Source organism: Agathobaculum sp. NTUH-O15-33 (genome assembly GCF_033193315.1).
Taxonomy (GTDB): Bacteria; Bacillota; Clostridia; order Oscillospirales; family Butyricicoccaceae; genus Agathobaculum; species Agathobaculum faecihominis_A.
In genome coordinates, this window is sequence record NZ_CP136187.1 from 2,854,841 (window position 1) to 2,912,511 (window position 57,671).

Annotated in this window: 40 protein-coding genes and 1 riboswitch (2 of these 41 running past the window's edge); of the genes, 9 read left to right on the forward strand and 31 right to left on the reverse strand. The window is 59.5% G+C overall.

The window, feature by feature from the left end; genetic code table 11:
* The 5 genes from RWV98_RS13845 to RWV98_RS13865 form a co-directional block, all read right to left on the reverse strand.
* Positions 1 to 894 carry the 5' portion of a deoxyguanosinetriphosphate triphosphohydrolase gene (locus RWV98_RS13845; protein WP_317861463.1) on the reverse strand. Its footprint begins 108 nt before the window's first position, so 894 of the gene's 1,002 nt are visible here — the first part of the coding sequence; its start codon is at positions 892 to 894; its stop codon lies off the left edge, out of view.
* A gap of 93 nt (positions 895 to 987) precedes the next feature.
* Positions 988 to 1,626 carry a YigZ family protein gene (locus RWV98_RS13850; RefSeq protein WP_280961078.1) on the reverse strand — a complete coding sequence of 213 codons (639 nt, stop codon included), beginning with the start codon at positions 1,624 to 1,626 and terminating at the stop codon, positions 988 to 990.
* Positions 1,627 to 1,640: 14 nt separating this feature from the next.
* Complete coding sequence (gene hflX / locus RWV98_RS13855) at positions 1,641 to 2,912, reverse strand: GTPase HflX (protein WP_317861465.1); 1,272 nt, start codon at positions 2,910 to 2,912, stop codon at positions 1,641 to 1,643.
* A 127-nt stretch (positions 2,913 to 3,039) separates the two neighbouring features.
* Positions 3,040 to 3,243, reverse strand: coding sequence for a 50S ribosomal protein L31 (rpmE, locus tag RWV98_RS13860; RefSeq protein WP_031475830.1), 204 nt, complete (start codon positions 3,241 to 3,243; stop codon positions 3,040 to 3,042).
* A gap of 78 nt (positions 3,244 to 3,321) precedes the next feature.
* A complete protein-coding gene (locus tag RWV98_RS13865) occupies positions 3,322 to 3,780 on the reverse strand; it encodes an S-ribosylhomocysteine lyase (protein WP_317861471.1) in 459 nt (152 codons plus the stop codon).
* A gap of 142 nt (positions 3,781 to 3,922) precedes the next feature.
* Between RWV98_RS13865 and RWV98_RS13870 the strand changes: the two genes are divergently transcribed.
* Entirely contained in the window at positions 3,923 to 4,786 is an 864-nt protein-coding gene (locus RWV98_RS13870; RefSeq protein WP_317861473.1) for a MerR family transcriptional regulator, read from the forward strand.
* A 6-nt stretch (positions 4,787 to 4,792) separates the two neighbouring features.
* Here RWV98_RS13870 and RWV98_RS13875 read toward each other — a convergent pair whose 3' ends face one another.
* The 11 genes from RWV98_RS13875 to RWV98_RS13925 form a co-directional block, all read right to left on the reverse strand.
* On the reverse strand, positions 4,793 to 6,169 hold the full coding sequence (locus RWV98_RS13875) for an MATE family efflux transporter (protein WP_280961082.1): 1,377 nt from the start codon (positions 6,167 to 6,169) through the stop codon (positions 4,793 to 4,795).
* 111 nt (positions 6,170 to 6,280) lie between these two features.
* On the reverse strand, positions 6,281 to 6,937 hold the full coding sequence (locus RWV98_RS13880) for an HAD family hydrolase (protein WP_280961083.1): 657 nt from the start codon (positions 6,935 to 6,937) through the stop codon (positions 6,281 to 6,283).
* A gap of 165 nt (positions 6,938 to 7,102) precedes the next feature.
* Complete coding sequence (locus RWV98_RS13885; RefSeq protein WP_317861476.1) at positions 7,103 to 8,368, reverse strand: chloride channel protein; 1,266 nt, start codon at positions 8,366 to 8,368, stop codon at positions 7,103 to 7,105.
* A 61-nt stretch (positions 8,369 to 8,429) separates the two neighbouring features.
* The gene (locus RWV98_RS13890; protein WP_280961085.1) at positions 8,430 to 9,935 is read right to left on the reverse strand and encodes an IMP dehydrogenase; all 1,506 of its coding nucleotides are present in this window, start codon (positions 9,933 to 9,935) and stop codon (positions 8,430 to 8,432) included.
* A gap of 139 nt (positions 9,936 to 10,074) precedes the next feature.
* Entirely contained in the window at positions 10,075 to 13,635 is a 3,561-nt protein-coding gene (gene addA / locus RWV98_RS13895) for a helicase-exonuclease AddAB subunit AddA (RefSeq protein WP_317861478.1), read from the reverse strand.
* The gene (locus RWV98_RS13900) at positions 13,616 to 16,999 is read right to left on the reverse strand and encodes a PD-(D/E)XK nuclease family protein (RefSeq protein ID WP_317861480.1); all 3,384 of its coding nucleotides are present in this window, start codon (positions 16,997 to 16,999) and stop codon (positions 13,616 to 13,618) included. The genes addA and RWV98_RS13900 overlap by 20 nt, the downstream gene beginning before the upstream one ends.
* Before the next feature lie 360 nt (positions 17,000 to 17,359).
* Positions 17,360 to 20,074 (reverse strand): bifunctional diguanylate cyclase/phosphodiesterase, encoded by a 2,715-nt coding sequence (locus tag RWV98_RS13905; RefSeq protein ID WP_317861482.1) that lies wholly within the window; start codon positions 20,072 to 20,074, stop codon positions 17,360 to 17,362.
* Between the two features lie 282 nt (positions 20,075 to 20,356).
* Positions 20,357 to 21,673, reverse strand: coding sequence for a cytochrome c biogenesis protein/redoxin (locus RWV98_RS13910; protein WP_317861484.1), 1,317 nt, complete (start codon positions 21,671 to 21,673; stop codon positions 20,357 to 20,359).
* A gap of 51 nt (positions 21,674 to 21,724) precedes the next feature.
* Positions 21,725 to 23,095: an FAD-dependent oxidoreductase gene (locus RWV98_RS13915; RefSeq protein WP_317861486.1), complete on the reverse strand. Its 1,371-nt coding sequence runs from the start codon at positions 23,093 to 23,095 to the stop codon at positions 21,725 to 21,727.
* A 13-nt stretch (positions 23,096 to 23,108) separates the two neighbouring features.
* Complete coding sequence (locus tag RWV98_RS13920; RefSeq protein ID WP_280961091.1) at positions 23,109 to 23,546, reverse strand: RrF2 family transcriptional regulator; 438 nt, start codon at positions 23,544 to 23,546, stop codon at positions 23,109 to 23,111.
* 14 nt (positions 23,547 to 23,560) lie between these two features.
* Complete coding sequence (locus tag RWV98_RS13925; RefSeq protein ID WP_317861488.1) at positions 23,561 to 23,989, reverse strand: rhodanese-like domain-containing protein; 429 nt, start codon at positions 23,987 to 23,989, stop codon at positions 23,561 to 23,563.
* A 169-nt stretch (positions 23,990 to 24,158) separates the two neighbouring features.
* Here RWV98_RS13925 and RWV98_RS13930 point away from each other — a divergent pair, with 169 nt between their 5' ends.
* Positions 24,159 to 24,938 (forward strand): 4Fe-4S dicluster domain-containing protein, encoded by a 780-nt coding sequence (locus RWV98_RS13930; RefSeq protein ID WP_317861490.1) that lies wholly within the window; start codon positions 24,159 to 24,161, stop codon positions 24,936 to 24,938.
* Positions 24,939 to 25,004: 66 nt separating this feature from the next.
* Here RWV98_RS13930 and RWV98_RS13935 read toward each other — a convergent pair whose 3' ends face one another.
* Positions 25,005 to 30,593: a SpaA isopeptide-forming pilin-related protein gene (locus RWV98_RS13935; RefSeq protein ID WP_317861491.1), complete on the reverse strand. Its 5,589-nt coding sequence runs from the start codon at positions 30,591 to 30,593 to the stop codon at positions 25,005 to 25,007.
* Positions 30,594 to 30,694: 101 nt separating this feature from the next.
* Between RWV98_RS13935 and RWV98_RS13940 the strand changes: the two genes are divergently transcribed.
* Positions 30,695 to 31,333, forward strand: a complete 639-nt coding sequence (locus RWV98_RS13940; RefSeq protein WP_317861493.1) for a sortase — start codon at positions 30,695 to 30,697, stop codon at positions 31,331 to 31,333.
* 7 nt (positions 31,334 to 31,340) lie between these two features.
* Here the strand turns inward: RWV98_RS13940 and RWV98_RS13945 are convergent, their stop codons facing one another.
* From RWV98_RS13945 to RWV98_RS13985, 9 genes are all read right to left on the reverse strand, one after another.
* Entirely contained in the window at positions 31,341 to 31,787 is a 447-nt protein-coding gene (locus RWV98_RS13945; protein ID WP_317861494.1) for a hypothetical protein, read from the reverse strand.
* 213 nt (positions 31,788 to 32,000) lie between these two features.
* Entirely contained in the window at positions 32,001 to 33,212 is a 1,212-nt protein-coding gene (locus RWV98_RS13950; RefSeq protein WP_280963311.1) for a BTAD domain-containing putative transcriptional regulator, read from the reverse strand.
* 241 nt (positions 33,213 to 33,453) lie between these two features.
* Positions 33,454 to 34,515, reverse strand: a complete 1,062-nt coding sequence (locus RWV98_RS13955; RefSeq protein ID WP_317861496.1) for a type IV pilus twitching motility protein PilT — start codon at positions 34,513 to 34,515, stop codon at positions 33,454 to 33,456.
* 23 nt (positions 34,516 to 34,538) lie between these two features.
* Entirely contained in the window at positions 34,539 to 35,000 is a 462-nt protein-coding gene (locus tag RWV98_RS13960) for a hypothetical protein (protein WP_317861498.1), read from the reverse strand.
* Positions 34,997 to 35,428: a hypothetical protein gene (locus RWV98_RS13965; protein ID WP_317861500.1), complete on the reverse strand. Its 432-nt coding sequence runs from the start codon at positions 35,426 to 35,428 to the stop codon at positions 34,997 to 34,999. The genes RWV98_RS13960 and RWV98_RS13965 overlap by 4 nt, the downstream gene beginning before the upstream one ends.
* Positions 35,425 to 35,907 carry a DUF4860 domain-containing protein gene (locus tag RWV98_RS13970; protein WP_317861502.1) on the reverse strand — a complete coding sequence of 161 codons (483 nt, stop codon included), beginning with the start codon at positions 35,905 to 35,907 and terminating at the stop codon, positions 35,425 to 35,427. The genes RWV98_RS13965 and RWV98_RS13970 overlap by 4 nt, the downstream gene beginning before the upstream one ends.
* Positions 35,904 to 36,215 carry a hypothetical protein gene (locus RWV98_RS13975; protein WP_317861504.1) on the reverse strand — a complete coding sequence of 104 codons (312 nt, stop codon included), beginning with the start codon at positions 36,213 to 36,215 and terminating at the stop codon, positions 35,904 to 35,906. The genes RWV98_RS13970 and RWV98_RS13975 overlap by 4 nt, the downstream gene beginning before the upstream one ends.
* Positions 36,216 to 36,231: 16 nt before the next feature.
* Positions 36,232 to 37,269: a type II secretion system F family protein gene (locus RWV98_RS13980; protein WP_317861506.1), complete on the reverse strand. Its 1,038-nt coding sequence runs from the start codon at positions 37,267 to 37,269 to the stop codon at positions 36,232 to 36,234.
* A 106-nt stretch (positions 37,270 to 37,375) separates the two neighbouring features.
* Positions 37,376 to 38,380 (reverse strand): transglutaminase-like domain-containing protein, encoded by a 1,005-nt coding sequence (locus RWV98_RS13985; protein WP_280963317.1) that lies wholly within the window; start codon positions 38,378 to 38,380, stop codon positions 37,376 to 37,378.
* A 300-nt stretch (positions 38,381 to 38,680) separates the two neighbouring features.
* On the opposite strand from RWV98_RS13985, the gene RWV98_RS13990 reads away from it, so the two are divergent.
* The gene (locus tag RWV98_RS13990) at positions 38,681 to 39,391 is read left to right on the forward strand and encodes a tRNA threonylcarbamoyladenosine dehydratase (RefSeq protein WP_317861509.1); all 711 of its coding nucleotides are present in this window, start codon (positions 38,681 to 38,683) and stop codon (positions 39,389 to 39,391) included.
* A gap of 10 nt (positions 39,392 to 39,401) precedes the next feature.
* Positions 39,402 to 39,809 (forward strand): GNAT family N-acetyltransferase, encoded by a 408-nt coding sequence (locus RWV98_RS13995; protein ID WP_317861511.1) that lies wholly within the window; start codon positions 39,402 to 39,404, stop codon positions 39,807 to 39,809.
* Positions 39,810 to 39,855: 46 nt separating this feature from the next.
* Here the strand turns inward: RWV98_RS13995 and RWV98_RS14000 are convergent, their stop codons facing one another.
* From RWV98_RS14000 to nifJ, 4 genes are all read right to left on the reverse strand, one after another.
* Positions 39,856 to 40,734 carry a hypothetical protein gene (locus RWV98_RS14000; RefSeq protein WP_317861513.1) on the reverse strand — a complete coding sequence of 293 codons (879 nt, stop codon included), beginning with the start codon at positions 40,732 to 40,734 and terminating at the stop codon, positions 39,856 to 39,858.
* A gap of 11 nt (positions 40,735 to 40,745) precedes the next feature.
* Positions 40,746 to 41,642 carry a hypothetical protein gene (locus RWV98_RS14005; protein WP_317861515.1) on the reverse strand — a complete coding sequence of 299 codons (897 nt, stop codon included), beginning with the start codon at positions 41,640 to 41,642 and terminating at the stop codon, positions 40,746 to 40,748.
* 149 nt (positions 41,643 to 41,791) lie between these two features.
* Positions 41,792 to 48,238, reverse strand: a complete 6,447-nt coding sequence (locus RWV98_RS14010) for an S-layer homology domain-containing protein (protein WP_317861517.1) — start codon at positions 48,236 to 48,238, stop codon at positions 41,792 to 41,794.
* Between the two features lie 143 nt (positions 48,239 to 48,381).
* Positions 48,382 to 48,466: riboswitch (cyclic di-GMP riboswitch) on the reverse strand.
* Positions 48,467 to 48,776: 310 nt separating this feature from the next.
* Positions 48,777 to 52,460 (reverse strand): pyruvate:ferredoxin (flavodoxin) oxidoreductase, encoded by a 3,684-nt coding sequence (nifJ, locus tag RWV98_RS14015; protein WP_280963323.1) that lies wholly within the window; start codon positions 52,458 to 52,460, stop codon positions 48,777 to 48,779.
* A gap of 311 nt (positions 52,461 to 52,771) precedes the next feature.
* On the opposite strand from nifJ, the gene RWV98_RS14020 reads away from it, so the two are divergent.
* The 4 genes from RWV98_RS14020 (at position 52,772) to RWV98_RS14035 (ending at position 57,218) form a co-directional block, all read left to right on the forward strand.
* A complete protein-coding gene (locus RWV98_RS14020) occupies positions 52,772 to 54,301 on the forward strand; it encodes a YifB family Mg chelatase-like AAA ATPase (RefSeq protein WP_317861519.1) in 1,530 nt (509 codons plus the stop codon).
* A 149-nt stretch (positions 54,302 to 54,450) separates the two neighbouring features.
* Entirely contained in the window at positions 54,451 to 55,713 is a 1,263-nt protein-coding gene (locus RWV98_RS14025; RefSeq protein ID WP_317861521.1) for a M15 family metallopeptidase, read from the forward strand.
* Positions 55,714 to 55,779: 66 nt separating this feature from the next.
* Complete coding sequence (locus RWV98_RS14030; RefSeq protein WP_280963326.1) at positions 55,780 to 55,983, forward strand: helix-turn-helix domain-containing protein; 204 nt, start codon at positions 55,780 to 55,782, stop codon at positions 55,981 to 55,983.
* A gap of 143 nt (positions 55,984 to 56,126) precedes the next feature.
* Positions 56,127 to 57,218 (forward strand): helix-turn-helix domain-containing protein, encoded by a 1,092-nt coding sequence (locus RWV98_RS14035; RefSeq protein ID WP_317861523.1) that lies wholly within the window; start codon positions 56,127 to 56,129, stop codon positions 57,216 to 57,218.
* 212 nt (positions 57,219 to 57,430) lie between these two features.
* Here RWV98_RS14035 and RWV98_RS14040 read toward each other — a convergent pair whose 3' ends face one another.
* Positions 57,431 to 57,671, reverse strand: the 3' portion of a protein-coding gene (locus RWV98_RS14040) for a DUF6809 family protein (protein WP_317861525.1). The gene runs 68 nt beyond the window's last position; only the last 241 of its 309 coding nucleotides appear in the window; the start codon falls outside the window, past its right edge; its stop codon occupies positions 57,431 to 57,433.

Below are 57,671 nucleotides of genomic sequence, written 5' to 3' on the forward strand. Positions count from 1 at the left end.
TGGGTCGCCCTCGCGCATCAGGCGCTGGTAATCCTCCGGCAGCTCCTCCGGGTGGGCGTCAAAGTATTCATAGAGCATGCGCAGCATATTTCTGGCGCGCTGCTCCTCGCTCTGCGCCTCGGTGCCCTGATAGACATGGTTAAACATGAACTCGCGCAGCGCCATCATATCGTCATGTACGCGGCTGTCCATGCCGATTTCGCGGTGCTGCTGCCCGTAGGAGATCATCGCGGTCACCATGGTGTCGATACGGCGGCCGTGCGAATCCCCCAAGCTATCAAGCAGCGAGCCCGGGATATCCTCGGCGGCGATTAGCCCGCCGCGCACCGCGTCGTCGATATCGTGATTGATATAGGCGATGCGGTCGGCGTAATGGATGATGCGCCCTTCCGGCGTATCCGCTTTTTTCGCGCCGGTGTGGCAAACGATGCCGTCCCGCACCTCATAGGTAAGGTTCAGTTCCTCCAGCCGGTCCACCATGCGCAGGCTCTGTTCGTTATGGTGGAAGCCGAGGGGGCACACCTCGTCCAGCGCGCGCTCGCCCGCGTGGCCGAAGGGCGTATGGCCAAGATCGTGGCCAAGGGCGATCGCCTCGGTCAGATCCTCGTTCAGGCCCAGCGCGCGCGCGACCGTGCGCGCGATCTGCGCCACCTCCAACGTATGCGTCAGCCGGGCGCGGTAGTGGTCGCCTTCGGGCGAAATAAAAACCTGCGTTTTATTCGAGAGCCGGCGAAACGCCTTGGAGTGGATGATCCGGTCCCGGTCGCGCTGAAAGCAGGTGCGGTAGGGGCACTCGGCCATCGGCCGCTGCCGCCCATGCGAGGCGGAGGACGGCGTGGCCCAGTCCGCTAAAATAAGCGCTTCCCGCTCCTGCTGCTGTTCCCTGACGGTCATAGGATTTCCTCCCTTTTGACACAGCGAAAATGTCTTGCATATTGGTTATACCGCGCGCGCGGAGAAAATCCTCTTTTTTCGTAAAGAATATTTTTAGAAAATTTTGCGGCCCATGAACCGGGTCTCAATGGTCTCCGCATAGACCGCGCCCGCCGTCGCCTCGGCCAGCGCCTCGTTCAGCGCCGTTTCTCCGCCCGCGGGCACGGTGGCGGTCAGCGTCACATCCGCGCCGAAATCGGTATCCTGCACCGCGCAGTCAAAATCGGGCAGCAGGCGCTGCACCTTGTCAAAAAGCGGATACGGGCAGGCGATGAGCACCTCGGCGTAAAGGCTCATCCGCTGTACGCCCGCCGCTTCCACGGCCACTTGCGCGCCCTTGGTGTACGCGCGCACCAGTCCGCCCGTGCCAAGCAAAACGCCGCCGAAATACCGCGTTACCACGCAGAGCACGTTTGTCAGCTCCATATGGCGCAGCACGTCCAGAATGGGCATGCCCGCCGTGCCCTGCGGTTCGCCGTCGTCCGAGTATCGCATCAAATTGCCTTCGCGGATCAGGTAGGCCCAGCAGTGGTGGTTGGCGTCCCGGTGCGCCTCGCGCACCTCGCGCAAACGGGCGAGCGCCTCGTCCGCCGTTTCCACCCGCCATAGCCTGCCGATGAATTTTGAGCGTTTTTCCTCAAACCCATCCTCGCCAAACGGGGCGGCGGGTACAAAATAATCTTTTTCCGTCATAAGGGCACCACCGGTCACTCTTCAATTAAATATGCGGCCACGCGGCCGAACGTTTTATCATCCACCACGGCTTCGACCAGCGTGCCGTTTTCGACGTATTCCGTGCGCTCAATCTGCGCCTCGCGGTGCAGCAGGTCGAGCACCGCGCCCTCGCTGTAAGGAACGAGCAGCCGGACCGGATGCTTACCCCGGCCGAGCGCCTGCTCGACCGCCGCCAGCAGCCCGTCCAGTCCCGCGCCTGTTTTGGCCGAAATTTTCACGCCCTCCTTGGGGTCTATAAAGGGCAGCACATCCGGATCGCACCTATCCGCCTTGTTAAAAACAAGGATGCGCGGGATCTCCTTCGCGCCCAGCTGGCCGATGACCTTTTCCACCGTTTCGGCCTGCCCGCGCCAATCCTCGTCGGATACGTCGATGACGTGCAGCAGCAGATCGGCATAGGTCAGCTCCTCAAGCGTTGCCTTGAAGGCCGAGATCAAATGGTGCGGCAGCTTGCGGATAAAGCCCACCGTATCGGACAGCAGGATCTCCTGCGTATCCGAAATGCGCTTTTTGCGCGTCGTCGGATCGAGCGTGTCAAACAGGCGGTCGTTCGCTTCGATGCCCGCGCCCGTCAACTGATTGAGCAGCGTGCTTTTGCCCGCGTTTGTGTAGCCGACGATCGCCACCATGGGCAGCTCGGTCTTTTTGCGCTGGCGGCGCTGTACGGCGCGCACCTGACGCACCTGCTCCAGCTCCTCCTTCAGCTTATCGATACGGCGGCGGATATGCCGCCGGTCGCTTTCCAGCTTGCTTTCGCCCGGGCCGCGCGTGCCGATGCCGCCGCCAAGGCGGCTCATCGTTTTGCCGAGACCGGCAAGGCGCGGCAGGATATACTGGTACTGCGCCAGCTCGACCTGCAGCTTGCCCTCGCCCGTGCGGGCGCGTTGGGCGAAAATATCAAGAATCAGCCCCGAGCGGTCGAGCACCGGCAGGCCGGTCTCCTCTTCGAGCACGCGCATCTGCGAGGGGGACAGCTCGTTGTCAAACACGATCAGCTCGGCCCCCTCGGCCTCGGCCAGCTGCCGTACCTCGAGCGCCTTGCCCTCGCCGATAAACGTGCGCGCATCGGGCGCGGGACGGCGCTGCAGCGTCATCGCGGCGGCTTCGCCGCCCGCTGTTTCCACCAGCGCGCGCAGCTCGTCCATCGTGCGCTCGTCCGTGTCCTCCTCCCGGCTAAAGCCGGGGCAGGACAGGCCGACCAGCACCGCCCGTTCTATTTTTTTCTCTTCTTTTCTTTCGTTCATAAAAAAATCCTCCCTTTCGGGACGCCGCGCGCATAAGGCGCGCATGTTAAAAATCGCAAAGCGACCGCATCTGTTCCGACCGAAACAAAAAACCATCGAAAACAGACGTTTCGATGGTTTCCCGTAATTACTTATCCAGATTGAAACGCTTCTTGAAGCGATCAACACGTCCGCCGGTGTCTACCAGCTTCTGCTTACCCGTGAAGAAGGGGTGGCACTTGGAGCAAACGTCAACGACGATGTTCTCCTTGGTGGAGCCGGTCTCAATGACATTGCCGCAGGCACAGCGGATGGTCGTCTGCTTGTACTCGGGATGGATGCCCTGTTTCATGTTGTTTCACCTCTTTCCACGATAAATATCTCAAAGTCGTAAAATCATGATATCACATATGTTTGCAAAATGCAAGAATTATTTTTGATAAACGAGTTTTTCCTCGCTCCAATCCTGCAATACCGGTATCATGGACGCGGCCAGCTTTTTCGCTCCGGCCAGATCGTGCAGCAGGTAATTGCCGCATTCCACGCGGCTCGCGCCCGGGATCTCGCCCTCGTACGCCGCGACAAAGTCCATCGTTTCGCGTACCAGCGCGATCGCGTCGGCCGTCTTAAGATCGCGCACCAGAAAATAAAAGCCGGTCTGGCAGCCCATGGGCCCGCAGTAAATAATGTTTTCCGCAAACCGCGAATTGCGCGCATAGGTTGCGAACAAATGCTCAAACGTATGGCTGGCGGCGGGCGAAAGATACGTGCCCGCGTTCGGATAGACCATGCGGATGTCATAGGTCGTGATATCGCCGTCCACACGGGAAATATACATGCCCGGCGTGAGCTTATCATGGTTTACTTCAAAGCTTGCAATGCGTTTCATGCTACCGTCTCCTTTTCCGTACTGGAAAATTTAAAATAAAATAAGTATTGACTCTCACGCATCGTGATAGTGTACAGTAGTAGTTGTAAAACCGGTTTACAAAGCCCTCCCCATTCTGCTGGAAAGAAGGTATGCCCTTTTTATGATGACGGTCAAACAAGTCTCTTTGCTGACAGGCGTCAGCATCCGCTCGCTGCAGTTTTACGACGAAATCGGCTTATTAAAGCCAACGCAAACCACCGCCGCGGGATACCGCCTGTATGACGACGCTGCGCTCGAAAAGCTGCAGCAAATCCTATTTTTCAAAGAACTTGATTTCACGCTCAAGGAAATCAAAACGATCATGTCAGACCCCGCGTTCGACAAAGCGGCCGCCTTTGCAAAGCAGCGCGAGCTGCTCGAACTCAAACGCGACCGGCTCTCCGCCATGCTGGGGCTGCTTGACAAACTGATCAAAGGAGAAGATTGTATGGATTTCAAAACGTTTGATATGCGAGAATACTACCGTATCCTAGACGATTTCAAACGCACCCACACCGAGGCCATCACCACGCGGCTCGGCAGTATGGAGCGTTTTGACGAAATGGTGCGGGAGCTGCAGGGCAATGAAAACGAGATCGCCGAAATGGCAGAAAAGCAATTCGGCAGTCTGAGCGGCTACACCAACGCCATGGAAAAAAACCTTGCCGCGTTTTTGGAGAACGGCCCTTCCGTGTCCCCGGCGGACGTGGAAGGCCTCAGCCGCAAAACGGATGAACTGACCCAAAGGCTGACCGCGCTTCAGGACCGCGACGAAAACGCCGCGGAAGTGCGGTCGGCGGTCGGTGAGCTGATTGAATTCGTAAACGCCTGCAACGGCGATATGGAAATGGGCGAAAACTATTGGCCCTTTATGGCGGAGCTCTATCTCTCAAACCCCGCCTTTATCCAAGCGACGGATCAGAAATACGGCGCCGGCGCGTCCCGTTTTATCGGGCGCGCCATCCGGGCGTATCTCGGCGGGTAGGCCCTGTCAGTCGCCGTCGCCGAGCGTGCGCAGCTCGGTACGGTAAATACGGTAAAGTAGCGCGTAGGAGATAAAGAAGGCCGCGATCTCCGCGATCGGGAACGAATACCAAATGGCCGAAAGACCTTTCCACTGTCCCAGCAGCCAAGCCACGGGCAGAATGATGACGAGCTGGCGGCAGACCGAAACGATCAAACTGGCCATGCCCCGGCCAACCGCCTGAAAGATGGTCGAGTTGATGATACCGAACGCCGCGCCAAGGAAGGATAGGCTGATGATTTTCAGCGCGGGCACGCCCACCGCCAGCATTTCCTGCGCGGCCGCCGCGTCGTTCTTGTCCACAAACATCATCAGCATGTTTTCGGAAAACAGCTGGAACACGATCAGACCCAGCACCATGATGGCGACCGCCCCGCCGAGCGTAATTTTATACGCGCTGCCCAGCCGCTTTTTGTTGCGCGCGCCGTAGTTGTAGCCCATGACGGGCAGCGCGCCCTGATTGAGGCCGAACACCGGCATAAACACAAAGGTTTGCAGCTTAAAGTACACGCCGAGCACGTTGACGGCGGTTTGCGAAAAACCGATAAGGATGCCGTTCAGGCCCGCCGTCATCACGGAAACGACGCTTTGCATGACGATGCCGGGCAGGCCGACGCGGTAAATATCCTGCACGGTGCGCGCGCGCCACTTGAACTCGCGCATTTTTACCTGCAAGATTTTCTGGTGCACAAACACCCCCCACAGGCCGATCACCATGCCCGCGATCTGGCCGACGACGGTCGCGATCGCCGCGCCCTGCACGCCCAGACGCGGGAACGGGCCGATGCCGAAGATCAGCAGCGGGTCGAGGATGATGTTGATGATCGCGCCGGTCAGGCCCTGCACCATCGGGATCATCATGTTGCCCGTGGACTGCTGGATCTTTTCACACATCATGGAGATCAGCACGAATACGCTGAGGCCCACCGCGATATGCGAATACTGCACCGCCTGCGTGTATACCTCCTCCGAGGCTTTGAACGCGCCGAGGAACGGCCCGGCCAGCACGAAGCCGATGATGATGAACGCCGCGCCGCCGATCACCGATAGCGCGATGCCGTGCTCCGCGGCGGAGTTGGCGTGCAGCTGGCGCTTTTCGCCGAGCCGTCTGGCGATCAGTGAGTTGACGCCCACGCCGGTGCCGACGCCCAGTGCGATCACCAGCGTTTGCAGCGGAAATACCAGCGAGACCGCGGCCAGCGCGCTCTGCGAATACTGGGCCACAAAGATACTGTCTACGATGTTGTACAGCGCGTTGATCAGCATCGAGATCATCGCGGGCAGCGCCATCGAAAAAATCAGCGGACCCATACGGGCGGTGCCCATCTTATTGGTTTGTTCCAAACAAAAACCCTCCTGTCAAAATGCGGCTGCGGCGGAATTCTCCGCCGCAGCCGTCAAGCTTTTCTCATACGTATAGTGTAAGGCATAATCCTACGCTTTTCAAGGGGTTTTTTACATTTTCCCTGAAAGTTCGTCAAAAGAACGCTCGACGAACCAGTCGCTCGCCGCGCGGAGCAGGCGCTCCCCTTCGGCGTAGGCCGGTTCGGCCATGCCGCACACGCGAAAGCCCGCTTTCTTCGCGGTCTGCCCCGCATAGGGCGCATCCTCGAATACGACGCAGCAAGCGGGGCGCAGCCCCAGCCGGTCCGCCGCCGCAAGATAAATATCCGGCTCGCGTTTGGATACGCCCACATCCTCGATCGTGAGCATGAACTCAAAATATTGCAAAAGGCCCCGGTCGCGCAGCGCCTTTTCCGCGTGGTGGCGCGCGGTCAGCGTCGCGATCGCCAGCTTTACGCCGCGCGCCCGCAGCCCTTCAAGAAAGGGGCGCACGCCGTCCTTGGGCCGCGCAAGCTGCTCGTACCGCGCGGTGATCAGCTGATCCAGCCCGGCAATCAGCGTTTCCGCGGTCAGCGGCAGAAAGGGATAGGTATCGATAAAGTACTGCGCGCCTTGCAGCTGGGTCGTGCCCTCGATCGCTTCGTAATCCGCCTTGGTCACGTCAACGCCGTACTGTCCCAAAAAACGCTGGCTGAGCTGATCCCAAACCGGCATAGAATCCAAAAGGGTGCCGTCCATATCAAAAATCGCACCCTGTATTTCGGTCATTCTTCACTTCCCCCTTCTTTTGATAATTAGTAGTTAGTAATTAGTAATTTGGTGACGAACGGTCAGTAGCTGACACTGAAGCCGACTTGTCCTTATTCTAATTACAGCGAGCATACGCGAGCTTCCTCAACTACTAATTCCTAACTACTAATTCCTAATTATTTGTCACTTCGTTTTCCGGTCGATAAACTGCGGCCGCATTTTGGAGTAGATGATCTTCTGTTCGCTGTACAGGCCGTAATAGCCGGACAGCATGTAGGCGATCGCGATCACGTACGCATACATCGGCAGGCCCGAGCCGCCGAACAGCTCATAGGCCAAAAACATCGAGGTCAGCGGCGAGTTGGTCACCCCGCAGAACACCGCCACCATGCCAAGCGCCGCGCTGAACGAGGGGGTAAGGCCCAGCAGCCCGCCCGCCACGCAGCCGAACGTCGCGCCCATGAAGAACACGGGCACAATCTCGCCGCCCTTGTAGCCCACGCCGATGGTCACGGCGGTAAACAGCAGCTTCCAGAAAAACGCGAGCGGCGAAGCCTGCCCTAAGAGCGCCCGCTCGATCACCTGCATGCCCGCGCCGTTGTAATCGTGCGTCTGCAAAAGAAGCGTCAGCGCGATCACGATCACGCCGCCCAGCGCGATACACAGGTACCGGTTCGGGCACGCCCGCTTTAACAGTCCGCCGATGCGGTGGAACAGAATGCAGACCAGCGCCGCGAACACCGCGCACAAAACGCCCAGCACGGTAAGCCGCACCAGCACGGCAACGCCCACTGCGTCGCCCGAAGGCACGCCCATGATGGCGTATTCCTTCGCGAACACGCCAAGGCGGGCGGCCACCAATCTGGCGATCATGGCGGAAAGCACACACGGAAACAGCGCGGCGTAGTACATCACGCCCACGCTGATGACCTCCATTGCGAAAACGACGGCCGCGAGCGGCGTGCCGAACAGCGCGGTAAAGCCCGCCGCCATGCCGCACATGGTGATTGTGCGGGCGTCCCGGTCGTCCAGCCGCATCCAGTGGCCGATGTTGCCCGAAATAGAGCCGCCCAGCTGCAGCGCCGCGCCCTCGCGCCCCGCCGAACCGCCGCACAGGTGCGTGAGCACCGTGCCCACGACGATCAGCGGCGCCATACGCAGCCGCACCGGGTGGTTTTCCCGCACCGAGGTCAAAATAAAATTGGTGCCGCGCTCGAGCGGCAGATCGGCCTTTTCATACAAAAAAGCGATTATGATGCCGACGACCGGCAGCAGATACAGCAGCGCCCAATGGTGATCCCTCGTTTCGCCCGCCCAGTCGAGCGCATGGTGGAACCCCGCGCCCGCCGCGCCGACGGTCACGCCGATGATCGCCCCGAACACACACCATCGCAAAAAAATAAGCCCGTTTTTCGCCTGCCGTTTGAAATACTCCCTCGGCGTCTCCATGATTATCCCCCATTTCGGCCAAAATTGCCCCGCGGCCAAGGCTGCGGGGCAAAAAAATGTTTTATTTAGAAGTGGAAGCAGTTTCCTTCGGCACCACGTCGTGCGCGCCGCCCTCGACGATCGAGGTGGCGGAAACGAGCGTGATCTTGGCCTTCTTCTGAAAATCCGCAATGTTCAGCGCGCCGCAGTTGCACATGGTGGAACGCACCTTATTGAGCGTCAGCGTCACGTTGTCCTTCAAAGAACCTGCGTACGGCACGTAGGAATCGACGCCCTCCTCGAAGGAAAGCTTTTTATCGCCGCCCATATCGTAGCGCTGCCAGTTGCGCGCACGGGAAGAGCCCTCGCCCCAGTACTCCTTCATATAGCTGCCGTTTACATTGACCTTGTTGGTCGGCGATTCGTCGAATCGGGAGAAATAGCGGCCCAGCATCAGGAAATCCGCGCCCATGGCGAGCGCCATGGTGCAGTGGTAATCGTGCACGATACCGCCGTCCGAGCAAACGGGAATATAAATGCCGGTCTCAAGGAAGTACTCGTCACGCGCGGCGGCTACCTCGATCAATGCGGTGGCCTGTCCGCGGCCAATGCCCTTTTGCTCGCGCGTGATGCAGATCGAACCGCCGCCGATACCGACCTTGATGAAATCCGCCCCGGCTTCGGCCAAAAAGCGGAAGCCCTCGCGGTCCACCACGTTGCCCGCGCCGATCTTGACGCTTTCGCCGTAGTTCTCGCGGACCCAAGCGATCGTGCGGCTCTGCCATTCGGAAAAGCCCTCGGAGGAGTCGATGCAGAGCACATCGGCCCCGGCTTCGACCAGCGCCGGCACGCGCTCGGTAAAATCGCGGGTGTTGACGCCCGCGCCGACCACGTAACGCTTTTGCGCGTCGAGCAGCTCAAGGGAGTTGGCCTTGTGGCTGTCGTAATCCTTGCGGAAAACCATATAGACAAGGCGCTGGTTTTCATCGACCAGCGGCAGCGCGTTAAGCTTGTGATCCCAAATGATGTCGTTGGCCGTTTTCAGGCTGGTGTCCGCCGGGGCGGTGATCAGCTTTTCAAACGGAGTCATGAACTCGGTGACCGGCACGTTTTTCTCCATGCGGGAAACGCGGTAATCGCGGCTGGTGATGATGCCGAGCAGCTTGCCGGTGGCCGTGCCGTCCTCGGTCACGGCGACGGTGGAGTGGCCGGTGCGCTCCTTGAGCGCCAAAACGTCCGCCAAGGTCTGGTTCGGCATGACGTTGGAATCGGATACGATAAAGCCCGCCTTGTAGCTCTTGACGCGGGCGACCATGGCGGCCTCGCTCTCGATGGACTGCGAGCCGTAAATGAAGGAAATGCCGCCTTCCTGCGCCAAGGCGATGGCCATACGGTCGTCCGAGACCGCCTGCATGATGGCTGAGACCAGCGGGATGTTGGCGTACAGGGCGGATTCTCCGCCCTTTTTAAACTTGACGATCGGCGTGCGCAGGCTCACGTTCGCGGGGATACATTCCGCGGAGGAATAGCCGGGCACGAGCAGATATTCGCTGAAGGTGCGCGATGGTTCCTTGAAGTAAAAAGCCATGGATACTGCTCCTTTTCTCTTTCCTGTCTTAAAGTTATTATTGGTATTTATTATATCCTTTTCCCCGCGCAAAGTAAAGCATGCTTGTGACGGTTTTTGCGGCCTTTTGTCACTTACCGCTTATGCAATCGGCATAAAGCTATACTTCACACTGCGCGCCCGTATGCAGGAAATACAAAAGCTTTTGATACGCGGGCTTGCCGAATATCTCATTTACCGCGAGCGCGTAGGCCTCCATCTGAGGGCGGTAGCGCGCGGCGCGGGCGGCAACGCCGTCCGCCGCGACCCGGTCGGTCTTAAAATCGAGAAGGACAAAGCCCGCGTCCGTTTCGATCAAACAGTCGATGACGCCTTGCAGCAGCACGCGCTCGTCCGGGGCCGCCTTGGCTTCCGGCCAATACAGTGCCGCCGGCACAAGAATGGAAAATTTGAATTCCCGCCGCACCCGGCCCTTCCGCATGGTCTCGCGGAAAAGGGGGCTTTCAAAAAAGCGGGCTATTTTTGCGGCGTCCACCGCATCCGCCTGCGCGGACGACAGGATGGCGCGCTCGCGCAGGCGCTGCCGCTCCCGCTCGATCCCGCCCGGCGTTTGCGCGGTTTCAAAATCGCAAAACTGTAAAAACAGGTGGTGGGCCGTGCCGATCTCCGCCGGGGAAAGCTTTACCTGCCCCGCCTCAAACAGCGGCACGCGCAGCTGTTTTTCGCGCCGGGGCGCGGGCGTTTGCTCGGCCGCCTCCGCCGCCCGGTACCCCCGGCCGATGCCGGTCGCGGTCAGCTTGCTGGGCAGGTCGCTCAAAAACGCCTGCGGATAGGGCTTTGCAGGCGGCACTTGAAGCGTTTCCCCCACACCGTCCGCAAAGCGTAAAACCTCCGCTTCGGCGGGCGGCGCGATCTCGCCCGCCGGGATTACGCGCACGGTGAAAACATCCGGCGCGCCCGGCGCTTCGGGCACGGTTAGTCCGTACTGCTCGCGCAATTCGCGTGTGCACGGGTGGCGCAGCAGCGGCGCCATCAGCCAAGCGAGCGGCGCGCGCACCGCGCCCATCGCGTATTGCGGCAAGCGGGGCAGCGCGGCGAGCAGCGCCCACTTTTGCAGGTTTGCCGAGAGCGTGCCGCTCGCGCAGGTGACGATCAGCTTTTCCTTGGCCCGCGTCATGGCGACGTACAAAACGCGCAGCTCCTCGGATACCATCTCGCGCCGCTGCGCGGCGGCGACCGCCGCGCGCTCGGCCGTGTCGTACTGCACGCCGCGCGCCGTATCGCGGCACTTGCAGCCAAAGCCCAGTTCGCTGTGCACCAGCACCGCCTGCCGCAGGTCGCTTTCGTTAAAGCGCTTGGCGCAGTCCGCGAGCAAAACGATGGGAAATTCCAAGCCCTTGGATTTATGGATGGACATGATGCGCACCACGCCGCCCGAAGCGGCGGTGTCCACCCGCTGGTAATCCTCGCCGGTCTCCAGCATGCCGCGCAGGCGGCGCACAAAGGCGAACAGCCCGCGGCTGCCCGCGGCCTCGAACGCGCGCGCCCGCTCGAAAAAGGCGTATAGGTTCTGCCGCCGCTGCACGCCGTTCGGCTGGGCGGCCACAAAACCCAGCGCGCCGGTATCCTGATACAGCCGCCAGATCAGGCGGCACACAGGCGCGTCGCACGCATAGTCGCGCCACGCGGCAAGGTGCGCGAGAAAGGAAGCGCACGCCGCATCGTCCGCCGCCGCGCGCCGCACCGCGTCGTAAAAGCTGGCCGATCGATCAAGCAGCCGGATATCGGCCAAATGCTGCTCGGTAAAGCCCATAAGAGGCGAGCGCATCACGCCGATCAGCTCCACATCCTGCCGGGGATTGTCAATCACCGAAAGGAGCGATACCATGAGCGACACCTCGCTCGTTTCCAAAAGCCCGCCGCGCTCCTCCGCCGAGGCCGCGACGCCGTACGCCTCCAGCGCGTCGACATAGACGCGCGCCTTGGTCCGGGGCGAGCGCAGCAAAATCACCACATCGCCCGGCGAAGCGGGCCGGAGGGCTCCGGTCTCCTTGTCCAGCACGGGAAAGCCCTCGTCCAGCAGCGCGCGGATACGGCGGGCGGCCAAACGCGCCTCCAGCGCGGTCTTATCCTCCGCATCGTCGTCCTCGCCCGCGGCGGCGGCGTCCGCGAGCAGCACCTCGGTCTTATAGCGCGCCTCGCCCGGTTCCGGAAAGGCCGCGCCGAGATACAGCGCTTCGCGCGCCGTATAGGTAAGACCGCCCACCGTGTCGCCCATCACGGCTTCAAAGATAAAATTGCAGGCGTCCAATACGGAGGCGCGGGAGCGAAAGTTTTGCCCCAGCACAACGCGGCGCGGCGCGCCGTCCGCCGCCTCGCCCGCGTCTGAAAACGCGCGGTATTTAGCCAGAAAGATCGAAGGGTCGGCCAGTCGGAAGCCGTATATGCTCTGCTTGACGTCGCCCACCATGAACAGGTTGCGTCCCTCCTGCGACAGCGCGCCGAAGATCGCGTCCTGCACGGCGTTGGTATCCTGATATTCATCCACCAGTATTTCCGCGTAGCGCTCGCGCAGCGAAAGGGCCAGCGCGCTCGGCGCGCCGTCCTTCAGCAGCAGGCGCACCGCGAAATGCTCCAGATCGTTAAAATCCGCGGCGTTCCGCTGCCGCTTGGCGGCGGCGAACGCTTCGTCAAAGGCGTTTACCGTGTCGATCAGCGCGTTCATCGCCGGGGCGATCAGGCTGCGGTCGTACACCGCGTCGTTCGTACCCACGGCGAGCCATTTGCCTGAAATCGTCTTGGCCGCGGTTTTCCACTCCTCGCGCAGCGCCTTGATATGCTCCAAAAACGCCTTGTCCTCAAAGCCGCGCGCGGCTTTGAGCCGGTCGAAGGATATCTCCTGCGCGGCGGATACCGCCGCGTCCCAATCCCCGGAATCGATCGCCGCGAGCAGGCTTTCGGCCCCGCGCAGGTCGCTTGTCAGCGCGGGCAAATACGCGTCCTGTAGCTGGTCTATGCCAGCCAGCTCCTCCACCGCCTGCCGCAAAAACGCCGCGCCGTGCGCCGCCGCCTCGCGCGACTGGGTGAGCAGCACGCGCGCGTGCGGGGTGTTCATGTCGCCCGCGTACAGGCCGCGCCGCACGGCTTCCAAAAACGCGCGCGGGTCGGGGTGCGCCTGTATCTTTTCATGGGTGGCGAGCACGGTCTCGGCAAGCCGCGCGTCGTCCCGCCCGGCGGAGAGCAGGTCGGACAGGGCGAAAAAGCCCGCGTCCTCGCGCTCATACGCGGCTTCCAGCACGGTTTCGAGCACCTCGGCGCGCAGCAGCTTGCTTTCCTGCTCGTCCAGCACGCGAAAATCCGGCGCGATGCCAAGCTCCGCCGCCTGCTCGCGCGCCAGCCGCTGGCACAGCGCGTGCACGGTCGTGATCTGCGCGCGGTGCGTCAAAAACAGTTGGCGGCGCAGCCGCGTGTCGGACGGGCGCCCCGCCGCCGCTTGGGCGATCGCGGCGGCGATGCGCTCTCGCATCTCGGCCGCGGCGGCCGAGGTAAAGGTCATTAGCAGCAGCCGGTCGATATCCACGGGGTCGCGCTCGTCGGTCAGGCGGCGCAGCACCCGTTCGACCAGCACGGCGGTCTTGCCGGAGCCCGCCGCCGCCGAGACCAGCAGCGCGCCGCCCCGGTCCTCGATCGCGCGGCGTTGGTCACTTGTCCACTGCGGCATCCGGCGTTCCCCCAATCTCGTCCCAAAATTCCTCGTTCGTCAAATGGCGCAGCAGGCGCGCGCGGTCGCCCGCGCTCTCATCGAACCGGCAGGCCGCGCGGTAATCGCACCAATCGCAATAGCTCGATACCTTGTCCTTTTTGCGCGGATCGGCACCTATGCTGCCCGCGCGCAGCTCGCGCCCCATTTCCAGCAGCTTTTGCCGCGTGTAGCGCGCCAGTCTGCCGAACTTCGCCAGATCGGCCACAGCCGAACGGGCGGTGAGCGTCGGCTCGTCCTCGCCCTTTTTCACCTTAACGGAAACGGGCAAAAAACGTCCGTCGCCCGAAAGGCCGCGCTCCATCGCGTCCAGCAGCTCCATATCGTCGGATACCAGACCGGAACGGCGCAGCGCCTTGTCGCGCATGTCGCGCAGCGTTTCTTCATCCACAACCCGGGCGGCTTCGGGCAGCTCGTCCCTGACAGGTACGTACAGAATGCCCGCGGGCACGATCTCGTTTAGCTCGGCCGCCAGCCGTTCGCGGTAGCGGTCCAGCCCCTCCTGCTGCAAGGCGTACAGATAGATGATCATCTGCATGTTCAGGCCGTACCACACGTCGGACAGCGAAAACGACTTTTTGCCGCTTTTATAGTCCATCACGCGCAGATACAGGCGGCCGTCCTTTACATAGCCGTCCACCCGGTCGACCTTGCCGGAAAGCGCGACCTCCACGCCCGCGTCCTCGCACGAGATGGGCGGCAGATCGCCGGAGCGCGAAAAGTCCACCTCGTAATCGATGGGCGCGAAGTCGGAAACGCGCAATTCCTCCAGCACATTATCCAAAATTTCCTCTGCGGTTTTGGTCAGCCTGCGGAAGAGATAGCGAAAGCGCGCGGTCTGCCCTTCCAGTCCGCCCAGCTCGTCCCGCACATAAGCGCGCACCGCCTCGCGGCAGGCGCGCTTTGCCTGCTCGGCCGTGGCCGCCGCCGCGCCGCCCGGATTTTCGCCCAGCGCGGTGAGCGCGTGTTCCAGCACATAATGGAGAAAAGTGCCGGTCTGCATCGCGTCGAATTTCGCCACGCGGCGCTTTTTCGCCTTCAGACCGTACTGCATGAAAAACGCGAACCGGCAGGAATAGAACGTATCCACGCGCGACGCGGTCAGGTTCAGCTGCTTGCCGTACAGCCCGTCGATCGTGTGCCGGCTTTCGAGCGGGCCGCGCGCAAGCCGCTGGCTTTTCGCGGCGAGCACCCGTTCCTCTCCCCGGTAGGCTTCAAAGGCCGCGCGCGCGGCGGGCGTATGGTCGCCCGCGAGATAGGCGCAGGCCAGCTCGATCGCCGGGCCCTCGGCCTCCAGCCGGTCGGCGCTGCCGTGAAAATCCTTCATCGGCACGCCCGGCAGCAGGCTGCGCACCGCGCCGATGAAGTACGAGGGCCGCGCCTCCTTGCCCGCCGCGTCCGCCGCGTGCCAACAAAGGGTTAGGCTCTCCGTTGGGCAGGCCAGCGCGCGGTAAAGCGTTTCCTGCTCCATCAGCAGCCGTTCCGCCCCGTAGCTTTTCAGTTCCACGCCGAGGGCGTCCAGCTTTTCCCGGTCAAAATCCGTCAGCAGTCCCGCGCCCGCGCCGGTGCGCGGAATCAGCCCGTCGTTCACGCCAAGCAGGATCACATGCTTGGCGTTTTCGCCGCAGGCGCGGTCGATATCGCCGCAGGTCACCCGGTCGAGCGATACCGGGATGGTGCCCACTTCGTACTCGCCCAGCACCAGCCGAAACAGGGCGGAGAACCGCTCGGCCGTAAGCGGTATCTCTCCGCATACCCAAGCAAATTGCTCCATCGCGGAAACCAGGATGTCCCATAGCTGGCGGTATTCATCGGCCAGCTGCGGCCGCCCGGCCTCCTCGTGCGCTTCGGCGCGCTGCGCAAGGCGCTCGGGCGCGCGCACCGCGCACAAAAAGGCGTAGAGCGCGCGCACGCAATCCACCGCCGTGTTTTCGCCCGCAAGGGACGCGCGCAGCGCCGCAAACGGCGCGATCGCTTTTTCCCGCAGCGCGTTCAGTTCGGCCAAACGCGCGGAGGCGGCCTCGTCCATGGGCAGGCCGTAGCCGTCCGGATGCGCTTCCCACGGGCGCTCCCACGCGCCGCCGCGCAGGCCCCAAGTGAGCGCATAGTTTTCCAGCTTGTCGATCTCGTCCCAAGAAAGCGCGGTCAGGCCGGTCTTAAAGCAGCCGAACAGCTCCTCATAGTGGTAATGCGTGCGCACCGCCTCAAGCGCGAGGGCAACCAGCGCGATCGGCGGGCGGGAAAGCAGATCGGGCTTTTCGGCCAAAAAGCAGGGCACGCCGTACCGCTCCATCGCCATGGCGAGCGGAGCCTCGTACCCCGCCATATCGCGCGCGGCCACCACAAAATCACGGTACCGAAGTCCCTCCTCCCGCACGCGGCGGCGGATGAGCGCGGCCGCGTGCTCGCATTCCTCAAACACGGTCTCGGCGGCATAGATGCAAACGCCCTGCCCCTCTGCCGGACGCGGTGTGCGCAGCGGCAGCAGACCTTCCGCTTCCAGCGCCGCCAAATCGGCCGGGCGGGGTATTTTGCTTTCACCCAAGTCTATTTTTTCGGCTTCCTTGCCATGCCGCGCGGCCATGCGCGAAAGGGCCTTTACCGTGCGGCAGCCGGTCACGAACACATCGGGGTAGCGCAAATCGCCCGTCACCGCCACGGTGAGCGGCACGCCGCAGGCAAGCATCGTGTCCAGCACCTGTGTTTCCTGCGGGGTGAAGCTCAAAAAGCCATCCAGATAGGCGGCAGCGCCGTCCAGCACGCCCGACGCCGCAAGGCCGTCCCGCAGCAGGGTCAGCCGGTCGCGCGGATCGGGCAGCGACTCGTCGCACAGCCGGTCGTAGGCGGTGAGCAGCACCGCCAGATCGGATAGCTTGGCCGCAAGCGCAGCGTCCTCCGCCTCGCCCGAAGCTTCAAAAAGCGACTGCGGCGGCACGGCGCAGGTCTTGCACTCATCGATCAGCGACAGCGCCTCGCGCAGCAGCTCAGGCTTATCCGCAAGGCCGGGCCACGCTTGGATGCTGGTTTGTACGGTAAGCGCGGCGCGCTGCAGGGTGAGCAGCCGCCCCGCGTCCGTCAGCGCCTGCTGCGCCAAGCCGCCCACGGCGGCCAGCACCCGGTCGGTCAGCCGCGAAAAGGTAAGCACTTCGGCGGTGCGCGCGCCATGGTTATTCGTGAATTTCGCGAGCCTCCGTTCGTATACGTGGGAATTTAGCTCAGGCACCAGAAGAATCTGCCGCCCCTCGCCCCGCTCGCAGCATCCGGCGATCTCGCGGAGCAGAAAGGTGCTTTTCCCGCTGCCCGCCCGGCCGGTCAGGATACGCATACCGCCGCCTCCTTTCAAAAACATGATATTTCTTTATATGGTAGCACGGAACAGAAAAAGAAGCAAGGTATAGTGTTTTCCACTATACCTTGCCTCACAGCGTATCAAAGAACTCCCTCGCGCCGCAGCGCGCATAAAATAGAATTTTGCCGTTTGCGGCAAAATTCATAAAAACCGGGAGCATGTATCTCGGTTTTTATACAAACCGACTTCAAGTGTGCCTGTAAGGCGCGCGCAGAAGTCGGAATTCTCGATCGAAATGGGGCTTTGTTTCGATCGACAGACTGTCAAAACTTGTTTTTTGACAGTCTGAGAGGCAAGGTATAGTGTTTTCCACTATCCCTTGCTTCAGGCTGTCACCTATAAGTACCGTGATTCGTATTCCTCTATGGGGATCGGCTTGCTGAACAGATATCCCTGCACCAGCTCCACGCCGCAAGCGCGCAAAGCGCCCAGCTGTTCCTCTTGCTCAATGCCTTCGGCCACCAGTTGGATCCCCATCTTCTTGCAGCTATCCACGATCGATGTGATCATGGCCTGCGTTTTGGCGTTGCTCGCCACATCCTGCACCATGCTTTTATCCAGCTTTAGCACGTCGAATTCCACCGCCGTCAGCAACGCCAAGTTGGCGTAATCGGTGCCAAAATCGTCTATCGTGACCGCAAAGCCCTTCCGTCGCAGCTCCGTGACCAGACGGCTGATGTCGATCCCATCCACTTCCCGCACGCTTTCCGTGATCTCGATCTCCAAGTAAGTGGGCGAAATACCGTATTTCCGGCATATCTCGACCAACCGCTCGACAAAGTGCGGCTGAATCAGCGAGTAGCGGGAAAAGTTGATGGCAACCGGAAAACCGCTTTTGCCTTCCTTAAACCAAGAATCGATCTTGGAGCAGACCAGCTCGAAAACGTAAAAATCGATCTGGCTGATCGTCTTCGCTTCTTCCAAAAGCGGGAGAAAATTGCCCGGCAAAACCAACGCGCCGTCGCTGGACTGGTAACGGATCAGCGCCTCCGCGCCCACCGCCGTGCGGTCGGAGGACGATACCTTGGGCTGCAAGTAAACCACAAAACGTTCCCGGTTTATTTCTTCCCGCAGGATGTTCGGATCCGCGAGCTGCAGCACGTCGTCGCTGTGATAACGATAGCGGTTTGCCGCTTTGTTTTTTCTGTAAAACTCTTTTTTGTCTTCATACATTTTGGCGTCCGCATCGGCCACGATTTGGTTGGGATTTTGGAAGCTTTTCGCCCAATGGGTGCCGATGGCCGCTTTACAGCGGGCATCAAACGCAAAGCTTTGTTTAAGCTGCGCCACCTTTTCTTCAAACCGATCCTCGGGTATATTCAGGCAGATGACGACAAATTCATCGCCGCCCACCCGGTAACAATCCGATTGCCGGAACACCGCCTTTATTTTACCGGCCGCCTCGATCAGCAGCTGGTCGCCTCTGGCGTGCCCCTGCTTGTCATTGACCGCCTTTAACCCGTTTACGTCGAGATAGACGATGCCGACAGACACGTTTTCATCCGCCAGCAAATCCAGATCTTTGATAAACCGGTTGCGGTTATAAAACGAAGTCAGGGTATCGTAAAAGCTCAAATGCGAAAGCTGCTGTTCATTTTCCGCGCGGCGAAACGCCAGCATCATGAAGTAGCAGAGCGTTTGCAGCAGCGACGCAATATTCCACAGCTTATCCTTCGGCGGATTATCCACACCCAGACAGCCGGTAAGCTTGCCGTCGCGTTCCAGCGGCGCCACAACAAGGCTATTGATGCCCTGCACCGCAAGCGTTTGGTATTCCTCCGGATCGCTTACGCGGTAATCCTCCACATCCTCGATCACGACGCATTCCTGCTTTTCAAACGTCGGGATCCAGCGGCCGAAGGCGGACATCGGCACAGCCTGCAGGTTTTCCTTTTGCGGTGCAACGCCGGGCGCGCACCATTCATAATCATTAGAACTCGAACCGCTGTGGAAACTGAATATATAGGCGCGCTCCGCCCCTAAAAAAGTAGTGACCTGTTCCAGCATCCGGTGGATATCGTTATCCAGATCGCGCCCTTGGTAAAGAATCCGGATGCATTCCATCACCATATTTTCCGTGTCCAGCGCGTATTTCAGCTTTTGCTTCTCTTGCTCCACCTGCGTCATATCAAAGGCGATTTCCAGACGGGCCATGCGTCCATCCCATTCGACCAGCCTGTCCTTGAGCATATAATGGCGCTTGGTCAACGGATTGGTGGTTTCCCAGCTATAATTTTCTCCCGGCTTCAGCTTTGCGTTCGTGCAGTAGGGACACGGGCTGTCCCTGCCTTGCAGCGCCTGATAGCACATCTGGCCGTTCACCTCGTCCAGATGGAACGTTTTTTTGCCCGCCTCGTTGACAAACAGCAACTCGTAGGTTTCAATATCCGACACGTAGATGAGTTCGGATATTTCATTGATGGGCGCCTGCAGCGCCTTGGTCATCTGCGTCAGATGCTCGCTTCTCTTTTCGTTTTCATTCTGTGCTTTTTCAAGCGCCTTTTCCCGTTTATTTTGCACCGAGCTGAGCCAGATCAGAAATACCGCCACGACCATAAAGACAGCAGCCAAGATTAAAAAGCAGATCTTGACGATGCGCGCGTTGCGCGCCGAATACGCCTCCGCCTCGGATACCGTACGGTCCGCAAGGTCGAAATACTGTTCGCTCAGCTCGAACAGCCGCCGGTCGTCCGCGCCCTGCCGCACATGTAGAATCTCGGTTTTCAGCTCCGCCCATTCGCCTTCCATTTCGAGCATCAGCTGCTGGAACGCCGCGTCATTGAGCCGGATCAGCCCAAGCTCGCCTTCACCGGTTTTCAGTTCCTCTATGATGGCGTCCAGACGCCGTATCAGCGCGTCGTTGTTCATGCCCTGCATTTCCTGCTTGATCAGCCTTTGCGTCGCGCCGCGCACCACGCCCGCGTAATTGATGACGCGGGCGTTGCCTTGCAGCCTTTCAATGAATACAATGGACAGCAAGCCCACCGCAGCCAAAGCGATTGATAAAACAATGGCAATTAGTTTCTTTCGCCATGCATTGCCGCTCGTCATGCCGCTCCCCCCATGTATCCTAAATCTGTTTATAGCAAAAAACCGCCTGTCACATAGCGCGAAACAGGCCGGTAAAGATGCGTTAAAATACGATAAGCGGGAACAATATCCCCGCCAATTTGTATACTATTTTAGTATGCAAATGGATGCCATCCTAAAAACTGATACCGTTTTCAAGACTCAGTATAGCACAGGAAACAAGCTTTTGCAAACATTGATTATGCCCCCGGAAACGCGGCGCGCGCCGCAGGCTAAAACCTGCGGCGCGCCTGTTCTTCCGCCTTATTGCGCGGCGGAGCCTTCCATCGTTTGCTTGACGATGCTTTCCATCATATCCGCGGAAAGAGACTGCACAATATAGCCGAAAACATTGCCGTCCTTATCGATCATAAAGGTGGTCGGAAACGCGCTGACCGCGTAATCGGCGAACACATCGCCCGTTGTATCCATCACGACCGGATAGGAATAACCGTTATCCGTCAAAAACTGCGTCACCTCGGCCTCGCTCACATCCTGATTGTACGGATGTTCGTCGGTTTTTGGATTGGCTACGCCCAGCACCACCAAATCCTCCGCGTTTTTTCCGTAGCTTTCATAAAGCGCCTGAATATCCGGCATTTCGCGGCGGCACGGCGGGCACCAAGTGGCCCAAAAGTTGAGGAACACGGTCTTGCCCTTGTAATCCGATAGCGTATGCGTTTCGCCGAACTGATCGGTCAGCGTAAAATCGGGCGCTACGATAACGTCCTTATCCTCCGGCTGCGCGGCTGTGCCGTCCTGCGTTTCGCTCTCGTCCGGAGCGGGCTCGGCCGGCTCCGGCTCCTTGGGCTCGTTCGTTGTTGTTTGATCTTGCTGTCCCGCCAGCGAGCCCACGTTCGACAAGTAACTGGTCACGCCGTTCATGAAGCCTGTGAGCGTCATCACGCCCATCAGGATGAGCAGCGCGCCGCCTACCTTGACGGTGTAGCGCACCACCTGACCGTGCTTTTTGAAAAAGTCCAGCACCGCGCCGGTGAACAGGCCGACCGCGATAAACGGCAGCACAAAGCCCAGCGTATACACGCCGATGAGCAGAAAGCCCATGGCGGAGGTGCCCGCGGAGGACGCCATCAGCAGCACGCTGCCCAGCGCGGGGCCGACGCACGGCGTCCATGCAAAGCTGAACGTAAAGCCCAAAACAAAGGCCACGGCGGGGTTCATGGCGAACCGGTCGAGCCGGAACGGCAGCCGCCGCTCGCGCTCGATCGCGTTCGCGTGGCCAAACACGCCGAACTGGTACAGGCCGAACAGCACCATGATGATGCCGCTGATGCGCGCGAACCACGCGCGGTTACTGCTGAAAAACCGGCCCAGCGCCGTGAAGCCGAAGCCCAGCAAAAAGAAGGTGAAACTGACGCCGAGCACGAAAAACAGCGTATTAAGCAGCACCCGGCGGCGCGGGTAATGCACGGTGCCGTCCTCGTCCACAGTTTTTGCGCCGCCCGCGAGGTAGCCGACATAAAGCGGCACCAGCGGCAGCACACAGGGCGAGAAAAAGCTTAAAATGCCCTGCAAGAATACGGTCAGCGCCGGCACGCCGGCGGATACGGTAAAGCCCATAGGGTTAACTCCTTATTCCATCGTTTCGGGTGGAAAGCGGTGCGCTGTCGCTCAGGAAAGAGCGGCAAACAGATCGTTCAGCGCCTCACTCATCGTCGGGTGGGTGTAGATCGCGTCGCGCAGCACGGTGTACGGCAGCTTTGCGTCCATTGCCAGCTTAATCAGGTTGATCATCTCATGCGATTCCGCGCAAAACAGATGCGCGCCGAGAATCAGGCCGGTGTCCGCGTCCACGATCGCCTTTAAAAAGCCGGTGGGCTGACGCAGCACCTGCGCCTTCGGGATCGCGGCGGCGGGCAGACGGGCGACCTTGATCGCATGGCCCTGCTTTTTCGCTTCGTCCTCGGTCATGCCGACGCGGGACAGCGGCGGATCGAGGAACACGCTGTAAGGAACCGCGCCGCGGTTCTCCGTGGTGCGCGTTCCGTCGCCCATGAGCTGGGATTTCACGATGCGGGAATCATCCAGCGAAATATAGGTGAACTGCAAGCCGCCTACCACGTCGCCCATAGCCCAAATATTGTCCGCCGTGGTGCGTAACGTTTCATCCACCTGCACCGCGCCGCGCGGGGTAAGCTGCACGCCCGCCGCTTCCAGATTCAGACCGCCCACGTTAGGCCGGCGGCCGGTCGCGATCAGCACGGCTTCCGCCGGGTATTCGTCCGGCGCGCCGTCGCGCAAAACCGTGACGACGGCGTGACCCGTTTCATCCCGCACGCCCGCTACCTTAACGCCGCGCAGCACCTTGGCGCCGCGCGCTTCCAGACTTTCCAGTACCTTGGCGGCTACCTCGGCGTCCTCGCGCGGAATAAACGTCTCACCGTCCTGCGCGATGGTCACTTCGGAGCCAAAGTTCAGGTAGTAGGAAGCAAACTCAAGGCCGATGTAGCCGCCGCCGACGATAAACAGGCGGCGGGGCAATTCTTCCAGCTCCATCATGGCTTCGCTCACACGGGCGAAGCGGCTTTCGACCAGCCCTTCGATCGGCGGCACGAACGGACGCGCGCCGGTGTTGATCAATATCTTATCCGCGTTTAGCCGCTCTTCGCCGCCATCCGCAAGCTTTACCGAAATCGTGTGCGCGTCGACGAACGAAGCCGTGCCGACGATGACGGACACGCCCGCGCCAGCCGCCTTATCATAGTTCTTTTGGCGCAGCATGGCGGTCAGTCTGCGCTTTTCCTCAATCGCGGCGCGGTAACGGGCCGCCTTGGCCGCAAAATCGCCGCCCTGCGCCGCGCTTAGGCGCGCCGCGTGCTCGAGCGACTTGGTCGGGATGCAGGCCACGTTGATGCAGGTGCCGCCGAACATTTGATCGCTCTGCTCCACAAGGGCCACCTTTTGTCCCGCTCCGGCGAGCGCGCCCGCCATCGTCTTGCCGCCCTTGCCAAAACCGATCACTACGGTATCAAACTGTTTCATGCAAAATCGCTCCTCACTTGTTGTCCGCGCCGGAAACCGGCTTTATGAATATCTTTTCGTCCAAATCCGCGATCGTGATCTGCCCCAGCCGCTCCATGCAGCGCGTGTTCAGATCGTCGAACACATCCGCCATCAGATCGCCCATACCGCTCGCGATCAGGCACTCGAGCTCCTTGTCGCCGCTTTTCCACGCGGTATCGACAAACCGGATATCGAGCGCCTCAGCCAGCGCCGCGAGCGTTACGCCCGCCGGGTCGCGCTCAAAACGGTACCCGCCGGAAGAGCCCTCCCGGGTTTCCAAAAAGCCGCTCTTTTTCAGCTTTGCCATCACCTTGCGCACGCGCGCCGGGTTGGTGCAGATGTTTTGCGCCAGCTCCTCGCTGGATAAAACACACGCCTTATGATTCAAATAGACCAGCGCGTGCACCGCCACGCAAAAATCACTCGTCATATCGTTCCCCCCAATTATTCTTCACTGACCGTATCGTACGGCCAATCGGCGATCCCGCCGAAATCGTAAACGTTTTGATACCCCAGCTCGACCAGCTTGTCGGAGGCCTGCTTGCTCCGCACGCCCGTGCGGCAATGCACCAGCAGCACCGCGTCCTTATCCGGCAGGGCCTCGGGCGCTTCGTCTCCGATCGACTCATTCGGTACAAGGATGGAATCCGGTATGTGTTCGGCGTTATACTCCTCCTCGGTGCGTACGTCGACAATGGTCACGCCGCCCTCGTCGATCATCTTTTTGGCTTGCTCCGCGTCGATCTTGTGGTACGCTTCGCTCGCTCCGGATTCCGTTTGATCCGCCGTGGCGGTATCCTGCTGCGCCGGTGCGCCGCAAGCGGCGAGCAACAGCAGTGTCAGCGCAGCTACGCCGCTGAAAAGTCGTTTCATGGGGTCATCTCCTTAACTGTAATTTTCTCTGTTACATTTTGTACTGTAACTATAACATATACAGATAAGGCTGTCAAGCGTTTGGTGAAAATTTTTACCTTTACATTGACGCTGCGCCGAACCGCGCTTATAATGAAGCTTATATAAACCCGAAACGGAGGCTGCTATTATGAACGGAACGGTTTACGCCTTATATTTTAGTCCGACGCATACTTCCCGCGCGGTTTCGCGCCGCGCGGCCCAATCGCTGGCGGAAGCGCTGAACCTGCCCTTTGAAGAGATCGATCTGACGCCGCCAGCCGCGCGCGGCAAGGCTTATCCCTTTGCCGCGGCGGATATCGTCGTGTTCAGTTTCCCGGTATACGGCGGCCGTATCCCCGCGCTTTTGGAGGATACGCTCTCGCTGATCGAGGGAAACGGCGCGGCCGCCGTGCCGGTGGCGGTATACGGCAACCGCGCGGTGGAGGACGCCCTCGCCGAGGCGGCGGACTGGCTCGAAGCGCGGCAGATGACGGTAATCGCGGCGGGCTCGTTCATTGGAGAGCATTCGTATACCGCCAAGGTGGGACACGCCCGGCCCGATGAAAGCGACCTTTCGCAGGCCGCCGCCTTTGGCGCGGCGATCGCGGAAAAGCTGGGGCGCGGCGACCGGTCTCCCGTGGCGGTGCCCGGCAACCGGCCCTATAAGGATCGCGCGCCCGCATCCCCCGGCGCGCCGGTCACGGCGGATACCTGCACCAAATGCGGCCTATGCGTCACCGGCTGCCCGATGGGCGTGATTGATAAGGACGATCCCGCGAAAATCGCGCCGGGCTGCATCAAGTGCTGCGCCTGCGTCAAGGTATGTCCGCTCGGCGCGAAGTCCTTTAAAGACGCGCGCGTGACCGCCATCACCAAAATGCTGGAACTGACCTGCAAAAAGCCCAAGACTCCCGCATGGTTCGTCTAACCCCTTACATAGCCAAAAAACAGATGGAAGAGAAACTTGTTCTCTTCCATCTGCTTTTTTGGTTTGTTATTCCTCGCCGTCCTTGCGGCGGCCGAGCAGCGCGCCGACAGCGGCGGTGAGCAGGCCGAGCGGGAACAGCAGGCCCGGGGTAAGGCCGCCGGTCTGCGGCAGCTTTGCCGCCGCTTTCGGTACCTCTTCGTCGGGAAGCTCGACGATTTTGCCGTCCTCTTCCTCCGCGCCGGGCGAGAGAGGCGTATACCCTTCCGGAATCTCCGTGGTATCGCCGGGGGAAAGCGGCACCTCGCCGTCCGGGATCTCGGTGGTATCGCCGGGCGAGAGCGGTATTTCACCATCCGGGATATCGATCCCGCCGTCGGGTTGGCCCGGCTTATGGTTGTTATGGCCGCCGTCGTTACGGCTGGGCTCGCGTTCATTCATGACGGTCAGCGCTGCGCCATCGGCATGCGCCGTACCTTCCGTATCCAGACGGCGCACGGATATAGAACCGTTTTGCTCAAAAAGCTCGATGGGCCAAACGGTCTTTCGCTCGCTCTGTCCGGCGATCGATTCGCCCAAATAGTAACCGTCCGGCGCCTTGGTCTCGGTCAGCGTATACGCGCCTGTCGGCAGGTTCTGAAAGACGATGCGCCCGTTTTCATCGGTCGTGAGCGGCTTTTCCTCTGTGTATTTCGCGCCCGTTACGTCGTAATACGCGCCCGCGGCGTCTTTCAGGGTAAACACCGCGCCCGCGAGCGTATTGCCCAACTGGCTGTTCTCCTGCTCCGCATCACGCTTGACAATGGAAAGCGCGCCAAAGCGAACGTTTGTAATCGTAATCGCGCCGTTTTCCACCGCGGCCGCGCCTTCGCCGTCCGCCCGCTCGACAATGGGCGCGCCGTTCTCATCGCGCTTTACATTCAGCTTCCAAACGGTCTTGCGCGCGGTCTGCCCCTCCACCTGTTCACCGAGGTGATAGCCCGCGGGAGCGACGGTCTCGGTCAGCGTATAGCCGCCCATGGGCAGGTTTCCGAAAACAAGCTTGCCGTCCGCCTGCGTTTCCAGTTCGCGCGTTTCGCCTTCGCCGAGCTTGCCGGAAGCGCCGTAATAGTTCCCCTCGTCGTCCGCAAGCGTGAATTTCGCGCCAGCCAGAGCGCCAGCCGTTTCCGCATCGCGCTTCACGACGGTGATCGAGCCGTAGCGCTCGTTCGTAATGACCAGCTTGCCGTCCGTAAGCTGCATGTCTTCGCTGAAAACTATCGTATCGCCGTTTGCGTTTTGCTCCACCGCCAGCTTCCAGCTGGTCTTGCGCGTCGTTTGTCCATTCGCCATGCCAAGCTGGTAACCGTGCGGGGCGGCGGTCTCGGTCAGCGTATATGTGCCTATCGGCAGCTTGCCGAAGGCGATACGGCCGGCAGCGTCGGTCGCAAGCTCCTTTTTATCCGCCGATACCGCGCCGGTGGCATCGTAATACTTGCCGTGCGCGTCGGTCAGCGTAAACTTTGCGCCCGCAAGGACCGCGCCGTTTTCCGCATCCTGTTTTTCCACGGTCAGCGAACCGACCGGATCGTTTTTAATCGTTGCGGTAAGCGTCTTTTCGCCGTCGAATGCAAATACGTGTTCCGCGTTCTCCGGCAGTTGATAGCCGTCCGGCGCCTGTGTCTCCGTTAGCTTGACGAACTGGGTATCCTTCGGCAAGCCGCTGATCTTCAGCGTGCCGTCCGCCTTGGTTTTTAAGCCCGCCGCGAACGTGGTATAGGTTTGACCGTCCGCGGAATAGGCGGCGTCAAATTTCGCGCCCGCAAGCTTTAGTTCGGTGTTTTGGGAAGAAACCTTGGTCAATGTCAGGCTTTTGCGTTCGGCGGCCGTGCCGCCGTCGGCGCCGCTGCCGCCCGCGCCGAACTGCCGGATCTCCACGGTGCCGCTGCCGCCGCCGATCTCGCCGGTCTGCGCCGAATAGGAAACCTTGTTCGTAATCGACTGGCCCGCAAGCTCCGGGTCCACGTCGGTGGTCAGTACAAGGCGGTAAGCGTCATAATTGCCGCTTTCGTTTTTCGGCAGTTCAAAGGTAAAGGTGTTTTCCGCTTCGTCGTAGCGCCACTGCGTGCGAAGCGCCTGCGCCAGCTCCGTTTGCTCCGCGACGAACGCCTTTCCGTTCCACCGCAGCCGCTTGATCGACACGGCGTAATCGCCATTCTCCCACCGGAGGGACAGGCCGGTTTCCAGCTTATCGATTACCGCCGGCTTTTCATAGCCGTTGGCCTTGCCGTCCTTATTCACGTCGATCGTCCAGTCGACCGCGAGAAGCGCGCCGCCGTCCGCGTCGGTCTGCTGCTTGCCGGATTTGGTGACGGACCGTTTGTCAATCGTATAGTCTTGATAGTCCTTGGCAAACAGATCGTGCCCGTCTTCTTTGCCGTTTATCGCGGCAATGTTTCTAAGCGTTAATTTACCGTTTAGCTTTTGCGGGTCAACGCGCGTTTTGACATAAAGGATGTACCGCTCGCCGTTTCGCATGAGGTCGCCGAAATGGAACGTTACTTGATTTCCGTTGACCGACGGCGACAGATCGGCCTGTACGGCCTTGACTCTTTGGAGCGTATCCGAAGTGCTCAGCTTGCCGGTATAGAGCTTATACTCCTCCGCATAGCTGAGCGCCGCGGGCAGCGTATCGGTTACGGTCGCTTCATCCAGATGGCGGCCGTCCATATTGAGATGGATCATCCACCAAAGGGTGTTGTCTTGCGGATTATACGCCGCGGACTCTCCCACGGGCGCGCCCATGGTCTTGTTGATTTCCTGACTTACCACGTCTTTGGATACCTGATCCGTGGCCTCCACCCCGTTTGCGTACAGCGTTGCATGGTTCGTTACATTCTTTACCATATTGCTGGTATACCAAACGTTTTGCAGCCCAAAGAACGTTTTGCCCACGCCCTCGGTCTCGAACGAGAAATGGTAGGTCTCGCCCTTCATTTCCTGCACGTAGATCGTCAGCAGTTCCGTTTCCGCGTCGTAGAAATAGGCTGGTTCCATAGGGTAAGAAGTCTTGTCGGTCGGCGGCGCATCCAGCTTTTCGACCGCTGCGGGCGATCCGCCGTCCTTCCACCACTTGAGGGTCTCCGGCCTGAATTCGCTCTTTTCTTTTGCGTTGGCTGATTTGAGCGCTTGCTTTAAATTGTCCTCGATCCGAATGCCGCCGGTCAGCTTTTGCTTGTTGTTGTTCACATCGATTGTCCACTTGAAGCGGCGGGTCGAACGGTCATAGCTTACGTTTTTATCGATCGCAGCCTGCACAAAACCCACGTTATTGGAAGCCGCGCCCGGCTCGGTCACATGATGTCCGCCGTCGCCGTCGCCAACACCCGGGATGTCATAGGTCAGATAGGCCGTGTTTTTTGTCGCGTAGCCCGAACCGACGTCTGGCAGCACCTTGGTCGTAAACTGGAACGTATAACTGCCCGCCGACAAGCTTTCTCCCTTTTGAGAAAGGACGACCAGTTGGCGGGGATGTTCGCCGGTCGTGGAAATCTCGTCGCGAAGCGCCTGCGGCAGTTCTTCCTTTGCCGCCCATTCCGCTTTGTTCCCCGCATCGATCTTGAATATCTCTGTCTGAAATGCGGTGTTGATCTGCGCCTTCTCGTCTATCTGCACATCCGCGGGCAGCAGGTCGTAAATTTTTAGATTTTTCACCGAAAACGGGATACTATTGATTTTGATCGTCCAAGTGATCGTGTTGGACGCCGCGCCGTCGTATGTGCCGGCTTTAGTCAAAAACTTCGTTTTAAACGTTTTTTCCGCCGTTGCAGGCGCCGGTTCGGAAAACTGATTGGTTTCCGAACTTTTAATGGACGCCGTATTGGTGATATCCCATTGGCTCGCGCCATCCGCAAAAAAGCCTGATTTCAGCTGCGTTTTGATCTGTGCGGTGGCCGCCTTGTTTTTGGGCCAGACCTGCTCATCGTCCGCAAACGTAAAGGTCAGCTTATTGCCTTCGATCCGCACAGCGCTATTGTCGTTCAGCGCGATCTCCGCATCGTTCACACGCAGGCCAGTAAACTCCGCTTCAGCCGTCGACAGCTCGTCGGTCAACGTCGCACCCGCGAGGGACGCGCCGTTTTGCGGCGTCAGAACGATTTCCCAGGTGATCGTGCGCGTTGCCGCATCATAAGTCTTTACTTTTTTGCTGATCGTGCAAAGCGGCTGCTTTTGTACTACATTGTCCCAATCCAGCTCGATCGTCGTATCGCCCAGATGGATGGAATCCGGCTTTTCGCCCTGTCCGGCGTCGTCTTTCATCGAGCAGCTCATCCAGAAGTAGAAGGACAGCGAACGCTTATTTTCAACAAACTCGCTGTTGAACGCGATCGTTGCGGTCGAATTTGCGGTATCGACCGTGATCGTGCCGAGCGCAGTCCCATCCTTCAGTTTCAGCGGCGCGGCGCCGTTATTGTTCGCGCCGTCCAGACCGTTCAGCTCGAATATTTTGCCAAAGTCCGTCAGGTCGACGGTTATGCGCTTTCCCGCAATGTCGTTTAAGGTTACAAAGGGATCGAGCACGCAGTCATAGCGAATGCCGAATACCTTTTGGGGATCGATTTTACCGGTGAGCGCGTTATCCGGTTGCTCATCCGGCCGTACATTTTCGCCGTACAGGCGCACCGTCTGGCTGGCATGACTGCCGTTTACAGTAAAGGTGTATCCGCTCACGCCGCCCGGCTGAATGACCCAACCGGAAGCAAGCGGTACGCCGTCTTCCCCTGCCACGCCCACGTCCGTTCCGTTTGTCATCACGGCGCGCGGCCCGATCACACGAGTGCGCGGGGTGAAAAACGCCACCGCGGGCGATGGCTCTCCTTCGGGTGCGGGCGCTGTTTCCGGCGCGAGCTCGGGCGTGGGTTCCGGCGTGGGCTCCGGGGTCGGTTCGGGCGCGGGTTCTGGGGCTGGAACGGACTCCGGCGCAGGCGTGGATTCCGGTTGCGGTTCCACGGGCGCGGGCGCCGCGTCGCTTTGCTGCGGCGCTTCCGGCTCTACCGTCATATCGGGATCGATAGCGGCGGACGGATCAGCGGGCTGTGCGGGCTGCGCGTCGATCGACGGTTCATCCGGAACTGTGGGTTCATCCGGGTTTGCCGGATCGCTTGGAGCTTGCGGTCCGTCCGGCGTTTCGCCCTGCTCCTGATCGGCCCGCTCTTCCGCGGGTGCCTTAAGCTCGTTCGAGATATTCTGTACGGGCGCTTCCCCTTCCGTATACACCACGGTATCAGAGGGCGGCATCCCGTTCACGGTATCAATAACAGCCGGTTTTCCCCCCAGATTCTCCGCAATGAGCAGGAACTGATACGAGGGCGCGGCGGTCACATCGCCGCCCACCAGCCGCCTATAGGCGGTGTAGAACTGCACGCCGTTTTGTGGCGCGCTGTGATCCACGAGGGTATAGCCGTCAAGCGCCGCTTGCGCATCAGACGGTGCTTCGGCAGCGTCCAACCCTTGAAAGATATTAAGCGCGGCTTCGGTATGCACCGAGACCGCCGAACCATCATACGTCACAATTTCGCCGCCCGCAGCGCCGGCGACAGGAATGCCGGTGCCCGAGATCAGCGTCGCCGCCGCGAGGGCCAGCGCGCCGAAACGGCGAATGAAATACTTGGTACGCATAAGAAAGAACTCCCTTTCCAAAAAGGCCGGATACACCGGTAAAAAATTTTAATTGACAGCGCCCCCATTCCCGGGTACGCTAAAATTGTGAAGGTGATTAAATGACTAAAAGAAGATGGGGAAAGTGGATATTAATGTTAGGCCTATCCCTCGCTGCGGCCGGTTTGCTATATGAAGGCATGCACTACCCTTGGGGCGCGCTGCTTGGGCGGCAAGCCGTGCCGGACGATCCCGCTCCGGTTTCCGATACATGGGTGGAAACCAGCGCCCCGGAACAGCCGCTGGCTGTTCTGCCCGGTGAAGAAGCGGAAAACGAGCCCGCAGCCGATGCCGAGCCGATGCAGGCGGGCATTATCAAGATACCGCGCCTGCAAGCGGCGGACAATATCGTCGAAGGGGTGGACCAGCCCGCGCTCCGCCTTGGCGTGGGGCATATGGGCGGCACGGCGCTGCCCGGGCAAACGGGCAACTGCGTGTTGGCCGGGCACCGGCCGCGCGACCTGCTGCGCCATTTGGATCTGGTCGAAACCGGGGACACCATTTTGTTGTCCGATCAGGAAAATCGCTATACCTACGAGGTGTTCCGCACCATGACGGTAGAGCCGACCGAGTTTTGGATCACCGAACCGGTAGAGGGCCGCGACGCGGTCATAACGCTGTTTACCTGCACGCCTTACATGGTATCCACGCACCGCCTAGTCGTTCAGGCCGAACTGACGGAAACCGCGCCGCTTTCGTAGGCGGGCCTCAGCTTCCCGCAAGCTCCTGCCGCTCGGCCTGTGCCTGCATGGCGGAATCGATCAGGAACAAAAGCTCCAACGCGCTGCGGAAGCAGCGGGTCTTCTTCTCTTCCATCCACACCGCTTCGCCCTGCCAAGTGGCGTTTTGCCGGAAGTGCACGCGCACGATTACCGTGGCGATCCGTCCCGGGGTGTGCGATACCTCGCGCCACTCCCCCGCCCGCACCTGATCGGTCGGGCCAAAAGAACGGTACGTATCAAACCGCTCGGCGGCTGTTTCACGGTCCAGCGTGCCGTCCAGCTCGCGCAGTAGGGGCAGCAGCGCGCTAAAACGGAATGTTTTCTGGCTCACGCCGCTGTATAGCCTTCCGGCGGGCTCCCCATTGTTATATTCATCGATACAGAGGAAGAACTGTCGGTTTTGGTAGGGCATCGCGTTAGGCATTGCCAACATGACGCATCCGCTCCTTTCATACTGCTCTTAGGTTATAGGTACAGTATAGCGCGGCCCGGTTATATCCCGGTTACATTCTTGCGCGCCATGCAAAGATTTTTGCCATTTCCCAAACAGTTTGTGTGCATTTTTCATATAAATAACCATTCCAACTTATCTAAACGGACAAAAAAGCGTTACCGCTTTATAAGCGGTAACGCTTTTTATTTTTTCTTATCCCGCCTGCCCGTTTTCCTCGTGCGAGGGGCGCAGGGGGCGCAGCTTGCAGGAAACGCTGACCGGAATACGCGGGTTATCGCGCCGGAACAGCTTCTGAATGCGCTCTAGCACCATACTGCCGGTTTCATATGTAACCGTAGAAAGCAGCACCACATACTGCGCCTGACTATACCGCGCGATCACATCGCTGCGGCGCAGGCTTTGGCAGGCGGCGGCAAGCAGCCGGTCCATCGCTTTGGTCAGCACATCGGGCGTAGGGGTCTCGCATTTTGCGCCGGTCACCGTGAGCAGGCCCAGAAAAATGCGGCCGCCGTACCGCGCGAGGCATCGTTCCTCGATGCGGAAAATATCCTGAAAGATGCCGTATTCGCATACGTACGCGCCGGATGAAGAGGAATCCTTCTCCTCCAAAACGCCGCGCACATTGTCAATATCAAGGTCCATCGATTGCTCTGCTTCGGCAATGCGGCGGTAAAGAGCGCGCAGCTCGTCGGAAACCTGCACGCCAAGCTCGGAATAATACAGCTCGGTCACGTGCTGATACTGGGTGAGCGCGTCCTGCGAGCGGCCCGCGTCGGTCAGCGCGAGGATGAGCGCATAGTTCAGTTCCTCATCCAGCTCGTCAAACCGCAGCGCCTTACGGCAAAGCGTGATGACCTGCTCCGGTTCGTCCTGCCGCTGGTAATAGTCGCATAGCTCGCTGATGACCTTGCGGTAGCATTCATGCAGATAGGCCGCGGGCGTGGCCATCCAAAGCTCGGAACCATCCAAAAAGCGGCCGCTGTACAGATCGCTGAGGCGCAGCAACAGCTCGGTGCGCTTCTTCTGCGTCAAGGTGCTGTCGCTCAGACGGCGGCAAGCCTCCTCGAACTCGACCGCGTCGATCTGCGCTTCCAGCGCAGGGTTCCACTGGTAGCTGCCCTGCTGCACGAGGAAAAACGGGATGTCGCCGTCCGCGCCGCCTTCGACCAGCGCCGCGCGCAGCCGGTGGATCAGCGTTTTCAGCGCGCCGCGCGGGTTGGCGCTGCGCTCCTCCGGCCAAAAGGTATCATACAGCTCGCTGTGGGAAACCGGCCGGTCCGCGTGCAGCAGCAAGTACTGCAATACGCCGCGCAATTTCTTTGCATGACGCAGAGGCTCGCTGACCACCTTGCCATCGATTGAAACAGTGAATTCACCGAACATTCGCACGGTTATGTGCGGCATTTGACTCTCCTGCACTTGCAACGCCTTCCTTCCGTTTTATGAGCAGCTTTTACTCCACAGCGGCTGGATAAAAGAAAGAATTCAACATTCCTCTAAGCGCCGCTGCCTGCATAATCAGTTAAATCTGGATGTGAACATTATCTAATGGCGATTATTATACCACAATAGGTTACAAAAGGGAAGGCTAACTTGCATCCGACACGCCCGTGCAAAGATGAACAACCAGTCGTTTTTACTGGTTTTATAGCGATTTTAGGCGTTTTGTCATTTGTTCGCGGTCTATACTGCAATGCAGCGCGTTTTCCGCAGTGATCACGCCCGCGCGGAACAGGCGCAGCAGATCGCCGTCCATCGTGCGCATTCCCTCCGCCGCGGAGGATTGCAGCACCGCGCCAAGCTGATGCTGCTTCGCATCGCGGATCAAATTGGACACGGCTGGATTGACGCGCATGATCTCAAAGGCGGGTTCGACCCGGTGGTCGCCCTGCACCAGCTGCTGGCTGACGACGGCGCGCAGCACCATGGAAAGCTGCATGCGCACCTGCGCCTGCTGGGCGGGCGGAAAAGCGTCCACGATGCGGTCGATCGCGTTAGCCGCGCCGGTGGTATGCAGGGTGGATATGACCAGATGGCCGGTCTCCGCCGCGGTCATCGCGGTGCGGATGGTCTCATAATCGCGCATCTCGCCCAGCAAAATAACGTCGGGCGCTTGCCGCAGCGCGGCGCGCAGCGCGGGCACATACCCTTCCGTGTCGACGCCGATCTCACGCTGGGAGACAATGGACTTTTTGTGATGGTGCAGGTACTCGATCGGGTCCTCCAGCGTGACGATGTGCCCCTCGCGGGTGCTATTGATACGGTCGATCAGGCAGGCCAGCGTGGTCGTTTTGCCGCTGCCCGCCGGACCGGTGACCAGCATCAGCCCGTGGGCCAGATCCGCCAGCGCCATCACTTCATCCGGAATGTGCAGCGTGCCGGGGTCGGGCAGATCGAAGGTGATGATGCGCACGACCGCCGCGAGCGAGCCGCGCTGGCGGTACACATTCGCGCGGAACCGGGACATGCCGGGCACGGAAAAAGCAAAATCATCCTCGCCGGTTTGTTCCAGCCGCGCCATCGGGCGGTTTTGCGCCATGTTGTAAATCTCCGCCACGATCGCGGCGGTATCCGCGGGCATTAGGCGCGTTTCCGTATGGCGGCAGAGCACGCCGTCCAGCTTATACGCGGGCGGCATGCCGGCGACGAAGAACGCATCCGACGCATGCTTTTCCACTACATTTTTAAAAAATTCGGTCAAATCCATGGTTATTCACTCACAATCCTTCGCTATTGGTAAACAGGCAGGGTCGTATCGGTATCGGCGGGATCATCCGGCACAATATGGCCGGAAAGAACGGTATATGCCGTCTCGCCGTTTGGTTCGGCTTGCAGGCGTATACGGAGCACATAGCTCCCCTGCGCGCCCGCTTGAAAGCGCGCGGAAAACTCGCTGCCGTCAAAAGACGCGTCCGCGGCCCCCTGTTTCTCTGCGGCGGCCACGGCAAGCGCGCCGCAGCTTGCGGGCGCCTGCGCCGCGGCGCCGTCCAGCGCCGCCAGCACGGTATCGGCTTTTCCGGCGGCTTCGTAGTATGCTTGCGCGGTATCGGCGGTGCGGCCCGCAAGCGTTCGCGCCGTCTGCGCCCGCGAAAGGGCCAGCATGGAAAACAGCGCGAACAGCAATATTAGCAGCACGGTCAACACGGTTGGCCCGCCGAATACCGAAGCGGACGCCCGCTCCTTCTTGCTCATTGGCCCGCCCCCCTTACAAACCGTTTGGTCGTGAGCTGATAAACGGAGCCGCTATCGGTCAGTCGATCGACCGCGATCGATGCCGTTGCAACGCGGTCTTGCGACTGCTTCGTATGCATCGTCAGCCGAAAGGCGGCGTTTGTTTCCACGGCGGGCTTCCACTCTTCATCAAAGAATATGGTCAGCACGTCTCCGGAGGCAGCCGCGCCAAGCAGCCGCGCCGCGCCGGCGGCGTCGCCGTTTGCGGCGGCAAAGCTTTCTGCCGCGTTTTCAGCGGCCAGCATCGCGCCGCCCAGCTCGTCGCTCTGCCGTGTCAGCGCCTGCGCGCGCGCGAGCAGCGTCAGGCAAACGGCGGCGCAGATGCAAAAAAACACCAGATCGATCGTCAATTCAAACAGGAACAAGCGCGATCGGGGCAATCGTTTCATGCAGCCGCCCCCTCTCCCAGCCGGGGCGCGAGCAGCACCTCGCCGCTGCGCCCGTCCTGACCGGTCAATACGGCGCGGACCAGTCCGTTCTCTTGCTCCCGCGACAGATGCAGCGACTTTGCCGGCAGAAGCGCCGCGCCGTCCGCCGGGGTGAGCGTCACATCCACGGGTGTGAACAATTCGCACAGCGAATCGTTATAGCAGTACAGCCGGGTCACATAGGTCTCGCCCGCCAGTTCCGCCTCAAAGGCGATCGCCTCCGTGCCGTCCGCAAAGCGCTCGATCCGCAGGCCGTCCGCCTGCCGGGCCCGGCCCGCCAAATATTGCAGCGGCGTTGCCAGCGCGTACTGGCGCTGCACGCCGCCCTCGGCTTCACGCCAAACACGCACGCCGAGCGCGAGCGACGCGGCCCCCGCGAGCAGAAATAGCATCAGCAGCAGTAGGGTAAACAGCGAATCCGCCGAATGTCGTTTGCTCATTTCGTCGCCTCCTCCGCCGGGACGACGGTGATATCCGGCGTCAGGTTTGCGCCGTCAAGCTGATAAAACACATGAAATTTCTTGGGGTTATACGATACGCCGTACGCTTTCGTCAAATAATCGAGATCGGGCGGGTACCGCCCTTCGGCCGCGTAGCAGGTCGCGGCGGCGCGGCGCAGCAGCGCGGTCAACTCGCCGGCGTCCGGCCCGGTATAGCGGGAGGCGCTGCGCGCGCCAAAAGCCAGCGCTGCGGGCAGCAGCAAAAAAAGCAGCAGCCATAGCGCCAAGCGGCGTTTTCCTTTTTTCATCCGCTCCACCGCCCCTTTAGCCAAACGCGGCGACCGAGCCGAGCAGCGGCAGCATGACCGAAAGCAGCACCAGACCCGCCGCGATCGCCAGCAGCGCGACAATCGCGGGTTCGATACGCGCGATTTGTTCGTCGACATGCGCTGCGGACTGCGCGCTCATGCGCTGGGCCACCTCATTCATCATCCGCTCGGCGCGGCCCGCGCGTTCGCCCACGCGGATCATACGCAGATAAACATTTGAAAATAGGCCGGTCTTTGTGAGCGCGTCGCTCAGCCCCGCGCCCTGCTCCAATGCGTCCGCCGCTTCGGCGGCGCCTTTCGCGTTCGCCAGTTCGCCCGCGCGGGAAAGGGTTTCGGCAAGCGGCAAGCCGCTGTGCAGCATCAGCGCCATGGCGGAGGCGAACCGGCCCGCCGCAGCCTGCTTATACAAACGGGTGCGGCGGACCAGCCCGAGCTGACCCGTGCGCAAATCGTACCAGCAAACAAGCGCGGCAAACACCGCGAACGCCAGCAGCGCGCCCGCCGCCGCCGCCAGCCACTTGCCCGCGCCGAGCAATACGGCCGCCGCCGGGGACAGCGTCAGCCCGATCGAGGCAAACGCATCCGAAAACACCGGCATGACGAAAGCGAGCAGCACGCCAAGCAGCACGAGCATCGCGCCGCCCATCAGCAGCGGGAATGCGACCGCGCTGCGAATGCTGTCCCGCAGGGCCGCTTCGCGGTCATAATAAGCGGCCAGCGCGCCTAAAACGCTTTCCTGCGTGCCCGAGCGCTCGCCCACCCGTATCATACCGATCATATAGGGCGGAAAATAACCGTCCGCGTCGAGCGCGTCGGATAGGGTTTCGCCCATTTCCAGTTGTTCCGCCGCCGCTTTGTAGCGCGCGCGCTCCTCCGGCGTGGCGGCATCCTCCGCTAAAAGCCGCATGCATTCATCCGGCGCAACGCCCGCGCCGACCAGCTCCTGCAAAGCGGTGCACAGGGCGGCTATCGCTTCCGGCGGCGCCGCGCTGTTTTTTCTGTCGCATCTCCAAAGAGCCCCTCTCCTTACCATTCTCACTGGTTCCAGTATATCATACGTATAACAAAAAAGCGACCGCGTTTGCGGCCGCTTTTTCAGTCGTTCTTTTCCAAAATGGCATGTCAGCCGTCCGTATCGATCAGTAGCAGTATTTCTCCGTATAGTTTGCCGGGTTGTTAATATACTCCATGATCTGCTGGCTGGACTTACCGGTGGAGGCAAAGGTGGGGTCCATCAGCTTCCAGTTCGTTCCGTCAAACGAAATGACATTATTAATCCAGCCCACTTCGCTGATATGGGTGGAGATCCACGCATGGTATTCACCCCGGCTGGTATAACCGACGATCAGCTTGGTTGGGATGCCCTGCGAACGCAGCATCGAGGTCATGACCGCCGCGTAATCGAAGCAAATGCCCTTTTTCGAGGCAAGCACCGCATCCACATCGGGCAGGTAGGTCGAAGGCGCGTTCTTCGCCAGATCGTAATCGTAGCTGATGTTCTGCACGGTATAGTTATAGATCGCCGTGACCTTGTCAAGCTCGTTTCCGGCGGACGCCGAAAGCTGTTCCGCGACAGAAACGACATTGCTCGAATCGTTAAAATCAACATACTGGTTGGGATAGAGGAAGGGGAGCAGGTCGTCCGACAGCGAAACGCTGATAGACTGGCCGAATTCCTGCGCGTAACGGGTGCCTTCAACATTGCGGAACACGTTCACCTGATAAGCGCCGCTGCCCTGTGAAAGCGGAAAAACATCGTACTGCCCGTTTGCATCGAGGTTATAGGTATAGGTCGTGCCGCCGGAGCGGGTGATCTGCACCTTGATGCGCGCGCTTTCGCCCGTGGCATACTGCACCATCACATAGCCCTGATCGGTATGGGAAGCGTCGATCGTCACTTTGTCGTTGCCATAGGTGACCGCGCCGGAGGCTTCGGGTGTCAGTACGCCGTTCAGCACCGGATTGGTGGCGGCGAGCGGCGCGCCTTCGTCCGGCAGGTCGACCAGCTCGTTCAGGTCTACTTGCTGCATGGTCTGTTCATCCGCCGCGACCCCGGCCGTGTCCTTCGCGCCGCAAGCCGTGAGCGAAAGCGCAAGCAGAGCGGCCGTACCCAACGCCGCAAAGCGGGTTTTTATCGTATACATATTGTAAGTACCTCCTTCCGGCAAGGTAAACTTTTCTTTTTATATCTATACCTATTATATCTCTTTCGCCGCGCATTGCAAGTTACATTTTTATATTTTGGTGTTTTTGTCTATTTTGCACGTAACGCCGCTTCCAGAGCGCCTCTCTTGTCTGATTTGCCCGAAGTGTGATATAATAGCCGCAAAGCGCCAATTATCTTTGATTAAATTAATTATACCACCAGCGGCGCATAAGCGTGTTTTAACACTTCAAAAATGCCTGCCGCTGTGGTATAAACGAACCAATGCAGGGGGCCATTTATGCGAAACGAATTTTCCCGCGCCGAGCTGCTGCTCGGCGCGGAGGGATTGAAAAAGCTTGCGGGCGCGCATGTCGCGGTGTTCGGCATCGGGGGCGTGGGCTCCTTTGCGGCCGAAGCGGTCGCCCGCGCGGGCGTGGGCGAGATTACGCTGATCGACAGCGACGAGGTATCTCTCACTAACCGTAACCGGCAGTTGATCGCGCTTTGCTCCACCACGGGCCGCCCCAAGGTCGAAGTGATGCGCGAACGTATATTGGACATCAATCCGAACGCCGCCGTACATGCGCTGAACATTTTCTTTACGCCCGAAAGCGCGCTAGACCTTTCGCAGTTCGATTATGTGATCGACGCGATCGACACGGTTTCCGCCAAACTGCACTTGATCGTCGCGTGCGACCGGCTGGGCGTGCCGCTCATCTGTTCCATGGGCACGGGCAATAAGCTCGACCCAACGCGCTTCGAGGTCGCGGATATTTACAAGACCTCGGTGTGCCCGCTCGCGCGCGTCATCCGGCAGGAATGTAAGAAACGCCGCGTCAAGCGCCTCAAGGTAGTCTATTCCACCGAGCAGCCGCGCACGCCCCTGCCCTCGGATGAGCAAAAGGGTACCGCCGGTCGGCCGGTGCCGGGCAGCGTGTCGTTCGTACCCCCGGTCGCGGGCATGATCCTTGCCGGGGAAGCCATCCGAGATATAACCGGAATCCGCTGAGGAGAAACGCATGATAACATATCGGGAACAAAAGGATTTTACAGAGGCGCAGCTTGAAGCGCTGTTTCTATCCGTCGGCTGGTATTCCGGGAAGTTTCCCGAAAAGCTCCGGCAGGCATTTTCCCATTCCAGCCGCGTGCTTTCCGCTTGGGACGGCGACCGCTTGGTGGGCCTGATCCGCGGACTAGACGACGGCGTTTGGCAGGCCACCATCGACTGCCTGCTGGTGCATCCCGCCTATCAGGGGCGGCGCATCGCCTCCACGCTGCTCCGGCGGCTGCTTGCAATTTACGAGAGCTTCCTTTATATCGACGTTGTACCGGATGAAAAACGAAACGTCGGCTTTTATCAAAAGCACGGCTTTCACATCATGGAGGAAGGCACGCCCTTGCAGCTTCGCGGTAAGGGGTGGGAATGATCGCAAATGCTCCGCGCATATTGATTTATGCGCGGAGCATTTTCTTTTATCGCGTGATCTGCTCGCAGTCCATACGGCTAAGAAGCTTGCCCTCTCCGTCATACATCATCTGACGCGTCAGGTATCCATTTTGATCATACGCATACTCGGTATGTTCATGCCGTTTCCCATCGATAAAGGTCGTTTCGGAAAGCGGTTTCCCCTGCGTGTTATACGTGCGCTCCACGCGGTAGTCCATCTCCTGCTTCCCGTCCCGGTAGCTGACCGAACGGATCAGCTGATCGTGCTCATCATATGTGCGTTCCACCGTTGTTTCCACATTTCCCTCGCCGTCTTCTACACAGATAGCGCCGCCCATATCGTCGTAATAATAGCGGCTGCGGCTTTCTTCCGTTCCATCCGCCGCGTATTGCACGACATCGCCGCTCTTTTGTCCCGCTCTGCCATAATCATAGGTGAACGTGGTTTTCACTGTAAAATCTGCAATGCGCGCTTCTCTGCTCAGTTCCCGTCCATCCGCGCCATAGGTATAATGCAGTTCGTTCGATATTTCGCCCCCTAAGCGCGTAACGCTGGAAAGGGGTTTGCCTTCCGCATTATAGGTATGATCCGTCACAAGCACCGGTTCTGCCTTATCCGGATCATACGTCATTTCGCGGATCACACGCTCGTCCTTATCATAGCAATAAATGAGCACGGTGTGCCACGTGTGGGGTTTCAGGTCATCGGTTCCCTCATCATACAATTCCACATACACTTCAAGCGTTTGTTTTTCATACCGTTCCGCGCGCGGCAGCAGCGAACGCACCTGCACAGGCAACGCGTCCGCGTACACACGGTGCGGACCGCTCCCCGCCGTATACCACGCAGTAAACCCGGCGACCAGCGCCGCCAAAAGGATGCCCGCGAATAGCCGTTTCTTCATATTGCCGCCCCCTATTGTATGATCTGCTCATATTCCAAAGTACTCGTTATATTGCCTGCTGCGTCGTACCAGATTTGCCGTTCTAAACGACCATCCCAATCATATTCACTTTCCGTGCGGGTTTTAAGCGCGCCGTTTTCATATGTTACCTCTGTCAGCGGATGTCCCGCCTCGTCGTACGTGCGCTCGGTGCGTGTGGTGACCGGATCGCGGTCCGGTAATTGCACCACGCTTTGCTCAATGTAGCCATATTCATCATAAACGTATTCGCCTGCCAAGCGGAACTGTCCGGAAACCTCTTCTTTCCGGATAATTTGATCTTTTTCATCATACACAAATGTGCCGTGTCCGTCCTCTCGCCCCTGCTTGTCCCTGCTTAACCATTTTCCGGTCTTCCTGCCTGCCTCATCATAGAAATACGTTGTTTTCATCACGGAGCCAAGCACGTGCTGCTCCTCGCTGACAGCGCGCCCATCTGCTCCGTAAACGGTGCGCGTTTCGTTTACGATATCGCTGCCATCCTTTGCTGCAAGCTGATTATGAGAAATCAGCGCGGTTCGCCGTCCTGCGTCATCATACTGGTATTCTATATAGCTTTCCGGCATTTCCCCATCCGGACTATACATGACGACACGAATCAGCCGATCGGCCGCGTCATAGCAGTTGACTGAGGTCGATACAAAATCGTTTATCCTCTGCTTTTCGCCTTCCGCGCCGCCAATAACGCCGGCCAGCTGATAGGATCGCACCGTTTGCTTTTCGTACCGCGCCGCTTCCGGCAAAAGAGCCAAAACAGTTGCCGGCAGAGAATCCGCTCGCACCCGCTTTGGGACACACAGCGTATACCACGCGGTAAACCCGGCGACCAGCGCCGCCAAAAGGATGCCCGCGAATAGCCGTTTCTTCATCTGCTACCGCCCCTTTTTCTTTTATTATCCCCCCTGCATCTTTTGAATGCAACAGGCATTTCCTTATTTTGTTCAAAAAAGCCGTCCCCCGAAAGCATTTGCTTTCGGGGGACGGCCTTATCAGGGACTTTGCTCATGCAAGAAGGAGCTTAAATTTCGTTTGCCGGCGCGGTTACAACGGGCTCGTCATTTGCCGGAGCGTCCGGCGTAGTGATTTCCGTTGTAGGTTCCGCAGGCGTTGTTTCCTCGCTCGGCGTTTCGCCGGTCTGGGTCTGTTCCTGCTCCGCCGGTACAACGATCTGAGCATCGTTATTTGGGGCCGGCTTCTCTTCCGGAACCTCTACCTGTGGTTCGGGCTGAACGGGTTCTTCCGGCTTAGCAGTATCTTCCGGCTGCGTGGGTTCCGGTTGAACAGGCTCCGGCTTCACGGCCGGTTCCTCTGCCTTGTCTTCGGGGGCCGGCTCATTCACAGGTTGCTCTTCTTCGTCCAGAGACATTGTCAAGATATTCGCAGATTCCACAGTTTCCCAGCTGTTATTCTTCCACTGATAGGAACCAACAGCCTTTGTTGCAGTGCCGCCAAATGTCGACTCCTTGCCCTCCTCTGTAACAACCAGAGTGGCCTTTTCACCAACACTGTGGACATCATCAAATTGTGTGGTTCCGCTCACCGTCAGTGTAGCGCCGTTAGAGTTGTCCGCTTCCACATGAAAATATCCGATTTTGCTGTTTGAGCCGGATATCTTGCAGAGACCGCCTCCATAGCTATTCGCGTTCATGAAAATGTCTTGACCATTCGTACAGCAGGCTTCGTACTTTGTAGCGCTAGCAGAAAGTGTATTCCCTCTGATCTCACTGCCGCTTAATACAATTTCCATATCAGCGGTAGAAGCGATCCAGATACCGCCGGCATAGAAACCACCAATGTTATTCTTAATTGTGCAACCATCCAGCGACAAGGTTCCTCTGGAATTATCAAAGGAAATTGCACCGCCCGAAGCATATGCTTCGTTGTCCTGAATCACGCAGTCTATGAGCGACAAATTAATATATTGATTTGTCCGTATGCCCGCACCTGCATAAGCGCCTTCACCACGGTCATTCGTATTGCTGGACTGCAGCTTACAGTTTTGAATCTTTACATTTTCCATGCTTACACTCTTAGCATTAGCATTGTCTATCCCGCCACAAATATACGCACCACGAACCTTCTTCGACCGGCCGTCTAATACCAAATTCTTTACCGTACCGCCATTGTTACATACGAGTAAACCGTTTGTCTGCGTTGGATTTTCAAAGCTATCCGCCGCGGAAACAGTCTTTTCATTTCCGTCCAGCGTCACATCCGCATTATCAATGACGATAGGTGCCGTAATGCTTAGATCGTTCAACAATACGACCGTGCTGTTTGCTGCGGCTTTGCTCACCGTTGCCGCTGTGGCAGCCCAAACACCGGTTTTTCCGTCCATGGTCAGGCTATCGCCTGCAACGGAACCGAAACCATCCTGAATGTTCTTGCCGCCAGTCAAAGCAGCCTGAGCCGCAATTTCTACGACAACATTCTGCGGTTCTGTATAGTTCTTTGTGTTTTCCTCATGAACTACGCAAAGTGCATCACCAGTATTATTGACGAGAGCGCCGCCAGTGACCTTCACGGTAATATTGCCGTTATAATCATTTGCCGTGGTTAATTTGGATTTTGCAACGACCACCGCACCTGTGTAAGCGCCGCTCGCGCCGCTATTGGTCGTTACATTCGTCGCCCGCGCCGCCGTTGCGGTAATGGTGCCGCCGGTGATGGTCAGTTCGCCAGCACGTATCTCAATGCCTTCCTTCGTACCACTGATATTGCCGCCATTTACAGTAACTTTACCCTCGCCGGGCAGATACATCGCCTGCTCGCCGCCGGTAATCTCGCCGCCGTTGACGGTCAGCTTGTAGCCATACTGGTTGACATCATCTTTTTTCTTCGTGCCGTTAGAGCCGATGGCCACACCTTCTGTGTTACCCTCACCCCACTGGCTCTTTACCACAGCGCCAGCATTGATCGTGACATCACATTTTTCGCCCCAAAGGCCCAGTGCGTAGTAAACCCCATCGGCGGTTTCAAGCGTGCCGCCGTTCATGGTAAACGTACCCCAGCACTGAACAAGCTGTTTGGTGCTGTGCTTGTCCTTGTTGCTCTCAGGCTCCAGCAATTTCGCCGTGATCTTGCCCGCGCCTTCGTCTGCGCCGTCGTCCAGCGTCAAATTACCGGCCGAAGTAATGTTAAACGCACTGATCGCCTTACCATCGCCATCCGTACCGGTTTTCAGCGTGATCGTATAACCGTTCAGGTCAAGCATTACCGACTTGTCAATGGCGATTGTCTCCTCAAGTTCAAAATTGCCCGTCAGCACCACGCTGCCGCCTGCTGCCATTGCTGCTTTGAGTTCTTCCGCAGTGTTAACCGACGTGCCAAAGGTCTTCATCGTATTGATGAAAGACGTGGTCGCATTGTTCAGCGCCGTTACCGCTGCTGTGATCTGCTGCTGGGTGCTGTCGGCTGCGTTCGCGACCTTTTGTGCTTCGGCTATTGCCGCACGGTAGGTCTCAACATCCTTTGCGTTATAATAGGTATCGCCAGCATGTAATGCGCCGCCGCCAATGAGATTCTTGCCATCATCACTCACTTTAGCGGTTTCCAGACGCCCGTTTGCATCCTCGATTGCCTTGGTCAGCGCAGCCTTATCAGCCTTGGCGCTCTGCTTGGCCGCATTGAACTTTGCTGTCGCTTCCGACAGGTCAGCTACGGCAGCGTCTACCTTTTCTTGCGTGTTGTCGCTACTACTTCCGCTTGCTACCGCCTGTGCGGCTTCGATCGCCGTTTGATAAGTTTCCACATCGGCTTGCAGAACGTACTGGCCAGTCACATCGGAACCGTCCTTGCTGACCGCGACCGAATTGACGTTTACCGCCGCCGCCTTGATCGCGGCGTTCAGGGACGCCTTATCCACCGCGCCGGACGCCTTCGCATCATTGAAGGCCTTGGTCGCTTCATTCAGCGCTGCAAGCGCATCGTTTACCGCCTTCTGGTTCGCGGGATTTTCTACAGCAGCGATCGCAGCATCGATCGCGCTCCCATAGGTTGCACTCACGGCTTTTGTGACGACCGTAATATTATTATCTATCGTTTCCTTATCACCGATCGTGACGGAATTGATGTTTAGTCCCGCATTATTGATCGCGGTGACCAACTTAGCGGTATCGATCGCCGCGCCCGACTTCTTAGCCGAGCCGAACGATGCGGTTGCCGCGTTTACATTCGCAAGCGCCTGACCGAGTACGGCAGCGTCCGTGCTGTCCTTGACAGCCGCCGCGTCCGCGATCGCCTTGTCAAACGCCGCCATTACGTCCGCCGTGACCCACTGCGCCGTGGGCGCAACGTCCAGCCCGTTTTCGCTGGTCTGAATATTTGCCTTGGCGGTATCCGCCGCCTTCAAAGCGTCGGACAGGGCCGCTTGCAGCTCGCCCACTTCGTTCCATGTACCGTTTTGCTTCTGGCCGTTGAAGGTGCTCAGCGCGGTGTTCAGCGCTTCTACCGCCGCTGCGACCGCCGCCGTGTTGGCGTCCGCCGCGCTCACGACCGCATTCGCTGCCGCAAGAGCGTCCTGATAGGCCTTCATCTGCGCGGTGGTGACAAACTGCACGCCCAACAGCACCTTGTCGGCCGCTTCATCCGTGCCGGAAACGCCGGTCAGGGCTGCTTCCGCCGCCTTGAGGGCGCTCTTCAGCGCAGTCTTGTCCACCTGTACGGCAGCGGTCGGGGTGGATGTGATCGGATCATAGTTCTTGATCGTTACCGTGATCGGCTTGCCAACCATCTCGTCCGTCAGCATCAGCGTTTTGCCAGTGCCAACCTCGCTGTCCCCGGCCTTCCACGAATAGGTGATCGGGTGACCCTTTGTGCTGGTCGCGTCCGCATTCACGGAGGCCGCCAGCGTTTGGCCGACGATTGCCGAGCCGGAGATCGTCGCTTCCGAAACCGCCACAGTTGCCGGAATCGTTCCCTTGACCGGCTCGCTCGCCAGCGTGTCGCCCGTGGCCTTTACTCGTACGTAATAGGTGCCGGGGGCAAATTCAGTCCCGGGGGTAAAATCATTGTACGTAACACCATTGACGCTGTATTCCAAACCGGATTGAGCCGAGGTGATCTTGCCCTTGCCCTCTGCTGTTTCCGGCTCTGCAAATACGACATCACTTGGCGCGGCAGCCTTGGTCTTGACTGTGATTGTCTGATCCGTCACCGTAACACCTGTTGCTCCGCCAACTGCCGTGACTTGTGCGACCGTATCAGCGCTTGCCGTTACTGCCACATCATTTGCCAGCGCATCGACTGTGGAAACGGTGCCTTCGCCCGCGATCTCCACATTCGCCTTGGTCTCGACGACCGGGATGGTAACATCCTTTGCCACCGTGATCGTAACGTTCTCCGCGTCTGCCGGCACGGAAACCTTGTCAACGCTCTTGTTCGTGATCTGTACCGGCGCGGCGGCTTCTACCTCGGCAACATTGCCGGTGCCGCTGATGGCAACGTTCGCGGACTTGGCTTCCACCTTTTCCACCGCCGCGTTCAGTTCGACCGGCGCGGTAGCCGTTACCGTACCGACCTTGGCGTTGGACAGCGTGATCGGATTGGTCGCCGCGACTGCGGTAATCTCGCCCTCGCCGGAAACGACCGCGTTATCCGTTGTGGAGGTCAGCGTGCCGACGCTCGCGCCAGCCGCGACTTCCAGCGTCGCCTTGCTTTCCAGCGCGACTATTGCGATCTCGCCTTCCACCTTGACCGCTTCCTCGGTCGCTACGGTGAGCGCAACGCCCGCCGCCGTGCTGGTAATCGTGCCTACCTTAGCCGCAGGCGCAACCTTGACCTTTGCGGCATCCGCCGTTACCGAAATTTCCGCCATTTCGCCGGAAAGCACGACATTTTTATCCGTGGCTACCTCTACCGCCGGGGTGCTGCCCGCGTCCTGCGCGATCTCCAGCTTGCCCGCGCCAGCCAGCTTGACGGAACCGGTCTTATCGCCTACGACAAAGGTTTCGCCCGCGACCGCCTTGATCGTGACCGTACCGGCCACCGCCATATTATTCTGTACGTGCGCTTCCGCCGCGTCCACGGTCAGGCTGTTGCACTTTGCGCCTTCCCCTGCCGCGCCGTCGTCTGTCAGCGTTATTTTGGTCGCCTTGGGCGCGTTGATGGTTACATCGCCCAGCGATACCTTACCGAACTTGATCTCTACCTCGCCCGCGCCTTCACGGCTAAGCGCCAGATCCTGACCGGCCGCGAAGCCGTCGCCCTTTAAGGTGATGGTCGCGATATCCGAGTCCGCAAACGCCTTTTGCAGCTCTTCCGGCGAGCTCACGTCCGCCGTGGTCACCGTGCTGCTATGGCCGCCGCCACCGCCGCCGGAGCTTCCGCCGGGCTTTGTGGCCGTCGAGCCTACCTGCTCCACTTTGGTGTTCTTGGTGGTCACCTTGGTATCGTTCTTATCATTGGTCTTAACGGTCTTTACAGTGCCTTCGCCCGCTACCGTGGTGCCCTTTGCCGTGGTGGTCACGGTATCGATCGTGCCGCCCTTCTGCGCGGTGACCGCGACATTCGCCGCGTCGATCGTAACGTCCGTTACCGTACCGGCTACCTCTACCTTGGCCTTTTCCGCGCCGACGGACACCGTGCCCGCCTTCGCGCCCGCGCCAACGGTAAGCGTTGCGCCCGCCGCCGCGTCGGTCAACTCGACCGCGCCGACAGAGGCGCTGCCCGTCAAAGCTACGTCCGCCTTAGCCTGTACGGTGACCGCGCCGGATACGGAAGCGCCGTTTAGCGTTACCGTGCCGCTCGCCGCGCCCGCCGCTACCAGCACATCCGCTGCCGCGCCCGTTACGGTCACGTCAGGGGCGGCCACCAGCGTAAGGCCCGCGTTCTTCGCTTCTACCGTCGCGCCGGCCGTGTTCGCATAGCCGGTGATCGTGCGGTCCAGAATGGTGACCACCGACGCGCGGTCGATATTCTGCGCCGGGGCAAACCGGTTGGAGCCCACGCCGTTCACGATGCCCTTGTCGCTCATCGCCTTCACGTAGCCCTTGGCCCAGCCCGATACCTGCGCGCCGTCCGCAAAGGAAAGCGAGCCGGAGGTCTCCTCGACCGCCAGCGCGCGCCCCATCATAACAGCCGCTTCCTCACGGGTGATGGTGCCGTTCGGGTTCGCGCCCGTGCCGTCGCCCTTCAGAATGCCCGCCGCCGCGCATTTCAGCACCGCGTCCGCATACCATGCGCCGGACGATACGTCCGCGAACGAATTGCTCGCCTTGTCCGTCAGGCCCAACAGCTTCGACAGCACCGTCGCCATCTCGGCGCGCGTCATGGACGCATTCGGTCGGAACGCCCCGCCCGATCCCTGTACGATACCGTAGCCGCTCCACCGGTCCACGGCGCTCTCCGCCCAGTGGCCCGCGGTGTCGCTGTAGTTTGCCGCACCCGCGGTCACCGTCATGGCCGACATTGTCGAAAGCAACATCGTACCGGTCAGGAACGCCGCCAGTTTCCGCTTTAGCTTCATTTCGTTGTCCTCCATTTCTATTGGTGATTTTGCTATCTATATGAAAACCCACCCCATCAGGTACGGTTTACCGTAGTTCCCCGGCGCGTAGCCTTGTCCGGTTAAAAAGAGCAGCCGACATCCGTCCGCTGCTTTCGCATCCCATTTGCAGCTGGCTGACTCTCCGCGGCACGGGGGGTCCCTATAGTTTTGCGTCCCTGCCTTGCGGCAGGTTTGCCATTTTTATATATATCACTACATAATATGAATTATGTGGTAATTTTATAGTTGTTATCTGGAAGTTTTTGATGTTCTACGGCGACTCATCTTTGGCCAAAACGACATAATTTTCGTGGACAACAGCCATTGTCCACGAAAATTTTGTCGTTTTTGTGATATGCTGAGTCGCCGTAGAACATTAAAAAGTTCCAAAACAACTATAAAATCACCACATAATTCATATTATGTGGTGGTTTTATGCTTAAAAAATATTTACTTTCCGCACTAAAAACCCCCGCGCCGTAAAGGCGCGGGGGTTTTAAAATGCGGGTATGGAATTTTACTGCTGGCCGTACAGCGCTTCCAGCTTCTTCAGATGCGCGTAGCGCTCTACCGACGCCTTCTCAGCTTCGACAAACAGCTTTTCAGCGCGATCCGGGAAGGAACGGGTCAACGCGGAGTAGCGCGCTTCGTTCATGATGAAGCCGCGGTAATCCTCGCTCTTGGGCTCCTTGGAATCCATGATGAACGGATTCTTGCCTTCGGCCTTGAGCTGCGGATTGTAGCGGAAGTTGTTCCAGTAGCCGCAATCGACAGCCTTCTTCATCTCGGCCTGACAGTTTGCCATGCCGCCCTTGATGGAGTGCATTTCGCACGGCGCATAGCCGATAATGAGGGACGGGCCCGGATAAGCTTCCGCTTCGGCAATCGCCTTCAGCGTCTGCTGCATGTTGGCGCCCATCGCCACCTGCGCGACGTAAACATAGCCGTAGCTCATCGCGATCTCGGCAAGAGACTTCTTGCCGATGGCCTTGCCGGCCGCCGCGAACTGCGCTACCGCGCCGATCGGGGTAGCCTTGGATGCCTGACCGCCGGTGTTGGAGTAAACCTCGGTATCGAATACCATGACGTTGATATCCTGACCGGAAGCCAGCACATGGTCAAGGCCGCCGAAGCCGATATCATAAGCCCAGCCGTCGCCGCCGAAGATCCAGACGGACTTCTTGGCAAGGTATTCCTTATGGGCGAGGATATCGCTCGCAAGCGCGCAAGCTTCGCAGTCGCAATGCTTCGCACCGGAAGCCTTCAGCTCCTGAACGTGCGCCTTCATTTCGCCTACCTTATCGCCGAACACATCCTTGGCCGCCGGGCTGTTGATGAACGCTTCGCAAGCTTCCACCGGCAAAACGGATTCTTCCAGCAGCGCGATGTATTTCTTGGTGGCTTCCGCGTTGGCGTTGCCGTCGTCCATGGTATCGAGCCATGCCTGCGCGGCTTCCTTGAGCGGCGCGTACGTGTGCTCTACGGCGATCAGCTCGCGGGTCTTATCAGCCAAACGGTCGCGCAGCGCCTTCTGGCCGTAGTACATGCCAAGGCCGTGCTCCGCGTTATCCTCGAACAGGGAGTTTGCCCAAGCCGGGCCGTGGCCGTTTGCATCAACGGTGTACGGGCTGGTGGCTGCCGGGCCGCCCCAGATGGACGAACAGCCGGTGGCATTCGAGATATACATACGGTCGCCGCAGACCTGCGTGATCAGGCGGGCGTAAGAGGTCTCGGCGCAGCCCGCGCAGGAGCCGGAGAACTCAAGCAGCGGCTTCTTGAACTGGCTGTCCTTGACGGAATTCACGGAGATCATATCGGCCTTTTCGGCTACTTCGGCTACCATGTAGTCGAACGCGTCCTGCTGGGCGGCTTCCTGCTCCTGCGGAACCATGGTGAGGGACTTGGTCGGGCAAACGCCGACACAAACGCCGCAGCCCATGCAGTCCAGCGGGGAAACGGCCATGGAATACTTGTAAACGCCCTTGCCCTTGCCGGCCTTGATGTCGACAATCTTGGCGGAAGCCGGCGCCGCGGCCGCTTCCTCTTCGGTCAGCGCGAAGGGACGGATGGTGGCGTGCGGGCAGACATACGCGCACTGGTTGCACTGGATACAGGTATCCTGATTCCAAGCCGGTACGGTAACGGCAACGCCGCGCTTCTCGTAAGCTGCCGCGCCGTGGGAGAACGTGCCGTCCACGTGCTCGCCCGCGAAAGCGGATACGGGCAGGCTGTCGCCGTCCATACGGCCGATCGGGTCCATGATCTCCTTGACCATCTTGACGGTCTCGGGACGGCCGTGCAGCTCGGCACCGTTCGCCTGATCCTGCGCGTTCGCCCAGTCAGCCGGTACGTCGAACTTGTGGAACGCGGTAGCGCCCGCGTCGATCGCCTTGTGGTTCATATCAACCACGTCCTGACCCTTCTTGAGGTAGGACTTGGTGGCGGCGTCCTTCATGTAGCCGATGGCTTCTTCCTGCGGCATGACCTTGGCCAGCGTGAAGAAAGCGGACTGCAGAATGGTGTTGTTGCGCTTGCCCATGCCGATCTCGATCGCAAGATCGATCGCGTTGATCGTGTAGACCTGAACGTTGTTTGCCGCGATATAGCGCTTGGCAACGGCGGGCATATGTTTGTTCAGTTCTTCGTCGGACCACTGGCAGTTGATCATAAAGATGCCGCCGGGCTTGACGTCGCGCACCATCGGGTAGCCCTTGATGATGTAGGACGGGTTGTGGCAAGCGACAAAGTCGGCCTTATTGATATAGTAAGGCGACTTGATCGGCTTGTCGCCGAAACGCAGGTGAGAAACGGTCACGCCGCCGGTCTTCTTCGAGTCGTACTGGAAGTAAGCCTGTACGAATTTATCGGTGTGGTCGCCGATGATCTTGATGGAGTTCTTGTTCGCGCCGACCGTGCCGTCGCCGCCGAGACCCCAGAACTTGCACTCGATGGTGCCTTCCGCCGCGGTGTTCGGCGAGGGCTTCTCTTCGAGGGACAGGTTCGTAACGTCATCCACGATGCCCAGCGTAAACTGGTGCTTCGGAGCGTCCTTTGCGAGTTCGTCGTATACCGCGAACACAGAGGACGGGGGCGTGTCCTTGGAGCCGAGACCGTAACGACCGCCGGTGAGGACCAGATCGTTGCGGCCGGCGTTAGCCAGCGCGGTGACGACGTCCAGATAAAGCGGCTCGCCCTGACTGCCGGGCTCCTTGGTGCGATCGAGAACGGCGATCTTCTTGGCCGTGGCCGGGATGGCCGCGACAAACTTGTCCGCCGCGAACGGACGGTACAGGCGAACCTTAATCAGGCCGACCTTCTCGCCGTTTGCATTCATATAATCGATAACTTCCTCGGCAACGTCGCAGATGGAGCCCATGGCGACGATGACGCGGTCGGCGTCCTGCGCGCCGTAGTAGTTAAAGAGCTGGTAATCGGTGCCGAGCTTCTGGTTGACCTTGCCCATGTACTTTTCAACGATGGCCGGAACAGCCTCGTAATACCGGTTGCAGGCCTCGCGGTGCTGGAAGAAAACGTCGCCATTTTCGTGGCTGCCGCGCATAGCCGCGTGCTCGGGGTTGAGGGCGCGCTTACGGAACGCTTCAACAGCGTCCATATCGCACATATCCTTCAGATCCTCGTAATCCCAAACCTCGATCTTCTGGATCTCGTGGGAGGTACGGAAACCGTCGAAGAAGTTGATAAACGGCACGCGGGACTCGATCGAAGCGAGATGCGCGACGGCGCCAAGGTCCATCACTTCCTGCGGGTTGGTTTCGGCCAGCATGGCAAAGCCGGTCTGGCGGCAGGCCATTACGTCGGAATGGTCGCCGAAAATATTCAGCGCGTGGCTGGCTACCGTACGTGCGGAAACATGGAACACGCAAGGCAGCAGCTCGCCCGCGATCTTGTACATATTCGGGATCATCAGCAGCAGGCCCTGAGAAGCGGTGTACGTAGTGGTGAGCGCACCGGCCGCGAGCGAACCGTGCACAGTACCCGCGGCGCCCGCCTCGGACTGCATTTCGATCACCTTTACGGTTGTGCCAAAGATGTTTTTCTGACCTGCGGCTGCCCACTGGTCAACGCTGTCTGCCATGGGGCTGGAAGGGGTGATCGGATAGATACCCGCTACCTCGGTAAACGCATACGACACGTGAGCCGCCGCTGTGTTACCGTCCATGGACTTCATTTTTCTTGCCATGATATATCCTCCTATTCAGTTAATAACTTGCTAAAGGCCTGAAAAGCGTATAAATCCGTGCTTTTGGGGCCTATGGAACGGTTTGTTTCGACCCTTTTTATTTTAGCACTCTGCCTTTAGAATGTAAACACCAAATATGACAGATTAATAACATAGATCGCCTCTCAGAAAAGTTTTTCGCCCCCTGTTTCGCCTGTTGAAACGGGGGCCGTGTTACAGTTATTTTGCATGCGCATTTGTGCATTGCACCGGCGCGGAACATATAGTATAATAAGGATAAGTATCGAATTTTGTCGCAGCGGAGGGGTTTTATGGTTTCACGCGTGTGTTCGGCCGGGCTGATCGGAATCGACGGCTGCATCGTCACGGTGGAGTGTTTTCTCTCCTCCGGTTTGCCCCGGCTGGACGTGGTCGGCCTGCCTACCGGCGCGGTGAGCGAAGCGGGCGAGCGCGTGCGCGCCGCCGCCAAGCACTGCGGGTTCGACTGGCCTGTGTCGCGCATCACGGTCAACCTCGCCCCGGCGGATACGAAAAAGGCCGGGACCGCGTACGACCTGCCCCTCCTGCTCGGCATCCTCGCGGCGGAGGGTTCGCTTTCCGCCCCGCCGAAGGACGCGGTCTTTCTCGGCGAGCTATCTCTGACGGGCGAGCTGCGCCCGGTATGCGGCGCGCTGTCCATGGCGCTGGCCGCGCGGGAAAACGGCTTTACCACCATTTTTGTGCCAGCCGACAACGCCGCCGAGGCGGCCTATGCCACGGGCGTTACCGTTTATCCGGTGAAAACCTTAAACCAGCTGATCGCCCACCTAGAGGGGCGGCAGCCGCTTGAGCCCGCAACGCCGCCGCCCGCTCCCGCGCGCACGGACGGCGCGCTTGATTTTTGCCATGTGATGGGGCAGCACAGCGTCAAGCGCGCGCTTGAAATCGCGGCGGCGGGCGGGCACAACATCCTGCTCTCCGGCCCGCCGGGTTCGGGCAAAAGCATGATGGCAAAGCGCTTTCCCACCATCCTGCCCGCGCTGACCGAGGGGGAGCGGCTCGAAGTCATCCGCGTCTGGTCCTCCGTGGGACGCGGGGCGGAAGCCGTAGCCCGGGCGGAGCGCCCCTTCCGCGCCCCGCACCACAACGCTTCGGCGGGCGCGCTCGCGGGCGGCTCCGGTACGGGAGGGCGGCTGCCAACGCCCGGCGAAATTTCGCTGGCGCACCGCGGCGTGTTATTTCTGGACGAGCTGCCCGAATTCCACCGCGACGTGCTGGAAACACTCCGCCAACCGGTGGAGGATGGCCGGGTGACCATTTCCCGCGTCGCGGGGCAGGTCACCTATCCGGCGAATTTTCAGCTCGTCGCCGCGATGAATCCCTGCAAATGCGGTTGGTACGGCACGCCGCGCTGCACCTGTTCGGAAAACGCGGTGCAGCAGTATCTGCGCCGCCTTTCCGGCCCGCTGCTCGACCGGATCGATTTACAGGTCGCGGTGCAGCCGGTGCCCTACGAAGCGCTTGCAAACCGCGCGCGCATCAAAGAGGAACCTTCCGCCGCCATTCGCGCCCGTGTGACAAGCGCCCGCGCCAAGCAGTACGCGCGGCAGGGCGAAGCCGTGTGCAACGCCGACTTGCCGCCAGCCAGCCTTGCGGAAGCCTGCCCGCTTTCGCCGGACGCCTCGCGCATGTTCGCCGCCGCCTTTGATCGGCTAGGGCTCACCGCCCGCGCGCACGACCGTGTGCTGCGCGTGGCGCGCACCATCGCCGATCTGGCCGAAAGCGAAACGCTGGAAGCCGAGCATCTGGCCGAAGCGCTGCAATACCGCGCGATCGACCGGGAAACCAAGGCCGCGCCATAGGTTTTCCCCATGATGTGTGGATAAGTCTGTGGATATTGTGAATAAGTTGTGATTTCGACACATTCTGCGTGAATTCCCCTATTCTCTTCCCCAAAACGGTGTAATAGTAGCATATATACACCTTTCCACCCCGAAGGAGGTACCATTTTATGCCGCATTTCCGCCTGCGCACCGTATGGGCGCTCGCTTTGGCCGCGTCATGTCTTGCCGCGCCGGAAGCGGGCGCGCTCTCCGGCGTGTCCGGCTGGGCCGAACCGGCAGTCGCGTATGCCCAGAGGTCCGGACTCGAGCCCACCTCTTTTGCCGGGCTCAAGGCGACCGCGCCGGTCACCCGGGCCGAGTTCTGCACGGTCGCGCTGAACACCTATGAAAAGGTCACGGGCCGAACCGCTCCCAAGAGCGGAAAAAAACCTTTTTCCGACTGCTCCGATCCCGCGGTCACCGCGGCGTACGAGCTTGGGCTGGTGAGCGGGCGCGGCAGCGGTGTGTTCGATCCCAACGACACCATCCAGCGGCAGGATCTTTGCGTGATGCTATATAATGTATTGGATGCCGCCGGTATCACGGCCCCCGCCATCGCGGGCGACGCGGCGGTGGAGGATTATCCGGATGTTTCCGACATACGCGGTTATGCCGTCACGCCCATGATCACCATGGTCGATTACTCGATCGTCAACGGCGTTGCCGCCGCGGGCAGCACAACAAAGCTGGCCCCCGCCGGCACGGCCACGCGCGAGCAGGCGCTCATCATGGCGGGCCGCTTTGCCGACGCGTTTGCCGGACAGGCCGATCCCGAGCAGCCCGGCACTACCCCCGATCCGGAGCCGGAGCCCGAGCCCGAACCGAAGCCCGACACCAAGCCCGTTCGTCCGCCCAGCATCGATATCACCTCGCCGTCCGACGTTCCCACGAGCAAAGAGGATAAAATGACCTTTGTTTACGGCGAGGGCGGAGAAAAGTACCAATCCAGCGAGGAAGCGCGCGCCAATATGACCGAGATTACCATCAAGGTTTGGCGTTTAGGGGAGGACGGCGTCAAAACCTCCGGCACGACCGAGATCACCGTCAACCGTGTGCTCGCCCCGCTCATCGTCAAGATCTTTGATGATATCTACGAAGGCGACGAGCAGTTCCCCATCCGCGACGTCGGCTGTTATGCTTGGCGCACGGGCGAGCATTCGCAGGGCACCGCGATCGACATCAATTACGATGAGAATATGGAAGCGACGATCAACGAGGACGGTTCCCTGACCCCGACCACCGGCACGCATTGGACGCCCGGTGAGGACCCCTACTCCATCCCCGAGGACGGCGACGTGGTAAACGCCTTTGCCAAATACGGCTTCGCTTGGGGCGGCAACGCATGGCGCAGCAAAAGAGACTATATGCACTTTAGCTTCTTTGGTACATAAAAACGCATTTATCGGTTGTGAAAAACGCATTTGGTGATACAATATAGAGGTATGGAGGAGTGTTATATGTTCACTTACAAACCCCTTTGGAAGCTTCTGATCGATCACGACATGAACAAAAGCGAGCTCAAGCGCACGCTGGGCCTATCGTCGAGCACCATGACCCGATTGGTGCATAACGAATACGTTTCGCTGGAAACGCTCGACGCGATCTGTACGGAGTTCGGCTGCACCCCGAACGACGTGATCGAGCACATCCCGCCCGAATAACCACGATACGCACAAAATCAACCGCCGGTTGGAACAATCCTACCGGCGGTTAACTTTGCCTCCATTGCGGGCGGCACGCAGCGCATGCTACAATGAAAGCAGCAAAAGGCCTTTGCAGCAACAGACAAAGGAGTTTTTTAAGTATGGAACTGAATATCGGATCTGTCATTTCCAATGTACGGCGCGGCAAAGGGCTGACGCAGGAGGCACTGGCCGACGCGGTCGGCGTTTCTTCCGCCGCGGTCAGCAAATGGGAGACCGGCGCGAGCTACCCGGATATCACCCTGCTGCCGCCGCTCGCCCGCGCGCTGGGTCTTACGGTCGACGCGCTGCTCGATTACCATGCCCAGCCCACCGATCAGGAGCTGCACGAGCTGTCCGAACGCCTTGGCAAGGTGTTCGACGAGCAGGGATACGCCGCGGGACGGGCCGCATGCGAACAAATGCTGCACGAATACCCATCCTACGGTCCGCTCAAGCTCGTCATTGGTTCGCTGTATTATCGCTATCTATCCTTTGCCCTAGGCGGCAAGGCCGATCCGGATGCCATGATAGAGGACGTCGTACAGCAATCGCTGACGCTGTTCGAGCAGGCCGAGCAGGAAAGCAAGGACGGCAATGAAGGCCAAATGGCAAAGGCGCTTCGCATCTCGGCGCTTACCATGGCGGGGCGCTACGACGAAGCCGAAGAACTGCTCGACAGCCTGCCGGGGCGGCCGTTCATTTCGCGCCCGGAGCAGCTCTATCAGACGCTGTACCTTGCGCGCGGCGACCTTGACAAGGCCGAACAGATGGACCAGCGCGCTCTGTTCGAGCAATACAGCGAGGCCGCCACTTCACTGCTGAACCTGAGCGCCGTTTCCCGCCGCCGGGGCGATATGGAAGCCGCGCAGCGGTTTACCGACGCTTACTGCGCCTTGACCGAGCTGTTCCAGCTCGATCCCATGGCCGGACTGCAAATGCAGCTCACGCTCGCCGAGGAACGCGGCGATAACGAACGCGCCCTCGACCTGTTCGAGCAGTATATCGACGCCGTCATCGCGCACACATTCGATTACACGGATAATCCGTTTTTCTTCGCCGTGCAAACGCGCGTACCCACCAAAAACGAATTGAACGCGATGAATCGTTTGGTGCTGCGCGCCGCGGAGGAGGACGAGGGCTTTGCCGCGATCCGCGGCGAAAAACGCTTTGCCGACGCGCTAGACCGCCTGCGCAAAGCATTAGACGACTGATCCTTCAAAGGCCGGGCAGAGGAATATTCCTCTGCCCGGCCTCAGACTGTCAAAAAACTATTTTTGACAGTCTGTCGATCGAAACAAAGCCCCATTTCGATCGCGTATTCCGGCTTCTGCTCTCGGTTTTTATGGCATTTTCCACTTGCGGCAAATGCCTATTTTATGCACGCTGCGGCGTGAGGACTTTTTCGACGGGCCGCCTCTTGGATTTAAGTTTGTAAGCGGGGGCGGGGTTGGGAGGCGGTCTCGTCCTCCGCCAGTATGGCGTGCATGAACCGCGCGCCTAGCTGCAATCCGGATGCGAAAGCGTCCATTTGCTCAAAGGAAGCGGAGGCTGTGTATAGGTCGCTCAGGTCGAGAAACCGGCGGTAATCGTCGTCCCGCATGACGGTGGTAAAATAGTGCGTTTCCGTCTCGATCTGTTGCTCGATCGCGTCGCGCGCCGGGCTT

Bases quoted from the DNA above. Each gene is read 5' to 3' on its own strand.
- RWV98_RS13850 (WP_280961078.1), bottom strand. From the start codon at position 1,626: ATGACGGAAAAAGATTATTTTGTACCCGCCGCCCCGTTTGGCGAGGAT.
- hflX (WP_317861465.1), bottom strand. From the start codon at position 2,912: ATGAACGAAAGAAAAGAAGAGAAAAAAATAGAACGGGCGGTGCTGGTC.
- rpmE (WP_031475830.1), bottom strand. From the start codon at position 3,243: ATGAAACAGGGCATCCATCCCGAGTACAAGCAGACGACCATCCGCTGT.
- RWV98_RS13865 (WP_317861471.1), bottom strand. From the start codon at position 3,780: ATGAAACGCATTGCAAGCTTTGAAGTAAACCATGATAAGCTCACGCCG.
- RWV98_RS13870 (WP_317861473.1), top strand. From the start codon at position 3,923: ATGATGACGGTCAAACAAGTCTCTTTGCTGACAGGCGTCAGCATCCGC.
- RWV98_RS13880 (WP_280961083.1), bottom strand. From the start codon at position 6,937: ATGACCGAAATACAGGGTGCGATTTTTGATATGGACGGCACCCTTTTG.
- RWV98_RS13885 (WP_317861476.1), bottom strand. From the start codon at position 8,368: ATGGAGACGCCGAGGGAGTATTTCAAACGGCAGGCGAAAAACGGGCTT.
- RWV98_RS13890 (WP_280961085.1), bottom strand. From the start codon at position 9,935: ATGGCTTTTTACTTCAAGGAACCATCGCGCACCTTCAGCGAATATCTG.
- addA (WP_317861478.1), bottom strand. From the start codon at position 13,635: ATGCCGCAGTGGACAAGTGACCAACGCCGCGCGATCGAGGACCGGGGC.
- RWV98_RS13900 (WP_317861480.1), bottom strand. From the start codon at position 16,999: ATGCGTATCCTGACCGGCCGGGCGGGCAGCGGGAAAAGCACCTTTCTG.
- RWV98_RS13905 (WP_317861482.1), bottom strand. From the start codon at position 20,074: ATGACGAGCGGCAATGCATGGCGAAAGAAACTAATTGCCATTGTTTTA.
- RWV98_RS13910 (WP_317861484.1), bottom strand. From the start codon at position 21,673: ATGGGCTTTACCGTATCCGCCGGCGTGCCGGCGCTGACCGTATTCTTG.
- RWV98_RS13915 (WP_317861486.1), bottom strand. From the start codon at position 23,095: ATGAAACAGTTTGATACCGTAGTGATCGGTTTTGGCAAGGGCGGCAAG.
- RWV98_RS13920 (WP_280961091.1), bottom strand. From the start codon at position 23,546: ATGACGAGTGATTTTTGCGTGGCGGTGCACGCGCTGGTCTATTTGAAT.
- RWV98_RS13925 (WP_317861488.1), bottom strand. From the start codon at position 23,989: ATGAAACGACTTTTCAGCGGCGTAGCTGCGCTGACACTGCTGTTGCTC.
- RWV98_RS13930 (WP_317861490.1), top strand. From the start codon at position 24,159: ATGAACGGAACGGTTTACGCCTTATATTTTAGTCCGACGCATACTTCC.
- RWV98_RS13935 (WP_317861491.1), bottom strand. From the start codon at position 30,593: ATGCGTACCAAGTATTTCATTCGCCGTTTCGGCGCGCTGGCCCTCGCG.
- RWV98_RS13940 (WP_317861493.1), top strand. From the start codon at position 30,695: ATGACTAAAAGAAGATGGGGAAAGTGGATATTAATGTTAGGCCTATCC.
- RWV98_RS13945 (WP_317861494.1), bottom strand. From the start codon at position 31,787: ATGTTGGCAATGCCTAACGCGATGCCCTACCAAAACCGACAGTTCTTC.
- RWV98_RS13950 (WP_280963311.1), bottom strand. From the start codon at position 33,212: ATGCCGCACATAACCGTGCGAATGTTCGGTGAATTCACTGTTTCAATC.
- RWV98_RS13955 (WP_317861496.1), bottom strand. From the start codon at position 34,515: ATGGATTTGACCGAATTTTTTAAAAATGTAGTGGAAAAGCATGCGTCG.
- RWV98_RS13960 (WP_317861498.1), bottom strand. From the start codon at position 35,000: ATGAGCAAGAAGGAGCGGGCGTCCGCTTCGGTATTCGGCGGGCCAACC.
- RWV98_RS13965 (WP_317861500.1), bottom strand. From the start codon at position 35,428: ATGAAACGATTGCCCCGATCGCGCTTGTTCCTGTTTGAATTGACGATC.
- RWV98_RS13970 (WP_317861502.1), bottom strand. From the start codon at position 35,907: ATGAGCAAACGACATTCGGCGGATTCGCTGTTTACCCTACTGCTGCTG.
- RWV98_RS13975 (WP_317861504.1), bottom strand. From the start codon at position 36,215: ATGAAAAAAGGAAAACGCCGCTTGGCGCTATGGCTGCTGCTTTTTTTG.
- RWV98_RS13980 (WP_317861506.1), bottom strand. From the start codon at position 37,269: ATGGTAAGGAGAGGGGCTCTTTGGAGATGCGACAGAAAAAACAGCGCG.
- RWV98_RS13985 (WP_280963317.1), bottom strand. From the start codon at position 38,380: ATGTATACGATAAAAACCCGCTTTGCGGCGTTGGGTACGGCCGCTCTG.
- RWV98_RS13990 (WP_317861509.1), top strand. From the start codon at position 38,681: ATGCGAAACGAATTTTCCCGCGCCGAGCTGCTGCTCGGCGCGGAGGGA.
- RWV98_RS13995 (WP_317861511.1), top strand. From the start codon at position 39,402: ATGATAACATATCGGGAACAAAAGGATTTTACAGAGGCGCAGCTTGAA.
- RWV98_RS14000 (WP_317861513.1), bottom strand. From the start codon at position 40,734: ATGAAGAAACGGCTATTCGCGGGCATCCTTTTGGCGGCGCTGGTCGCC.
- RWV98_RS14005 (WP_317861515.1), bottom strand. From the start codon at position 41,642: ATGAAGAAACGGCTATTCGCGGGCATCCTTTTGGCGGCGCTGGTCGCC.
- RWV98_RS14010 (WP_317861517.1), bottom strand. From the start codon at position 48,238: ATGAAGCTAAAGCGGAAACTGGCGGCGTTCCTGACCGGTACGATGTTG.
- nifJ (WP_280963323.1), bottom strand. From the start codon at position 52,460: ATGGCAAGAAAAATGAAGTCCATGGACGGTAACACAGCGGCGGCTCAC.
- RWV98_RS14020 (WP_317861519.1), top strand. From the start codon at position 52,772: ATGGTTTCACGCGTGTGTTCGGCCGGGCTGATCGGAATCGACGGCTGC.
- RWV98_RS14025 (WP_317861521.1), top strand. From the start codon at position 54,451: ATGCCGCATTTCCGCCTGCGCACCGTATGGGCGCTCGCTTTGGCCGCG.
- RWV98_RS14030 (WP_280963326.1), top strand. From the start codon at position 55,780: ATGTTCACTTACAAACCCCTTTGGAAGCTTCTGATCGATCACGACATG.
- RWV98_RS14035 (WP_317861523.1), top strand. From the start codon at position 56,127: ATGGAACTGAATATCGGATCTGTCATTTCCAATGTACGGCGCGGCAAA.